This window comes from Rhizobium sp. FY34 (genome assembly GCF_005222845.1).
Classification (GTDB): Bacteria; Pseudomonadota; Alphaproteobacteria; order Rhizobiales; family Rhizobiaceae; genus Neorhizobium.
In genome coordinates, this window is record NZ_STFZ01000016.1 from 1 (window position 1) to 57,671 (window position 57,671).

Here is a 57,671-nt window from a genome sequence, read left to right on the forward strand (position 1 = left end):
GAGCCTGTAAAACGGACCAGAGCTTTGAGGCCATGATCTATATGGCAGCGGCTGTGATCAACTCACGATGAATCCCCACAGACCCTAGCCGACCGACATACAATTGGTTGTTAAGTATTCCAGTTCCTCGTCGGCGATGTCCCCGGATCGCGGTTCCCTTCAACGTCTGTCCACGCGGACCCGGAATGCCCTAAGATTCAGGATTTCTGCGATGTGGTCGGGACTGGCAAGGTATCACAACAGAGGGGCCTTTCTGTGCTGGCGTCACCAAAGCTGGTCGAACAAGTAAAAGGATGTAGTGGGCGCTCTGGCCCGGCCGAAGTTGCCATCAGCTTCCCCACGACGAATCTCAGCGCCTTCGGAACGAGCCGCTGGTCTCGTTCCGATCGCCTTCGGCGACCGGCGCTTCCGATTAGTCGCGTGGCCCCGCGCTTCGGTGACGCCTGTCCGGCGCGCTCTTCTCACGCGCCTTCGTCGCTGCGGCCATCCCCCTTGCGGGGCATGCCCTTCGAAAGAGCCTATGCGCGCCGGCCATGCGTCAACCCCGGCCTCCGTTTGCGGACGTCAGGTTACACTGGCCGCTGGCCGTCGTGCGTCAGGGCCAGCGCAACTTTCCTATCAAGTGAGCGCGGGTACGGGACAACCGCGCTGACGAGGTCCGGTGGCGACCCTATCACAATGACGCGGTCGGTCGCCCGGGTCACCGCCGTGTAGATCATTGCGCGATCCATGTTCGCGGAAGGCTGCACCGGTATGACGACGTTTTTGAACTGGCTACCCTGCGCTTTGTGGACGCTGATGCAGTATGCAAGCGCCAGCCTGTCGATCTCGCTTGGACCGATCCGGTGCTTCCCGTCTTCGAACTCGGCGACCACAGTATCGGCGTCGAGGCCAACCACGCGGCCCATCGAACCGTTCCAGAGATTCCGATCGTAGTCGTTTACGGTCCAGATACAGGGATCGCCCTCGGCAAAACCGTTCAACGACGGAGCGCCGGCGGCGACCCGTGCGGCATGGAAGTAGGCGTTGATGGCATCAATTCCGGCCGGCCCCGCGTAAACCGAACCGACGACCTGAACTTCCTCGCCTCGAAGGTCGTGCAAAACATCCTCGATCGCGTGGATTACCCCGTTTCCGTTCGCCCGGACGAGGCTGCACCCGCCGCGGCGGGACGCATAGGCATGAAGGTCGGGAACTTCCCCGCCACGAATGGCAACCGACACTTGGGGTATTCCCGTGCTTTCGGTAGCCCTGAGAATGCGTGTCAATTCGGTTTTCGGAATCCGCTTCTCTTCGACAAGCCTGTGAAGTGTCAGACCGAAGCCGATAGGCGGCAACTGAGCGGTGTCGCCGACCAGCAGACAACGCGCTTCCTTCGGCAAATGGAACAGGATAAGGTAGAGGATCGGGAGGTCGAGCATCGACGCCTCGTCGATGATAACCATCGTATGGCGGCCAAGTTCGATCCTCCCGTCCGCCACACCCTTCAGCCAGGACGCGACTGTCTGCGCGTGTTTACCCGTCGCCTCGGCAATTCGCTTGGCAGCCCGTCCGGCTATGGCGAGCTGATAGACTGCCATTCCAAAATTGCGCGCAGTGGCGTTGACCGCTTTCAACGCCGTGGTCTTTCCCACGCCCGCGCCACCGATCAACAACGAGAAGCGATGGCCAATCGCCATCCCAACCGCCTCGCGCTGCTGGTCCGTGAGGGTGCCTCGCGGGTCAAATTCATCGAGGAAGTGAGCTACATCCTTCGCCGTAATCCCGTCGAGGAATAGATCGTTGCCATCGACAGCCGCGATATGCTCCTCGATGCGGGTCTCGATAAAGCGCTCCATATAGGCCGCTCCCGCAGGCTGGTAGCCACCGTCAATCGGTAGCGCAGCGCGGTCGCCTACAGCCGCCTCGAGGGCGCGTTCCGCCTTTTCTACGCTGACGTCCAGACGTTTTGCTGTCTGGGCAACCAGCTCGTCGCGCGGACACCAGGTATGCTTGCGGTCTATCCGATCGTACAGAACCGACTCGACGGCCGCCACCTGTCGCCTGACGTCATTCGCCGGGATGCCAATACCGAAGGCAACACGATCGACCTGACGCCAAGAGCAGATCGTGAGCAATCGATAGGGATTGTCTCTGATCTTCGCCAGGGCGTCGGGACCCCAGAAGTCCACTGCCTTGCGGGCGACCTTGGGATCGATACCGTTCTCGTCGAAGAAGACTACGCAGTCGGCCAGGGCGATCTGGTTGGCCCACGCCTCGACAACGATGGCCGCTTGGTTTCTGTCCAGAACCTCGGCCAGCCGATCGACATCGCCGTCACCGAGGGCCGTATATAGTTCGGTTCCGAAGTGCTTCCAAAGCCGCGCGGCCGTCGCCTTGCCGACACCGGCAAACTCCGGCCGCGAAGACAAGAATTCCACGATGTACCTGCCGCGCGGGATGACGTTCAAGGAATGACCCTCCTGCCCGTCAGCGTTGAATGTTCATACCTGGCGACCTTATGTCGAAGTTCTAAGTTTTCACTTCGTACCGACGCCAACTGCTGTTCGAGCGCTGTTATCCTCGCCTTGTCGCCGCTGTCGTGGGTAGGCTTCTCCGTCGATCTCGGCGGCTCAAGGCCCAAATCTTTGACCGCTTGGATCAGCCGGTTTTCGAAGCGGGCATTCTGGTCGAACGTCTCTCTGTTGAAGCCGCAGGCCGTTGCAACGGCAGTCTTGTTCACCTTGCCGCCACGGCTAGGAAGCTTCAAACCGGCCGCTTGCAGGCGCTCGACATAGGTTTCGAGCTTCGCGTAATTTTCTTCGCTAATCTTCTGAAAACGGTTGAGGCTCATTTCTCCGTACTCCGATCGCGTTCCACCTTGGGCAATGGCATGTTCAAATCGGATTCGGAGAGGCCTTTGCTTCGAGCGTTATACTGCCAGGTCGCGAACTTCTCGTGGAAGCGGTTCCTCTCCGCTTTCAGCACGGCGATCTCCGCCTCGAGCCTGTCTACCCGACCAAGTAATATGGCCAATTCGGTTGAAACCGACGAGGCCGACGGCGTCACTGGCGACGAGCGAAGTCTGTCCTTGGCTTGTTGGAAGGCAGTTCGGATGTTTTCCTGCTTATCCAATCCCTGACGTGTGAAGGGCCGCTTGAGCATGACCCCTACTTGCTCCGTCAGAAGCTCCCAGCTCAACTTTCCCTGCCAAGAGATCAAGAGGCTAACAATCCGTTCGATCTCATCGTCGCTAAGACGCGCCTTCGCCATCGACTAATCCTCCCACATTGCGGCGAGGATGCCATCGGCCTCGGCGTCCTCATCGGAGGGAGCATCATTGCGTCTCGGACGGTGTTCCTTGACCTCTTGTCGGTCGCGAAGAGCCATCGCCACTTCGTTGTCTTGTGAGCCGCCGTCGAGGTTTACAATCGTGCCGTCGGGGATGGATGGATCGTCGTGAATCGCCAGCATCCTGCGCAGCTTCTCGATGCTTATCTCATGTGCCTGAACCCATTTGTCCGCACCGTAGTAGTCGTTCCCTATCGCTTCGACGGCGTCCGCGAGTTGCTTCTCGTTCAACGCCAGACGTTTCGCTACGCGCTCTTTGTGTTTCAGGTCTCCCTTGACGAAGACGTTTTCGGAACAACCGAGGCAATCACCATGGGTCTGGCACGGAAGCAGAGAATAATCGTGGACACAGATACCGAGTTCGGTGACCAGTGCAGCACCAATTTGGGCATCGGCAAACTCGCGGCGGTCGACAGGTCGGTTTACGCCGGTGCCTTTGGCAGCTTCGAACATCGGCCCGATCCCGCTTCCGTCGTCCAGGGCCTCCCTGATCTGGCTTAAAACCTCATCGGACGACACGTGATTGTAGGCTTGGTTCTGCTCGACCTTCCGGCCGCTCCATTTTGCGATATCCAGGTCGCTCAAGCCTTTCAGCTGTGCAACAGTATTGAGCCAATGACGGAAGGAGTGGGTGGTGACCCTGATCGGTTTTCCGTTACGTTCCGTAAATCCCCATCGGTCAAACACTGAGGGTACTCCGTCGAGTCCCGTAAGCCAGCCTTGGAACTTCGGAACGGTGCAAGCTTCGATCATGCAGGGGAACGTCGCTCGATTGCGATGTGCACCGTTGTACGGCAGTAGGATTAGGGTTTCCGAGTAGAGCTGATCGCGGGCGCTGTTGAATTGCGGAAAGTCACGTGGAAGCAGCCCTCGAATGTTTTTTTCAAGGTCTTGGAAGCTGATCTCGTCGATATTGCCTCGTCGGGAAGTCACGGTTCTCCATCTGAGCCTTTGGTCCCTGACATACTGATTGGCCGCTGTTCGGCGAGACAATCCGTTAAGCGCCATTAGGTCGCTCTTCGCGATCCACTCCAAGCCGCGCAGATGCGAGAAAGCCTCAGGTAGCCAAATCCCATCGGAATATGCCTCGTACCAAGCCGCGACCGCTCTGGGTTCGCCACAAAGCGACCTAAGCCGCTCGACGGCTTGCTGCACTATGGATGCCATGACGGAGGGGACCCACTTCACCTGTGGTGGGTTGCCTTTCCCAGGATAGACGCGAATGCCATAAGCTTCCACCATCTCACCCGTCTCTGGATTTCGGGCTTTTTCATACACCTCGCAATCGAGACGAAGCTGAAGCACCTCATGCGCTCTTATCGGTATCGACACGCAAATTGCACAGATTGAGGAGAACAGTCGGTCAACGAAGGTATCTGCGTTCCTGAAGACATGGGCGAGCGCATGGTATGCCTCTGGGCTAGGAAGCTTCTCATCGCGCCATGCTTTGGCCTCCTGTCCGAGAACCTCGGTCTTGTCCTTCGGTTTTTTAATCCCGTGCTTCCACTGAAACGGAGCGTTCAGGAATCTGCGCTCCATACAGAACCGGTGAACCTGTTGGATGTAAATCGCGAACTGGTAGTGACGTCCGGCTCCGACGCCGTCCCTCGCCATCGCGACGGCAGTATTGAGCACAAAGACGTTCAGATTTTCGATGACGGGTTCGGTTCGCAGAGACCTGAAGGCCGCCTCGATGAACTGTAATGCATAAAGCCGCTTCACTGTGTTTTCGAACACCACGGGGGCCGACGAGTGCAGGTACCGGATGTAGGCCTTGGCAAACTCCTTTATACCGTCCGCGAGCGGCGCGCCGCTGACGACCTCCTGCCTATTGGTCACTGTGGAACCCAGGTTGTAAAACGCCAGAACGCGGCTGTCTCTGTTCTGACCCTTCGTGACGAACGATGCACCGACCTCCCATAGGTCCCCCGGCCACGCGTCTTTGGGGGTCAATACGTCGAGCGCCTTGGCGAGAGCGATGAAGGTATGCACACGGTCTGCGGGATACTCGAGACCAGTTGCTACCAGCTTAACGACGTTCCCGGTCACGCGGCCACCTCACCGCTAATTTCTCTTTTGACGGCACAGAGCTGGATGACCTCGGCCGCCGCTAGGATGGTTCGGTCCCTTATCGTGTAAATCTTGGGGGAATATCCTTCCGCTTCCATCCGGTCGCGGTCGGCGATCAGCGCCGCCATGAACTCCTCGTGCGGGCCGTCGATCCACGGTTGGAAATGGCGACAGGTGTAGCAGGCGAACGGGGCGGCCAGACCGCAAAAGCTCATCTGACCACACGTCCCGAGCGCCTCCGCCACGTTGTTGAGAGACCTGTCAAAGATACGGCTGGAGCAATCGCCACCCCGCCGCGCTTCCTGTTCGGTGGTGACTACGACGCCGGCGAACGCGTGCGCAAGCGGTGCCATCTCCATCGCTAGGTGACGATCGAGACGGAGGACCATCGCGGGGCTGGCTTCGAAGTAGACTTCGACGTTTTGCGTATCCGAATGATCGAGAAGCTCGGCGACCGTATGCTTGTCCTTGCCGTCGTCCACGGCGCGCTGGGCCAAGGTGATGCGGAACCTGCGTGCGTTCGTCTTGAGCCCCGTTATTTGGCCAATCGTATTGTTCACAACCCTGCCGATCTCGCCTGAGGTGACATGGTAACGCAGTCCAGGAAGCCTTCCTTCGCGGTAAGCAAAGAACATCGGACTCTCGTTTTCTTGGAGGCCAAAACGTTTGCGGCGATGCTTGTTGTTGTCGATAACGCGCTCCAGCAGGTTGCCCACCTGCTTGCCGCAATAGCGGGTTTTGAACGAATCTCTTGCCTTCTGACCATGCTGCTTCGCCCGAGGCATGCGGAGCGCATATTGACGTCCCTCATCACCTTCGGAGACAAGAAGGTCCTTCTCTTTCAGAGCTGCGATCTGGATCGGGCGTGGGCCGTAGGCAAGGAACAGCCAGGTGATTGCGAAGGCGTCGAGGTCGATCTCTCCTTTCGCGTAGGCATCGTTCAACGCCGACTGGATCGTGAGAAGTTCGGTATCGGTGAACGCGCCTTTCTCGGGATCACGCGTCCGTATCGAGGTCCCCTTGATATTTCCGCGGATGGTCGCGGCGGTGAGGTACTCAAGCGCGTCATTCGACGCGATGCCGAACCCGAGATTTTCCATGTCGCTCAGCAAAATGCGAACGACAGCGAGTTTCCACTCGGTTGCGGCGTTGAGGCGGCTCTTCAACGTCAAGATATGAGAGAGTTCGATCCTGTCGTGAACAGTATCGGAGTCTTGTAAGACTACCCGATAGAAACGAAAAAATTGGTTGTGCAGGTTGCTCGAATGCGAGAACGATTTGTTCTGCAATGAGATAGTCAGTGCCCATTTCAACCGATGGACCATTCTCCTTGAAAGCCTGTCGAAGATGCCGAACTTCATTCGCTCGCTATGAGTTAGCCCGCCCACGGGCCAGACGTCATCGTTAGGATGGAACTCGATACCCTCAAGCGTCGTCGCGGTCGACGGCAGCGGTGGCTGTAGCTCGGTTTGATCGACTTTCTGACGCACAGTCATGGGTTTTGCCCTTCGGTTTTGACGCTAATATCAAGCTTGTTGTGCATTTTCCGGAGGACCTCGTTGGACCTGCGGGCGACGGTTCGACGGAGGTAAAACTTCGCAGAAGCCTCGTCCCTCCAACCCATGATCCTCCGCCGCCACTTCACCTCGTCCTGTTCCGAGATACCGTTTCTGTCGACATAATCGGAAAAGGTCTCGTTCCATGAATGCCTGAGGACATGCGGCGTGACGTCACCAGGCAATCCGGGAACGCGCTCCCGAAGCACCTCGAACATCTTGTTGACGTTCGAGGGGGACATGGCCGCGCCGGTAGGAATGCTGAGGATCAGGAACTGTCCCTCTGCCTTCTTGGCACCTGGCAATTTCGAGCGATGGTGGACAATCCACTCGTAGACGAGCTGCGTAGTCCGAGGGCTAAGCTCGAGCTTGCGGGCAGCGGTTTTCGTGCTCGCTCCCGGCGCTATGCGCCTGTCGAGGACGTTGTCTGGACGACGATGGATGGTGATGTAGCCTCTTGGACCCGTCACATCGCAGTCGCCGACCATGATCCCGAGAAGTTCCCCGCGCCGGATGCCCAGTTCGATCAGTAGCCTGATCATTACGAAATTGCGGAAACGGACTGTACGTTCAAACGGATTGTCCGGGTGGTCCGGATCGATGACCGCGCGGAGCCGCACCAGCACTTCCGGATCAAGCCCCTCCCGCTGGCCGACATCGTCGCGGTTTCGCTTCCGTAGGCCGCGGGCATGGGTGGCGAGTTTGCTCAGGCATTCGTCCCGCATATCGCGGTATAGAGCCCACCGCTCTGGCCAAGCCTGGAGACGTGAAAGATGGTCCGAGCTGGTGAACTCGAGAAATGACCGAATGACACTCAGTCGATTGCCCTTCTCGCCCGACTTGACGCCACCTGTCGGCATGTGACCACTTGGCGTGATCACGTTTGACGCTCGGCGATGAAGTGCGGACAGTAGATCGTCAAGGGACCAACCACACGCGTTTACGAGGTCGATGACCTCTGAGAGCTCGAGGAACGTTCCCTCCTGCAGGCGCTCTCCGATGTCGATACCGCGCAAGTCCGCCCAGAGGTAAAAAACCATAAGGGAACGAAGTTCATTGAAGAGTGTGTTTGGCTGAACTCCAAGCGCCCGTCGGTGGGCGGTAGTCCAAAAACTCGGAGCGTCGATTGGAACGCCGGTAGACGCCCGGACAAGGAAGGGCATCCGCTCGCCATTGGAGAAGCGGGACCAACGAACAATAAATGGACTTTCGTTCTTCATTGATACGGATGTCGGCCGCATGCCGTCCAATGATGGTCGAAACCGACGAAACTGGGTCAGGTTCAGCCATCATTAGACGGTATGCGGTCGACATGTATCAGCTAGAATGCTTATCCGGGAATTGCTTCCTTTTCAACCGGAAGCAACAACACAAATCGACACTGTAATTTTGCAAAACTGGCCACTACTCACCTGACGAAAATGAGGCCAACTGGCATAAAAAGGTGCAACTCCGATTAACGCAGCTTATTCAGAGAGATCGGCTGTCTAATTTACAAAACGCCGACCACTCTCTGCTAGAAGGGAATGTCGTCGTCCAGGTCCCGCGCAAAACCGCCGCCGGAACCACCAGCCGACGCGCCGCCACGACCGGAACCGGAGCTTGCCGGCGCACGATCGTAATCGTCGCCATAACCGCCTCCAAAATCTCCGCCGCCGCCAGCCGGTGCACCGCGGCCTCCGCCGAAATTGCCGCCGCCCTGGCCCGCTCCGTCACCGCGACCGCCGAGCATGGTCAGCGTCGAGTTGAAGCCCTGCAGCACGACTTCCGTCGAATAACGGTCATTGCCGGTCTGATCCTGCCACTTGCGGGTCTGCAACTGACCTTCGATGTAAACGGTCGAGCCCTTTTTCAGATACTGCTCGGCGACCTTGCAGAGACCTTCATTGAAGATCACCACCGTGTGCCATTCCGTCTTCTCTTTGCGCTCGCCGCTGTTGCGGTCGCGCCAGCTTTCAGACGTTGCAATGCGCAGATTGGCGATCGGACGACCATCCTGCGTCCGGCGGATTTCGGGGTCTGCCCCGAGATTGCCGATCAAAATAACCTTGTTGACGCTGCCAGCCATTCTCTCACCTTGTCTGCCGCCGCACGCGGCACCTCAAAAATTGTCATTGGCACCAGTGTAGACCATCCCTCCCGCCTCCGGGCCGGTTGCTTCGTTAATCCACAGCCAAAATCGAAAGGCGAAATTTGTTCTTTATTTGTTCTAGTATTTCCCTATGATCCTGTCAACGGGATGCAGCGTAGCACCGAGTCGAAAGCAGCCCCGCCACCATTCTGACCTCGACACGCGCCGAGGGATGACTAAATAAGGGGCTTGTCCTCCCAAAGAGCCAATTTCACGATGAGCGAACTCAAGACGATTTCCATTCGCGGTGCCCGCGAGCATAACCTCAAGGGCATCGATCTCGACCTGCCCCGCAACAGTCTGATCGTGATGACCGGCCTTTCCGGATCGGGCAAGTCTTCGCTTGCCTTCGATACGATCTATGCCGAGGGGCAGCGACGTTATGTCGAGAGCCTGTCGGCCTATGCGCGCCAGTTTCTCGAAATGATGCAGAAGCCGGATGTCGACCAGATCGATGGCCTGTCTCCCGCCATTTCCATCGAGCAGAAGACCACTTCGAAGAACCCCCGTTCGACCGTCGGCACGGTCACGGAAATCTACGACTATATGCGCCTGCTGTTTGCTCGCGTCGGCGTGCCCTATTCGCCGGCGACGGGCCTTCCGATCGAGAGCCAGACGGTCAGCCAGATGGTCGATCGGGTGCTGGCTTTCGGGGACGGAACCCGGCTTTATATTCTGGCGCCGCTCGTGCGTGGCCGCAAGGGCGAGTATAAGAAGGAACTGGCGGAGCTTATGAAAAAGGGCTTCCAGCGCGTCAAGATCGACGGGCAGTTCTACGAGATTGCCGAGGCCCCGACGCTCGACAAGAAATACAAGCACGATATCGACGTGGTCGTCGACCGCGTCGTGGTGCGCAGTGATATCGGCGCACGCCTTGCCGACAGTCTGGAAACCTGCCTGAAGCTCGCCGATGGTCTGGCCGTTGCCGAATTTGCAGACAAGCCGCTGCCGCCGGAGGAAACCTCGGCTGGCGGATCGGCCAACAAATCCTTGAACGAAACGCATGAGCGCGTGCTGTTTTCGGAAAAGTTCGCCTGCCCCGTCTCCGGCTTCACCATTCCGGAAGTCGAGCCGCGGCTGTTTTCCTTCAACAACCCGTTCGGCGCCTGCCCCACCTGTGATGGCCTCGGCGCCCAACAGAAAGTGGATCAGAACCTTATCGTGCCGGAACAGGACCGCACGCTGAAGGATGGCGCCATTGCGCCCTGGGCGAAATCCACCTCGCCCTATTACAATCAGACGCTGGAAGGCCTGGGCAAGGTTTTTGGCTTCAAACTATCCGACCGCTGGTCGAAATTGTCCGATGCGGCCAGACACGCGATCCTGCATGGCACCGAGGACAAGATCGAATTCCACTATGTGGACGGCGCACGCGCCTACAAGACGGAAAAGACCTTTGAAGGCATCGTGCCCAATCTCGAACGTCGCTGGAAGGAAACCGACAGCGCCTGGGCCCGCGAAGAAATCGAACGCTACATGTCGGCAGCCCCCTGCCCGGCCTGCAAGGGCTATCGCCTGAAGCCGGAAGCGCTGGCCGTGAAGATAGACACGCTGCATATCGGCCAGGTGACCGAAATGTCGATCAAGCTGGCGCGTGATTGGTTTGAAACACTGCCGGAAAAGCTTTCTGACAAGCAGAACGAGATCGCCGTGCGCATCCTCAAGGAGATCCGCGACCGGCTGCGCTTCCTGAATGATGTCGGCCTTGATTATTTGAGCCTGTCGCGCGCTTCCGGCACGCTGTCTGGCGGCGAAAGCCAGCGCATCCGGCTCGCCTCGCAGATCGGCTCGGGCCTCACCGGCGTTCTTTACGTCCTCGATGAGCCATCGATCGGTCTGCACCAGCGCGACAATGCAAGGCTTCTGGAAACGCTGAAACATCTGCGCGACATCGGCAATACGGTGCTGGTGGTGGAGCATGACGAGGATGCGATCATGACCGCCGATTATGTCGTCGATATCGGTCCGGCGGCCGGCATTCATGGCGGCCAGGTGATTGCCGAAGGCACACCGAGCCAGGTCATGGCCAACCCCAATTCACTGACCGGAAAATATCTCTCCGGTGAACTGGGCGTGGCTGTTCCGTCCGAGCGGCGAAAGCCGAAGAAGGGCAAGGAAATCAAGGTTGTCGGCGCACGCGGCAACAATCTGAAGAATGTCACGGCAGCCGTTCCGCTCGGCCTGTTTACCGCGGTCACCGGTGTGTCCGGCGGCGGCAAGTCCACCTTCCTCATCGAAACGCTGTACAAGGCCGCCGCCCGGCGCGTCATGGGCGCGCGCGAAATCCCGGCAGAGCACGAACGCATCGATGGTCTCGAATTCATCGACAAGGTGATCGATATCGATCAGTCGCCGATCGGGCGCACGCCGCGCTCCAACCCGGCCACCTACACCGGTGCATTCACGCCGATCCGCGACTGGTTTTCCGGGCTGCCGGAAGCCAAGGCGCGCGGGTACCAGCCGGGCCGTTTTTCGTTCAACGTCAAGGGCGGGCGTTGCGAGGCCTGCCAGGGCGATGGCGTGATCAAGATCGAGATGCATTTCCTGCCGGACGTCTATGTCACCTGTGATGTCTGCCACGGCAAGCGCTACAATCGCGAGACGCTGGATGTGACTTTCAAGGGTAAGTCTATCGCCGACGTGCTCGACATGACGGTCGAGGAAGGCGTGGAGTTTTTCTCGGCGGTGCCGGCGGTGCGCGACAAGCTGCAGGCCCTGTTTGATGTTGGTCTCGGCTATATCAAGGTCGGCCAGCAGGCGAATACGCTGTCGGGCGGCGAGGCGCAGCGCGTCAAGCTCGCCAAGGAACTGTCAAAGCGTGCGACAGGCCGCACACTCTACATTCTCGATGAGCCGACGACCGGTCTGCATTTCCACGATGTCGCCAAGCTCCTGGAAATGCTGCACGAACTTGTCGATCAGGGCAATTCCGTCGTCGTCATTGAGCACAATCTCGAAGTTATCAAGACTGCCGACTGGGTGATCGATATCGGCCCGGAAGGTGGCACCGGTGGCGGCGAAATCGTCGCCTGTGGTACGCCGGAAGATGTGGTGAAGGAGAAGCGCTCCTATACGGGCCATTTCCTCAAGGAGCTTCTGCACAGGCGTCCGGTCAAGAAGGTGCAAGCGGCGGAGTGATCCGCCTCTACCACAGGCGCTGCACCGGAAACTCATTAAAGGCCGTGCCGGCGCTTACCAGAACAAGCTCTTCGCAATAGGCCTGTGCTGCGAGGAGCCGATCGAAGGGATCTTTGTGGCGCATGGAAAAGCGGCCAGCGAGAAGGGCGTGATTGTGAGCGATCGGGAGAAGCCGAAAGTTCTCCGCAAGAACGAGCGTTTCAAAGTTTTCGGCAATAGGTTTGACATCTGGCCACTTGCCGATCCGGTATTTGGTTGCAATCTCGAATGCCGATATCGTGCTGACAGCCACGTTGTTGTCGGGTTCGGAAATCAGGTCCCGACATTTCTGGCCAAGTCTTACGTCGTCAAACAGCCACCACACCAGAGCATGGGTGTCGAGCAGTAGGTTGATTTTCCGTTGTCACCCGGAAACGAATACTTCCCCTCGCAGGCCTCCAACTCGTCCTCAGACATAGGCTCAAGGAAGAGGTCTGGCGGCAATCTGTCGCGAAGATGGGCCAGGGCACCGGGGCGGCGGGGCTGTTGCTGCTCATTGCTGTTGCCAACCACCGCCACGAGCTTTGCAATCGGCGCATTCTGGCGCGCAAGCAGGATTTCCTCGCCGGCCTCGACGCGGTCTATCAGTCTGGAGAGTTCGGTATCAGCTTCCAGCACGCGGATCACAGTCATCGGCAGACCTCTGATGTTCCGGCCCATCCTAGCATTTTCAGCCCACAGTCTCAACGGGCGGCGTCAGGCAGAGATCAACGAATAGAGAGCCGAAAGTGCCGACGGGATATGGGTGATCAGCGTTTCGGCTGTCAGGCCGCGACGGGCGTGAAATCCTGCCTCGCCATGCAGCCAGACACCGGCGGCAGCCGCCTCGAAGGCCGGCATGCCTTGTGCCATCAGTGCGCCGATCATGCCGGCCAGCACATCGCCTGATCCAGCCGTCGCAAGATCGGCCGGTGCATGCACATTGATGAGCGCCCGGCCATCGGGTGCTGCAATCACCGTATCTGCCCCCTTGTAGACGATGACCGCATGTGAGCGGGCGGCGGCGGCCTGCGCCTTTTCCACCTTGCCCAGCATCCGGTCCGCGGCAAGATCGGCAAAGAGACGGCCGAATTCTCCCTCATGCGGCGTCATCACCAGGCGCAGCTCGCCCTCGCGAAACAGGTTGAACAATGCGTCTGGCTGAGGTGCAAAGGATGTGATCGCATCGGCATCCAGAACCACGGGACGGTTTGCGATCTGCTCGACAAAGCGACAGGCTCTGTCGCCTATGCCGAAACCCGGTCCGATAACGAAGGCTGAAAGTTTGCCGCTCTGCAGCCAGGCGTCAAGCGAGGCCGCGTCATCGACCTGGCGCAGCATGATGGCGGTGAGTGTCGCCGCCTGGGTGCCAAGCGCATCGCCGGGCGCGCCGATGGTGACGAGGCCTGCACCGGTAGTCAGAGCCGCCTCAGCCGACAGCCGTGCTGCACCCGTCTGCCAAGCTCCGCCGCTGAACACGCCGAGATGGCCGCGCCGGTATTTGTGGCTCTCGCCGGTCACCTGCGGCAAATGGGAGGCCCAGGCAGAAGGCGTGTTGACGCCGATTATACCAGCACAGGCGGTGATGATCCGCCCCGGAATGCCGATATCAAAGACATCTACCTGCCCGCACAATTCCCGGCCAGGCATCAGCAGGTGACCGGGTTTTTTCGCCATGAAGGTGACGGTGCGCTCCGCCCGGAAGGACCGGCCCAGTACCATGCCGCGCCGCCCGCACAGGCCCGATGGCAGATCGATGGCCAGAACCGGCAGCCGTGCCTCGAAAACCCGGTCCATCACCTCCGCCACAGCGTCCGGCACGGCCCGCGACAAGCCAGCGCCAAACAGCGCGTCGATGATGATGTCACCCTTTTCCGGCGTAAACTCTGATAGAGGCCAAACGGCAACCGGGCAGAGGTCGAAGGCGCGCAAAGCATCGCCCTTGAGGTCTGCCCTATCGCCCAGCGCAAAGGCGGCAACAGGCACCCCGCTTTCATAAAGTGCGCGCGCTGCCACATAGCCATCGCCGCCATTATTGCCCGGCCCACATAACACAACGTGCCGCAATGCGCCTGGATAGGCCGCAAGCGCTGCGGCAGCAACCGCGCGCCCTGCCCTGTCCATAAGGTCGAAGGAGTTGAGGCCGGATGCCGCAGCCGCCGCATCGGCTGCCGTCATTTCGTCCGGCGTTAGAAGAATTGTCGCATTTTCAAACATGTGCCCATTCAAGCGCAGTCAGGATAAAAAACAAGCCGCATTTTTCTCGCTCAGAGTGATGGTTTAAAAGGCAAATGCACAATTTATGGACTTAAAATTCAACGTCACCAAGATTGTCTGATCTTCGCTGTGTCGTGACATTCACACCTCTTGCCATGGACCGTGGGAAACCATAGCCTGCAATGCGGCACACGAGGCAGGGTGCGCAAAGCTGGGAATAGTACCAAGGCGTTTCTGGTAAACTGGGCAGGGGTTTGGCACGATACCTGCATTACGAGGGATGAACGGGCATCAGCCGGTTCCCAAGGGAGAAGCGGAGAGACATTTTCTCATGAAAAAGATCGAAGCGATCATTAAGCCTTTCAAACTGGACGAAGTTAAGGAAGCGCTTCAAGAGGTCGGACTGCAGGGTATCACCGTGACGGAAGCCAAAGGCTTCGGTCGCCAGAAGGGACATACCGAACTGTATCGCGGTGCAGAATATGTCGTGGACTTTCTGCCTAAGGTGAAGGTTGAAGTCGTACTGGCCGACGAGAACGTCGATGCCGTGATCGACGCAATCCGCAATGCCGCTCAGACTGGACGCATCGGCGACGGCAAGATATTCGTGTCCAACGTTGAGGAAGTCGTCCGTATCCGGACCGGCGAAACCGGCGTAGACGCAATCTGAACAAAAGCCCGGCCGCCAAGAACCGGGCATCACACCATGATTTTTTATCCAAGGGAGAGACCATGACGACCGCAAGCGACATCATGAAACAGATCAAGGAGAACGACGTCAAGTTCGTCGATCTGCGCTTCACCGACCCCAAGGGCAAGCTTCAGCACGTCACCATGGACGTGGTTGCAGTTGACGAGGACATGTTCGCCGATGGCGTCATGTTCGACGGCTCTTCGATCGGCGGCTGGAAGGCCATCAATGAATCCGACATGGTGCTGATGCCGGATCCTGCAACTGTGCACATGGACCCGTTCTTCGCACAGTCGACCATGGTCGTCATCTGCGACATTCTCGATCCGATCTCGGGCGAAGCCTATAACCGCGACCCGCGCGGCACTGCAAAGAAGGCCGAAGCCTATCTGAAGGCGTCGGGCATCGGCGATACGATCTTCGTCGGCCCGGAACCGGAATTCTTCGTCTTTGACGATGTGAAGTACAAGGCTGATCCTTTCAATACCGGCTTCAAGCTCGATTCGTCGGAACTTCCGTCGAACGACGATACCGATTATGAAACCGGCAATCTCGGCCACCGTCCGCGCGTCAAGGGCGGCTATTTCCCGGTTCCGCCGATCGACAGCCTTCAGGACATGCGTTCCGAAATGCTGACGGTTCTGTCGGAAATGGGCGTCGTCGTCGAAAAGCATCACCACGAAGTTGCGTCTGCCCAGCACGAGCTTGGCGTGAAGTTCGACACGCTGGTGCGCAATGCAGACAAGATGCAGATCTACAAATATGTAGTGCATCAGGTCGCCAATGCCTATGGCAAGACGGCAACCTTCATGCCGAAGCCGGTTTATGGCGATAACGGCTCGGGCATGCACGTGCACCAGTCGATCTGGAAAGACGGCAAGCCAACCTTTGCCGGTGATGAATATGCCGGCCTGTCGGAAAGCTGCCTCTATTACATCGGCGGCATCATCAAGCATGCCAAGGCTATCAACGCCTTCACCAACCCGACGACCAATTCATACAAGCGTCTGGTCCCCGGTTATGAAGCACCGGTTCTGCTCGCCTATTCCGCGCGCAACCGCTCTGCCTCCTGCCGCATTCCGTTCGGCACAGGCCCCAAGGCAAAGCGCGTGGAAGTTCGCTTCCCCGATCCGGCCCAGAACCCCTATCTCGGTTTTGCCGCCATGCTGATGGCCGGCCTCGACGGCATCAAGAATAAGATCCATCCGGGCAAGGCCATGGACAAGGATCTCTACGATCTGCCGCCGAAGGAGTTGAAGAAGATCCCGACCGTCTGCGGATCTCTGCGCGAAGCGCTGGACAGCCTCGACAAGGATCGCAAGTTCCTGACCGCCGGCGGCGTGTTCGATGACGACCAGATCGATGCCTATATCGAACTGAAGATGCAGGAAGTCATGCGTTTCGAAATGACCCCGCATCCGGTCGAATTCGATATGTACTATTCTTGCTGATCGGCTCTTAGCCGCTCCGCAACGACGAGTCTTTCGCACCGGCAGGTCATCCTGCCGGTGTTTTCGTTGAAGAATTCTGCCCTGCCCGCTCTTTCTGGCGCAAGGCTTGTTCGCAAAGGTTTGCAAACTGAATGGCTGAGACTTCGAATGGCCCGCGTGCCGTTGATTGGCTTCTGTTCCTGGCCGCTCCGGTGTTCTTCTCTTCCAACCTGATTTTCGGCCGCGGCATTACCGGCGATATCGGTCCATTCATCACCGCCTTCATCCGCTGGGCCGGCGCCACGCTCACCATTCTGCCCTTCATCTACCATGACCGACAAACATGCTTCGCCTTTGTGCGCCAGCATGGCCTGTTATGGCTGGCGCTGGGTATTCTGGGCATGGGTATTTGCGGAGGCTTCGTCTATTGGGCGCTGACATTGACGACGGCATCGAATGCGACGCTGATCTACACCACCTCGTCGCTGTTCATCATTCTGTTTCAGTGGCAGTTTCAGGGGCGAAGGCTCGTCTGGCAGGAAGTGCTCGGCATGTTGGTCGCCTTTGTCGGCGTCACAGCGATTGTGTTGAAGGGGGATCTGCAGGCGCTGCGCCATCTGACCTTCAATATCGGTGATTTCGGCATTCTTCTGGCCGCCGTCGCGTTTGCCGCCTATTCCATGCTGCTGCGCAATCCGGCAGCGGCAGCCGTGCCGCCGCTATCCCTGTTTGGTCTGCTTGCCGCATCGGGTGCAGTGGTGCTGTTCCCGCCCGCCGTGTTCGAAGTCCTTGCCGGTGCGCCTTTACCGAATAGCGGCAGCGACTGGCTGAAGCTTGCCGGCATTATCGCCTTTGCGTCGCTTGCCGCCTTCTACTGCTTCCAGCATTCGGTGCGCGTCTTCGGCCCGGCACAGGCGGGCGTCACGCTCTACCTCATGCCACCGGTATCGATCATTCTGGCCGTCCCGTTTCTCGGCGAGACATTCGAGGTCTACCACGCAGCCGGCATGGCTCTGGTCATTGGCGGCGTCGTTCTCGCCACCCTACCGAAACGCGCCAGTGCAAGGCAGGCGACCTGATCGGCCTCCCCTTGCGTTATGTCACATGCCAAGACCTCTTGATGTCGGTTTTATGAATGCCCACATGCGATGGGAAAGGAAGTTCACCCCATGAAACTACGGAACGCAAAATTCACCATCGGCGAAGTTGTTCGTCACAAGATGTTTCCCTTCCGCGGAATCGTGTTCGATGTGGATCCCGAATTTTCCAATACCGAGGAATGGTGGAATGCCATCCCGGCGGAGATCCGACCGAGCAAGGACCAGCCCTTCTACCATCTTCTCGCGGAAAATGACGAGACGGCCTACATCGCCTATGTCTCTGAACAGAACCTTGAGCATGATGACAGCGATGAGCCGCTGCGCAACCCGCAGGTCTCGCAGATCTTCGATCGCCAGCCAGGCGGCCAGCTTAAGCCGAAGGCGATCCTCGCGCATTAAAGCGTGAAGATCTGATATTATAGAATCGCAAAGGGCGCCGAGTTGGCGCCCTTCTTGTTGATAGATTGCAGCAGGCAGACTGGAATTACTGGCCGGCCTTGGCGGCGTTCTGTGCGTCTTCCAGCTTCTTGCGGGCTTCTTCAGCCTTCTTCTGCATGCTTTCCTGCAGGCTGCGCTGGCTTTCGGCAAGCTGCGACTGCGAAATCGCGGCGCCATCGAATGCGCCGGTAAAGCCGGAGAGCGGAACCTTGATCGGATTCGGCGCGCGGCGGAAATTGATCGAGGTGAAGACAACCTCACCGCCCTTTTTCAGGCTGGCGATCATTGCATCCGTCAGCGGCACTTCAGCAGTGCAGCGATCGGGAATGCACAAAACGTAATCGAGCTTCTGGCCCTTGCCGCCATCGATCTGCATCACCACTCCCGGCTGGATCAGGCGAGCGGACGGGACCGATACCTGCATGATCTTGCGGTTGACCTTGCCTTCCACGGTGATGAGGCCAACAGCCGTGATCAACTGGCCATTCGGCGACAGAAGCACATTCTGTACGGCGCAGACATCGCTATCGTCCTGCTTGTCGCATGTCTTGAACCAGCCGAGCGGCGGGGCGCCGGCAGCCTGCTGTTGCTGCTGTGCGAAAGCGGCAACCGGGGCTGCGCAGATGGAAAGAGCGAGGGCGGACAGGGCCGTCCGCAGAACCTTGTTTGCCGTGATCATCATACCGAGATCCGTCTCCTGAAAGCGGTTTGGGGAATAGCTTTCGCCGTTCCATGCCGGGGGTCTTGTTGCTCCACCTGTCGTTCAAATGAGGCAATTGAATGACCCGCCCGTTGGCCAACCTGTTACATCGCAGAGGCCGGGATATCCAGTCCTAGTTTTGTATTTCCGCGAATGAGCGGCAAGTTTCATCAGCAATATTGGTGTTGCGCCGTTGGATGCGATAGTTTCCGCCGAATCGTTTCGCCATCGATGGAGGTAGAGATGCGCCGCCTGACAACGCTTTCCCTGGTCATGCTGTCCTGGATCGGCAGTGCCGCCGCCGAACCCGTGCACGGGATCGCAATGCATGGTGGGCCGGCGCTTGCGCCGAACTATAGCCATTTTCCCTATGTCAATCCGGACGCGCGCAAGGGCGGCAGCGTCGCCTATGGCGTGGTCGGCACATTCGACAGCCTGAACCCGTTCAATCTGAAGAGCATCCGCACCACGGCGCGCGGCGTGTGGGACAATATTTTCGGCAATCTCATCTATGAGACGCTGATGGTACGCTCGTCAGACGAGCCTTTCACGCTCTATGGTCTCTTGGCGGAAAGCGTCGAGATGGACGAGGAGCGCAGTTTCATCCAGTTCAATCTTAATCCAAAGGCGCGTTGGTCGGATGGCATGCCGGTGACGCCCGAAGATGTGATCTTTTCGCTGGAAGTGCTGCGCGACAAGGGGCGCACGCCTTTCAACAACCGGCTGAAGCCCGTCGAAAAGATGGAGAAGATCGGTGAGCATGGCGTTCGCTTCACCTTCAATGGCACGGTCGACCGCGAATTCCCGCTGATTCTCGCCTCCGGCACGCCGATTCTGCCCAAACATGCGGTGGATGCGGCAACATTCGACCAGTCTAGTCTGAAAATCCCGGTCGCCTCCGGCCCCTATTTGATCAAGTCCGTCAGTCCCGGCCAGAAGATCGTTTACGAGCGCAATCCGGTCTATTGGGGCAAGGACATTCCCTCCAAGGTCGGTTTTGACAATTACGACCAGATCACGGTGGAATATTTCCTGCAGGAAAACACGCTGTTTGAAGCCTTCAAGAAGGGCGCGGTGGATGTCTATCTCGATGGCAATCCGAATCACTGGGCGCGCGCCTATGATTTCCCGGCCGTATCCAGTGGTGATGTGGTGAAGGACGTCTTCAAGCCCGAGCTTCCGACGGGCATGCTGGGCTTCGTCTTCAACCTGCGCCGGCCGGTTTTCCAGAATGGCGATGTGCGGGCCGCCCTCACCCGATCCTTCGATTTCGAATGGGCAAACCGCAACCTGTTTGACGCCTCCTATACCCGCACCCAGAGCTACTGGCAAAATTCCGATCTCTCCTCACTCGGCCATGTGGCAGACGACAAGGAGCTGGCGCTTTTGGGACCCGCTAAGGACAGGATCCCTGCTGCTGTGCTTGAGGGGAAGCCGACGCTTGCTGAAACCGATGGGTCCGGCAGCGACCGCAAGGTGCTGCGCGAGGTGGTCGAACTCTTCAGGAAGGGTGGCTATACCATCAAGGCGGGCAAGATGGTGGATGCGAGTGGACGGCAATTGTCCTTTGAAATCATGACGCAGAGCCAGGACCAGGAAAAGGTCGCCATCGCCTTTCAGCGCACGCTGCGCACGATCGGTGTCGATGTATCGATCCGCACCGTGGATGATGCGCAGTACCAGAGCCGCTCGGGCAGCTTCGATTACGATGTCATCATGAAATCCTACCCGTCCTCTCTGTCGCCGGGCATCGAACAGGTGGGACGCTGGGCCAGTGATTCGAAGGATCGCCAGGGCAGTTTCAATTTCGCAGGCCTTGCCGATCAGGATGTCGATCGCCTGATCCAGGCAATGCTAAGTGCCCGCACCCGCGAGGATTTCACCACGGCCGTGCGCGCCTATGATCGGTTGCTTCTTGCGGGAAATTATATGGTTCCACTCTACCATATTCCCGAGCAATGGGTTGCACGGTGGAAACATATCGTTCATGCCGAAAAGGTGCCGCTTTACGGCTATCAATTGCCAACCTGGTGGGATGCAAGCGCGCAGTAGAAGCAGATTGCGCCCGTCCGCCCGCCGCTTGCGAACAAAGGACGCTCGCCATGGAAAGACTGACAATCGACCTCGTATCCGACGTGGTTTGCCCCTGGTGCTATCTCGGCAAGGCGCGGCTGGAACTGGCGATTGCCGAGGTGCAGGACGAGGTCGGCATCGACATCAACTGGCGCCCCTATCGGCTCAATCCCGAATATCCGCCGCAAGGTGTGGATCAGAAGGCCTCCCTGGAAGCTAAGCTTGGTGGTGCTGCCGCCGTTGCCCGCGCGCACGACATGCTGAGCGGCTTGGGTCGCGAGGTCGGCATTGCCTTTGATTTCGACGCCATCAAGATCGGCCCCAATACGCTGGATGCGCATCGCCTGATCCTCTGGGCGATGACGGAAGGTCGCGAAATTCAGGACCGCGTCGTCACCGGTCTGTTCAAGGCGAATTTCGAGGAAGGTCGCAATGTCGGCGATCACGCCGTTCTGCTCGATGTTGCCGAAAAGGCCGGCCTTGATCGCACGGTCACTGCAACGCTGCTGTCGTCCGATGCTGACAAGGATACGGTGATTGCCGAAATCGATGCTGCGCAAAAAATGGGCGTGAGCGGCGTGCCCTTCTTCATTATCGACCAGCAATATGCGGTGAGTGGCGCACAGACGCCCGAGGCCCTGGCCAATGCCTTCCGCGATATCGCCAAGTCCAAAGCCGAGGCCCGCGCCGAAATGAACTGACAGGCCCTTGGCCTCGTCACTTGCGAATTGACGATGAGCCCCCAGCCACTTATCCCGGCAGGATGAATTTCCGCCGGGATGATTTGCTTGCGCGCCTCTGATTCGACTTTGAAGGGCGTCCTCATCGCCTTTGCCTGTTTTGCCGCCTATTCCTTCAGCGATGCTGCCATCAAGATGGTCGATGGGCGCGTGCCGCCCTTCCAGGCGGGCTTCATCGGCACGCTTGTCGGCGTGCTGGCCGTTCCCTTCCTGTTGAAATCCGGCGATCACTGGACCGACATGGTGCGCACCACCAATCGGCCTCTCTGGCTGCTGCGCTTCGTCTGCTCGGCGATCGGCACGGTCGGCAGCATCGTCGCCTTCACCCATCTATCGATGGCAGAGGCCTTCTGCCTGATCTTCCTGCTACCCTCCTTTGCCACCATCATGTCGGTGATCTTTTTGAAGGAAAAGGTCGGGCCGAAGCGCTGGATGGCGGTCATCCTCGGCTTTATCGGCGTGCTGGTGGTGCTACGGCCAGGCTTTCGCGAATTATCCTTCGCGCATCTGACAGCACTTGCCTCTGGCTTTACCGGGGCGGTCTCGGTCATCATCTACCGCTATCTGGGCCCCAGCGAGAAGAACATCTCGATGTTCGGCGCCGGCCTTATCGGCGGACTTGTCGTCTGCGCCTTCGCCATGCTGCCGAACATGGTCATGCCCTCGGCCTATGATTTTCTGCTGATCTTTATCTTTGGTCTGCTGGCTGCCGTCGGCACCGTACTGTTGATGGTTGCTGCCTATTATGCGCCAGCCGCCATCGTCACGCCGATCCAGTATAGCCAGATGCTCTGGGCGATCCTCTTGGGCTATGTGATCTTCGGCGACCATGTCGATCTGTGGATGGGCGCCGGCATTGCGCTCATCGTCGGCTCCGGCCTGCTGACACTGTCACGCGAGCGCATGCGAGGCACCACGCTTCCTCCGCCGGTCGCGGGCCAGAGCGAGGCGGCACTGGCGGTGAAGCCGGAGGATGACAGGAAAGGCTGAGGCGCAGCACCTCAACCTTCTTTCGGGCCTCAACCCTGTTTCGCCAGTTCCGCCAGTTGCACCATGATCTGCGCTGCCGTCGAAAGCCGCTTTTCCGGCGTCGGCAGGTCGCGGGTCAGGAATACGCTGTGGTCGGGGCGGATTTTTGCCATCGATCCCTGCTTGGCGATATAGCCGACCAAGCCCGCCGGATTGGGGAACTGCCGATCGCGGAATTGCAGCACAATGCCCTTCGGCCCGGCTTCCACCTTGTCGACATTGGCCGTGCGGCACAGCGACTTGATATAGACCACCTTCAGCAGGTTCTGCACCTCGACAGGCATCGGGCCGAAGCGGTCGACCATTTCCGCACCGAAACCGTCGATCTCGGCAAGGTCGGTCAATTCGCCAAGACGACGGTAAAGTCCCATGCGCAGATGCAGGTCCGGCACGTAATTGTCCGGAATCATGACGGTGATGCCGACCGAAATCTGTGGCGACCAGCCGGTGTCCTGCACATCGTCATCGCCCTTCACCTCGGCAACAGCCTCCTCCAACATCTGCTGGTAAAGCTCGAAGCCGACTTCCTTGATATGGCCGGACTGTTCTTCGCCCAAAAGATTGCCGGCGCCGCGAATATCAAGATCGTGGCTCGCCAGCTGGAAGCCAGCGCCCAGCGTATCCAGCGATTGCAGCACCTTCAGGCGCCGCTCGGCCGTCGTCGTCAGCGTCTTGTTGACCGGCAGGGTAAACAGCGCAAAGGCGCGCACCTTGGAACGACCCACGCGACCGCGCAGCTGATAAAGCTGGGCAAGCCCGAACATATCGGCACGGTGCACGATCAGCGTATTGGCGGTCGGCACATCGAGGCCAGATTCGACGATGGTCGTCGACAAAAGCACATCATACTGGCCGTCATAGAAGGCATTCATGATGTCTTCCAGTTCGCCGGCTGCCATCTGGCCATGGGCAATCGCCACCTTCAGCTCCGGCACGTCCGATTGCAGGAAGGCCTGGATTTCAGGCAGGTCGGCAAGCCGTGGGCAGACATAGAAACTCTGGCCGCCGCGATAATGTTCGCGCATCAGCGTCTCGCGGATGACGAGCGCATCAAATGGCGAGATGAAGGTGCGCACCGCCATGCGATCGACCGGCGGCGTTGTGATCAGAGACAGCTCGCGCACACCCGTCATCGCCAGCTGCAGCGTGCGCGGAATGGGCGTGGCCGACAGTGTCAGCACATGCACGTCGCTTTTCAGTTCCTTCAGCTTTTCCTTATGCTTTACGCCGAAATGCTGTTCTTCATCGATGATCAGAAGACCGAGATTGGCAAAGCTGATGCCGGTTCCCAGCAGCGCATGGGTGCCGACGACGATATCCACCTTGCCTTCGGTGATATCCTTCTTCGTCTGGTTCAGCTCCTTGGTGGTCACAAGTCGCGAGGCCTGTTCCACCCGGATCGGCAGTCCACGGAAGCGCTCCTTGAAGGTTTTGAAATGCTGACGGGCCAGCAGCGTTGTCGGCACGACAACGGCCACCTGCGCGCCATTCATGGCAGCAAAGAAGGCAGCCCGCAGCGCCACTTCCGTCTTGCCGAAGCCAACATCGCCGCAGACGAGACGATCCATCGGTCGCCCGGCGGCCAGATCGCCGCGTACCGAATCGATAGCGCTCGCCTGATCTTCCGTCTCGTCATAGGGGAAGCGCGCGGCAAATTCGTCGTAGAGCCCTTCCGGTGTTTCGAGAACCGGAGCGCGGCGCGTAATGCGGGTTGCGGCAAGCTTGATCAGCGCGTCTGCCATATCAAGCAAGCGCTTCTTGAGCTTTGCCTTGCGCGCCTGCCAGGCACCACCGCCCAACTTGTCGAGACTGGCTTCGGCGGCATCCGACCCATAGCGCGACAGAAGATCGATGTTTTCAACCGGCAGGAACAGCTTTGCCTGGTCGGCATAATGCAGTTCAAGACAGGCGCGCGGCGCACCCGCCGCCTCGATCGTCACCAGGCCGACAAAGCGGCCGATACCATGTTCGGCATGCACGACGAGCGAACCTTCGTCGAGGCCCGCCACTTCGGAAATGAAATCGGCACCGCGCTTGCGGCGCTTGGAGCGGCGCACCATGCGGTCGCCGAGAATATCCTGTTCACCGATGACGACGAGATCGCCGGTCTCGAAGCCACCCTCGATGCTGAAGACGGCAGCGGCCGCCTCGCCCTTGTCGAGCTTTCTGATGTCGGAGAGCTTTTCGATCTGCTTGATGCGTTTCAGGCCGTGCTCGTCCAGCACCTGCAGCATGCGATCCAGCGATCCGGCAGACCAGCCGGTGATCAGAACCTTTGCGCCGCCCGCCCGCTTATCGGCAATGTGCTTGACGACAAGATCGAAGATATTGACCCGTTCGTCGCGGTTTGCCCGGTCGGCATCGGCTTCAGCCTGCGCCTTGGCCCAGCGCGGGCCGGCATGGGCGTCGAGCGTCACCACCCGGCGCGCCTCGCCATCATGCTCGTTGAACGGGGTCAGCCGGATTGCGCCGAACTTGTCGAGATGCGAAACGAAGTCCGACCCACCCAGATAGAGCTGGCCGGGCGAGACGGGCTTGTAGGGCGCCGATTGCGCCGTGCTGCCCTTTGTCGTCGATCCGGCAAGCTGGCGGGCCTCGAAATAGTCATGAATGAGCTTGGAGCGCTCCTGGGCTGCCTCGCGCGCCGTATGGTCGGTGACGATGCGGAAACCCTTCAGATAATCGAAGGCGGTTTCCAGCCGCTCGTAAAACAGCGGCAGCCAATGTTCCATGCCGGCATAGCGCCGGCCTTCCGAAACGGCCTGGTAGAGCGCATCGTCGCGGGTCGCCGCGCCAAAGGTCGACAGATAGGCCTTGCGGAAACGGCTGATCGTATCCGGCGTCAGGGTCACTTCGCTCATCGGGTTGAGATCGAGAGACCGGGCCTGGCCGGTGGTGCGCTGGCTTGCCGGGTCGAACATGCGGATGGATTCGAGCGTATCGCCAAAGAAATCCAGCCGAACCGGCTCTTCGGTGCCCGGCACGAAGACATCGAGAATACCGCCGCGCACGGCAAATTCGCCGACCTCGCGCACGGTGGAGACCCGGTCAAAGCCGTTTCGCTCCAGCCGTGCGGCAATATCGTCCATGCGGATCGTGTTGCCTGGCTTGGCCGAAAACGCGAGGCTATCAATCACCTCTGCCGGGGCGATCTTCTGCATCATGGCATTGACGGTAACAAGCACAATGGCCGTATGCGGCTTCTTGGCAAAGGCAATCAGGCCAGATAGAGCCGTGAGGCGGCGCGCAGACACATCCGCGCTTGGCGATACACGGTCGTAAGGCAGGCAGTCCCAGGCCGGCAGTGTCAGCACCGGAATGTCGGGCGCGACGAAGGACAGCATCTGTTCGATATCGGCCATGCGCTGGCCATCGGAAATCACATAGGCAACCGGCAGGCCGGCGCGTGCCAGATCCGCCAAGAGCAGCGGTTCCATGCCCGATTGAACATTGGCAATGGTCAAGCCCGCCGCGGATGCGGCGATCTTCTTGGCATCGAAACCCGAAATCATTCGCTTGGTCCGTGCTTTGCCTTCAAAGCCTCGACTGTCACGATGTCGAAGTCCGGGCGATAGGCGGCCAGCCGCCCAAACATCAGCTGGGGCAGGTGCTCCGGCACCGGATCGGCGCCGGTGATCCAGCGGTTGAGGTCCTGATCCTCTTCCGCCATGATCGTCTCCAGATCATCCAGCTCGCTGTCGGATAGCGCGCTGATTTCGTTTTCGGCAAACTCGCCAAACACGAGATCCATCTCGCGAATGCCACGGTGCCAACAGCGATAAAGAATGCGACGGCGGCGGGGGTCGAGATCGGCGCTTGTGCGCGTCAGTCCAGTCATGGGCTTCAAACCTTCGTTGTGCCGCTGATATAGGATGAAAACTTCCCATTGTCAGCCTTGCCAAGCAGGCAAATTCCGGCGCATTTTGCCGCCCATGCGTCCTGCCCTGCTCGATCCCCTGTTTGCATCCGTTGGAAGTCTGCCCGGCATCGGCCCGAAACTGGCCGAACTGATCGCCCGCGTGACGAATCGCGAGGATGCGGATGACTGCCGTGTCGTGGATGTGCTCTTCCATGCCCCCTCCTCGATCATCGACCGGCGCAACCGACCGGGCATTGCGCTTGCGCCTCAAGGGTCGATCGTCACCATTGAAGGCCGCGTCGACCGCCACCAACCACCGCCGCCCGGAAAATCCAATCAGCCCTACCGCGTCTTTTTGCACGATGAGACGGGCGAACTGGCGCTCACGTTTTTCCGCGTGAAGGGCAATTGGCTGGAAAAGTCCTTGCCCATCGATGAACAGGTGATGGTGAGCGGCAAGGTGGACTGGTTCAACGGTCGCGCCTCCATGGTGCATCCCGACCTGATGGTGAAAGTTTCGGAAGTCGGCGAAATGCCGCTGGTCGAGCCCGTCTACCCGATGACGGCCGGCCTGATGCCCAAGGTTCTGCGCCGGGCGGTTGAAGGCTCACTGGCCCGCCTGCCGGATCTGCCCGAATGGATGGATCCGCATCTGCTTGAAAAGCAGCGCATGCCATCGGTGGCCGACGCCTTTCGCCAGCTGCATGATCCGCGTGATGCGCTGGATCTTGATCCGCAGGCGATCTGCCGGCGAAGGCTTGCCTATGACGAGTTTCTCGCCGGCCAGGTCTCCCTTGCACTCGTGCGTCAGCGCTTACGTAAGGTCGCCGGTCGACCGATCCGCGTCGAAGGCAGGCTGGGGGCGGCCATCAAGGCGGCCCTGCCCTTTTCGCTCACCGGCAGCCAGGTACAGGCGATTGCCGAGATCCGCGCCGATATCGCCAAGGACGAGCGCATGCTGCGGCTGGTGCAGGGCGATGTGGGCGCCGGCAAGACGCTTGTTGCGCTGATGGCCATGGCGGACGCGGTGGAAGCCGGCGGCCAGGCGGTGCTGATGGCGCCGACGGAAATCCTGGCGCGCCAGCATTTCGCAACGATCAGTCGGTTCGGCGCAGCGGTCGGTCTCAGGGTCGAGGTGCTGACAGGCCGGGTCAAGGGGCGCGAGCGCGACGCGGTTATGGAGCGCATTGCCTCTGGCGAGGCGCAGATCATCATCGGCACCCATGCGCTTTTCCAGGATGCCATCGTTTACAAGGATCTGATGCTGGCAGTGGTCGACGAACAGCATCGGTTTGGCGTGCACCAGCGTCTGCGCCTGACGGCCAAGGGCATTTCGCCGCATATGTTGGTGATGACCGCCACGCCTATTCCGCGCACGCTGGTACTGGCCGCCTTCGGCGATATGGATGTTTCCAAGCTCACGGAAAAGCCTGTAGGCCGCAAGCCGATCCAGACCGTGACCGTGCCGACCGAACGGGCCGATGAGATCATCGCCCGGCTGCGATCAGCGCTGGGCGACGGCAAGAAAGCCTATTGGATCTGCCCGCTTGTGGAGGAAAGCGACGAATCCGAGCTGATGTCGGCGGAAGAGCGTCATGCCCTACTCGCCAAGGCATTCGGCCCGCAGATGGGCGCAAAGGTCGGTCTCGTGCATGGCCGCATGACAGGCCCGGAAAAGGATGCGGTGATGGCGGCCTTCAAGGCCGGCGATGTGCGTCTTCTGGTCGCCACGACCGTTGTCGAAGTCGGCGTCGATGTGCCGGATGCCACGATTATGGTCATCGAACATGCCGAGCGTTTCGGCCTTGCACAGCTGCACCAGTTGCGCGGTCGCGTCGGTCGCGGTGCGGAAGCCTCGACCTGCATCCTCCTCTACAAGGGGCCTTTAAGCGAAACCGGCCGGGCGCGGCTTTCCATCCTGCGCGACAGCGAGGACGGCTTTCTGATTGCCGAGGAAGACCTGAAATTGCGCGGCGAAGGCGAATTGCTTGGCACCCGCCAATCCGGCACGCCGGGCTTTCGCATTGCAAGCCTTGAGGCGCATGGCGATCTGCTGGAGATCGCCCGCAAGGATGCGACCTATATTCTCGACAAGGACCCGGAGCTGACGAGCGAACGTGGGCAAGCTCTGCGCGTGCTGCTCTACCTGCACCGGCGCGACGAGGCGATCCGGTTTCTGCGCGCGGGATAAAGGATAGCTGTGGCGGGCGCCGCCTTCAGGCGGCTCCCGCTTTGCAATGCGGTTGGAAATTACTTCTTCATACCCGGCAGCGTAACGCGGAACACCTGGAACATCGTGTCTACATCCGCACCGCCTTCGGCCTTGTAGGCAGCGCCGACCTGGAAACCGTCCTGCGTCAGGAAGTCGTTGTCATTGGCAACGAAGAGGAAATAATCATCCGGGGCAGAGGCGTCGAGCGCGCTGGCAATCGACATGGCTTCCCATTTTTCCGAAAGGTTGTTGCTGTCGTTCGGGGCGCCATTGTGCAGGCCGAACCGGGCAAGTTCCGCCGTATCGTTGAGATCGATGAAGGCTGACACTGCGGCCGGCTTGACCGCTGCATCGAGAACACCCTTCGGGGCAACCGGCTTCATGCCGTCGAAATCGCCATTGGCGATATCGGTTGCGGCAGACAGATCGACCAGTTCGATCTTGCGGAACACCGAGGTGTCGCCCTTCAGGCCCTGACCATTGTTGCTGTCGCGGGCAATCATCAGGAATGCCTTGTCGGACAGCGCCAGGATCTCGCTCTGGGCGGCAACAGCCACCTTGCCCTTGTTGTCGAAGGTCGGCAAAGGCACGACATATTCATGCACAAGCTTCAGATTGCCGACGTCGCTTGCATCATAGACCAGTGCGCGGGTGTTCATGCGCGTGGAGGAGGAATCGCCGCCATCCTGACGGGGCGCCGATTGCAGCACTGCAATGACGAATTTGCCATCCGGCGTCATCGACATGCCTTCAAGGCCCTGGTTGTTCTGGCGACCGAAATCAGGATCCTTCGGGTCCGGCTTCTTGCCGCCCGCATCGACATTGTTGGACGAAAAGTTGAGCGCATCCTTGCGCATGGGCAAAAGCGCCTTGGGCGGCTGCGCGGCGGACAGCATCTTGCCGTCGGCGCCGAAGCGATAGATGTAGGGGCCGTATTCGTCGCTGATCAGCATGGAGCCGTCCGACAGAAGCACGACGGCTTCCGGATCGAGCGACACCTTGCCGGTGCGCGCTTCCGGCAGTGCCGGCAGAGCGCCGGAGGCGGCCCGAACGCCCGATTCCGGATCAAGCCCAGTCATGTTCTTGCCCTGATTGTCGAGAAGCAGAACGGTATCGGCAAGCTTTGCCACAACGCCCGTCTGCTGCTTGTCGGCCGCAATCGCCGCACCGGCGGCCGCCGGCGTCAGGCGCAGCTCGATGCGGTTGATGCGGGTGTTGTAATCGGTGGTGCCTTCGACATTATAGCCGCGATCCGGCAGCAGCCAGAGCGCGCCGGAATAGGCATCACCGTCCTTTTTCCAGCTCTTGGTATCGAAGGCCATGCCGGAACCGGAGCCGAATGTCTCGCCGAACTTGTCCTTGAGATTGGCCGGCATGCGGCCGATTGCAACAAGGCCCTTGTTCGTCACGGTCACGCCGGCGGCGCTGACGCTGCCCTCGGCAAATGCCGCAACGGGAGAAAGGAAAATCGAAGCGGCAAGCGCCAATTTCAGGCAATGTGAAATTCTGTGACCGGAACGGATCATGACGGCTATCCTCTTGAAAAACAGGGAAGGCAAGCCGTTCCTCGCCTGAGGACAGAATGGAAAACCCACATCTTTTCCATCATGCCCTGCCGCGAAACGACCCCTTGCACAGAGGTCTAGGCGGCGAACATGACGGTTGGATGAAGGTCGATGGAGCTTGCTCCGCTCAACTGCTCTGCGGACTTATCTCGGCAGGCGGTGGCGCCAGAAGCGTGGCTTTCGGTATCCATTGCGGCGCGATCAATCCGCCGGAAATCAACAATTTTGCGGCATCTTCCGGCGTCATGTCGAGCATGATGATCTTGTGCCTGGGCACAAACAGAAGGAAGCCGGCCGTCGGCACCGGCGTTGGCGGCAGAAACACGGCAATCATCTCGTCACCGGTCTCGTTCAGCCGGGCAGCCACCTCGCCCTGGGCTTCTGTCGAGATAAACACCAGCGCATAGGTGCCGGGGCTTGGAAACTCGATAAGGCCGACCTTCTTGAACGAAGTGGACTGATCCTTCAGAACCGTCTCGAAGATCTGCTTCAGGCTCTTGTAGAGCGTGCGCACCAGCGGTGTGCGATGCAGGATCGATTCGCCGAAACTCACCACCGAGCGGCCAATCAGGTTGCGCCCGAGAAAGCCGATCATGGTGATGAACACCATGGCTATCAAAAGCCCCGTGCCCGGAATGGCAATGTCGAGATAATATTCGGGATTGTAGCGCTGGGGAATATAGGGCGTCACCCAGCTGTCGGCCCAATCGATGAAGGTAAAGGTCAGCCAGATGGTAATGGCGAGCGGGGCGCAGATGATAAGACCGGTCAGGAAGTTGTTGCGCAACCGCCCGACGATGGTGATCCGTTCCGGGATGTCCGTCATGCCTGCCCGTCGTTCATGCTGCACTGCCGTAAAAGGCCGGGTGAAACCGGACAATGCCGGAGGCTGACCCGGACGGCAAGGCCGCAATTGTGAAATAGTGGAAAGGCGAGCCCGTGGTCTCTCGCCTTCCCGCTTACCTGCTGATCACTCCACCGTCACCGATTTGGCCAGATTGCGCGGCTGATCGACATCCGTGCCCATGAACACGGCGGTGTGATAGGCGAGCAACTGGATCGGCAGAGCAAAGATCATCGGTGAGATGACCTCATCGACATTGGGCAGCACGATGGTCGCCATGGTCGGCAGTTTGGAGGCCGCCGCACCCTTCTCATCCGTGATGAAGATGATCCTGCCGCCGCGCGCGGCCACTTCCTGCATGTTGGAGACGGTCTTCTCAAAGAACCGGTCATGCGGGGCAATGACGATCACCGGCATATTTTCATCGATCAGCGCGATCGGCCCATGCTTCAGCTCGCCCGCCGCATAGCCTTCCGCATGGATATAGGAGATTTCCTTGAGCTTCAGCGCGCCTTCAAGCGCCAGAGGGAAGCTCGTGCCGCGTCCCAGATAAAGCACGTCCTTAAAGCGCGACAGATCCCGCGACAGGCTCTCGATCTGCGGCTGCAACAGGTTGAGCACCTTGCTCATCACCCGCGGCATCTCGATCAGATGCTTGACCATCGCCTTTTCATCCGCTTCAGACAGCGTGCCGCGCGCCCGACCGGCCTTGATAGCAAGGGCGGCAAGCACCGCCAGCTGGCAGGTGAAGGCCTTGGTCGAGGCCACGCCGATTTCCGGTCCGGCCAGAATTGGGAAGACGGCATCGGCTTCACGCGCGATGGTCGATTCCTTGACATTGACGATGGCACCGATCGGAAGACCGGCCTCCTTGCAATAGCGCAGCGAGGCGAGCGTATCGGCGGTTTCACCCGATTGCGAGATGAACAGCGCCGCCTGATCGCTGGAGAGCGGCATTTCGCGATAGCGGAATTCGGAGGCCACATCGATCTCGACCGGCAGGCGCGCATAGCGCTCGAACCAGTATTTGCCCACAAGACCGGCCAGATAGGCCGTACCGCAGGCCGAAATCGCAAGGCTTTTGACCTTGGAAAAATCGATCGCATCGCCGTCATTCTTCACCGTGGCACTGGCAAAATCCACATAATGGCTGAGCGCATGCGAGATGATCTCCGGCTGCTCGTAGATTTCCTTTTCCATGAAGTGGCGGTGATTGCCCTTGTCCACCATCAGGGCTGCGGCCTGCGAAATCTGCACCGGGCGCGAGACCGGCTTGCCGGCATAGTCCATGATCGACACGCCCTTGGCGGTCATCACCGCGCAATCGCCATCGACCAGATAGGTGATGCGGTTGGTAAAGGGCGCAAGGGCAATGGCATCCGAGCCTAAAAACATCTCGTCTGTGCCGTGGCCGATTGCGAGCGGCGGCCCGAAGCGCGCGCACATGATCGTGCCCGGATCATCGGCAAACATCACCACCAGCGCATAGGCGCCGGTGACGCGGTTCAGCATGGCAAGCATTGCCGTCTGGTGATCCATGCCCTCGCGGGTGAACTTTGCCAGAAGATGCGCCACCACTTCGGTGTCCGTCTGACTTTCAAACACGGCGCCTTCGGCTGTCAATTCGTCGCGAAGCTCGGAAAAGTTCTCAATTATGCCATTGTGGACGACGGCGACGCCATCGACGAAATGCGGATGCGCATTCGTTTCGTTCGGAACGCCATGGGTTGCCCAGCGGGTATGGGCAATGCCGATCAGGCCCGGAAGCGGCTCGACGGCAAGCTTCTTTTCCAGGTTGAACAGCTTGCCCTCGGCGCGACGACGCTCCATCACGCCGTCATGGATTGTCGCCACACCGGCGGAATCATAGCCGCGATATTCCAGCCGCCGTAGCGCGTCGACCAGCCGCTCTGCAACAGGTGCTCTGCCGACAATGCCAACGATACCGCACATAGGAACCTCTTTCCGTTTTTACCGCGAATGCGCACAACTCCTACCGCACCGCACGCGATGCGCAATCGGTATGGCGGTCAATTTCAATTTCTTACAGTAACCGAGAGAACGTTACCGTTCTGCCTTCTTAGCAGCCTTGAGCGCCAGTGCCCGCGCGCGGATCGCCTTTGCGCGGTCAGGTTTTACCTCCTGGCGAGCCCGGCCAAGCGCCAGCGCATCACCCGGCACATCCTGCGTAATCACGCTGCCAGATGCCACATAGGCGCCATCGCCGATCGAGACGGGCGCCACGAGCGCCGAATTGGAGCCGATGAAAGCATTCTCACCGATGCGCGTCTCGAACTTGTTCACGCCGTCATAATTGCAGGTGATCGTGCCGGCGCCAATATTGGTGCCTGCGCCAATGAAGGCGTCGCCGATATAGGTCAGGTGATTGACCTTGGCGCCCGCGCCGATCTCGGCCTTCTTCACCTCGCAGAAATTGCCAACCTTGGAGCCTTCGCCGAGGTTCGCGCCGGGTCGCAGGCGTGCAAAAGGGCCAACCGTTGCGCCAGACGCTACATGCGCGCCTTCCAAATGAGAAAAGGCATGGATCACGGCACCCGATTCCACGGTCACGCCGGGGCCGAAGACCACGTTCGGCTCAATCAACACATCCGGCTGCAGCACCGTGTCATGGGCAAGATAGACCGTTTCCGGCGCAATCATCGATACGCCAGATACCATCACCTCGTGACGCCGGCGCTGCTGCCAGCTCATTTCCAGAAGCGCCAGTTCGGCGCGGTTGTTGCAGCCGGCAAGCTCTGCCTCCGGCGCGTCGATAGCAACTACCCTTGCGCCAGAGGCCCGCGCGATCTCGACGAGATCAGTCAGGTAATATTCACCCTTGGCATTCTTGTTGTCGATCTTTTCCAGCCATTCCAGCGCGCGTTTGCCGTTGATGGCCATCAGCCCGCTATTGCACCAGGTGACTTTGCGCTCCTCGTCGCTGGCATCCTTTTCCTCGCGGATCGCTACCAGTTCGCCGCCCTCGACCAGAAGGCGGCCGTAACCAAAAGGCGTTGGCGTGTGAAAACCAATCACCACCAGATCTGCGCCTTCGGCCAATTTCTCACGCGCCGACAGCAAGGTCTGCGGGCGCACAAGCGGCACGTCGCCATAGGTCACCACCACGTCGTCATAGCCCTTGGCGATCGCATCGCGGGCCATCAGCACCGCATGGCCAGTACCCTTGCGCTCGGTCTGCAACATGGCGGACAGTGCCATACCGTCCAGACGGGCGGCCTTTTCCACCTTCTCGGCATCGCGCCCGAGAACCAGGGCCGCATCCGACATGCCGGCTGCCAGCACCGACCGCATGACATGCGCAATCATCGGCAGGCCGGCAATCGGATGCAACACCTTCGACATGGAGGATTTCATGCGGGTGCTGTCGCCGGCGGCAAGAATGACGGCAAGGCATGTGCGGGTCATGCTGAGTCTCCTACAAAAGTCTGCGCCGTTCATATCAGCAGTTTTATCCCGCCGCCAACCGGCGATCACGAGCGGATCAAAACGCAGAAGGCGCCCGCAAGGGGCGCCTTCGCAGAGGTATCAAAGATGAAAGCTCACTTCGGCAGCTTGTCGTCCACGCCTTCGACGTAGAAGTTCATGCCCAGAAGCGCGCCGTCATCAGCCTTAACGCCGGCCTTCAGCCATTCCGTGCCGTCCTGCTTTTTGATCGGGCCGGTAAAGGGATGCAGTTCGCCGGACTTGATCTTGGCTTCGGTTTCTTCGGCCATCGCCTTCACGTCATCAGGCATGTTCGTATAAGGCGCCATGGTCAGGATACCATCCTTCAGGCCGTCGAAGACCTGTTCCGACTTCCAGGTGCCATCGAGAAGCGCCTTGGTGCGCTTGATGTAATAGGCGCCCCAGGTATCGACGATCGCTGTCAGCTGGGTCTTGGGACCGGCAGCGATCATGTCGGAGGCCTGGCCGAAGGCATAGATGCCACGCTCGGCGGCAACCTGCATCGGCGCGGTTGTGTCGGTGTGCTGGGTCAGGATATCGACGCCCTGGTCGATAAGGGCCTTGGCGGCATCGGCTTCCTTGCCCGGATCAAACCAGGTATTGGCCCAGACGACCTTCAGCTTGAATTCCGGGTTGACGGATTTTGCACCCAGTTCGAACGCGTTGATGCCCATCACCACTTCCGGGATCGGGAAGGATGCAATGTAGCCAGCCACGCCCTTCTTCGACATCTTGGCGGCGATCTGGCCGAGGATGTAGCGGCCTTCATAGAAGCGCGAATTGTAGGTGGCGAGGTTTTCAGACGCCTTGTAGCCAGTGGCATGCTCGAACTTCACCTTCGGGAACTTGGCGGCAACCTTGACGGTTGCATCCATGAAGCCGAACGAGGTGGTGTAGATCAGGGCGCAGCCCGAGCGGGCCATGCGCTCGATGGCGCGTTCGGCATCCGGGCCTTCCGGAACGCTTTCGAGGTAAGGCGTCTCGATCTTGTCGGCAAAGGCCTTCTGCAGTTCCTGGCGACCGATGTCATGCGCCTGTGTCCAGCCGCCATCCGTCTTGGTGCCGACATAGACGAAGCAGACCTTGGTCTTTTCCTGGGCCTGTACGCCGCTCGTAAAACTGCCCAGAGCGGCAGCCGTAGCGGCAAGTGCGATAATCAGCTTCTTCATTTACAACCCCTGTTTGGCTTCAAGCTTCGTTTTTGTGTGGCCGCCTCAGCGGTCCGGCACGAAGGGTTTCCCCAGGCAAGCCGGCGTATTGATGAGCGTGGTGCGGCGATTATGCGAGATGACGATGAGAACGACAATAGTGACGGCATAGGGCAACATCGACAGGAACTGCGAGGGAACGCCGATGCCAAATGCCTGGGCGTGCAATTGCAGGATGCCGACGGCACCGAAAATATAACCACCGGCCAGAACCCGCCACGGGCGCCAGGAGGCAAAGACAACAAGCGCAAGCGCAATCCAGCCGCGGCCTGCAGCCATGTTTTCCACCCATTGCGGCGTGTAGACGAGCGACAGCTGTGCGCCGGCAAGGCCTGCACAGGCGCCGCCGAACATCACAGCCAGATAGCGCGTGCGGATGACATTGATGCCGAGCGCATGTGCCGAGCCGTGATTGTCGCCAATGGCGCGCATCTTCAGGCCCGTGCGGCTCTTGAACAGGAACCAGCCGACGCAGACAACCAGCGCGATCGACAGATAGAAGGTGATATCCTGGGCAAACAGCAGGCGTCCGACAAACGGAAGCTCTGACAGGAACGGTATGATGATCGGCTGCAGCTTGACGCCCGGAATGCCGACAAAGCTTTCGCCGATCTGGCCCGACAGGCCAAGCCCGAGAATGGTGAGCGCCAATCCCGTTGCGACCTGGTTGGTGACCAGCGTCAGCGTCAGAAAGCCGAAGAGCAAGGAGAAAATGGCGCCGCCGGCAATACCGGCCAACACGCCCAGAAGCGGCACACCGGTGAGATAGGAGCAGGCAAAGGCGCAGACGGCGCCCATGATCATCATACCCTCGACACCAAGGTTCAAAACGCCGGCGCGCTCGGTCACGAGTTCGCCCAAGGCGGCAATGACCAGCGGGGTTGCAGCCGTGATAATGGTCAGAAGAATGGCTTCAAGCATGGGGAGACCTCGCCTCGGCGCTTGCACGGCCATCGGAGAAAATCAGGCGGATGCGGTAGAGGATCAGCGTATCGCAGGACAGCACGAAAAACAGCAGAAGGCCCTGGAAGACACGTGTCACCTTGTCCGAGACGCCGATGGACAGCTGCGCCGCTTCGCCGCCAAGATAGGTGAGCGCCAGCACGAAACCAGACGCAATGATGCCAAGCGGGTTGAGGCGCCCGAGAAAGGCAACGATGATGGCGGTGAAACCATAGCCCGGTGAAATGCTCGGCTGCAGATGTCCGATGGAGCCGGAGACTTCCGATATGCCGGCAAGACCGGCACAGGCGCCAGACAGCATCAGCGAGAACCACACCATGCGGCGCGACGAAAAGCCGGCAAAGCGCCCTGCCCGCTCCGAACTGCCCAGAACCGTGACCTGGAAGCCTTTCAGCATATAGCGCATCATGAACCAGACGGCGACGGCCGCCACCAGCGCAAAGACGATCGCCCAATGCGCCCGACCGGATTCCAACAGTTCGGGCAGCACCGCATCGGCTGAAAAGCTCACCGATTGCGGGAAGTTGAAGCCCTTCGGATCGCGCCATGGCCCGCGCACCAGCCAGTCGAGAAAAAGCTGGGCGATATAGACCAGCATCAGGCTGACGAGGATCTCATTGGTGTTGAAACGGGTTTTCAACAGCGCCGGAATACCGGCAAACAGCGCGCCGCCGATTGCTCCCATCACCAGCATCAGCGGCAGAACGAGCGGTGACTGCCATTGCGGCACAAGGATCGGCAGCATCGAGCCGCAGATCGCACCCATGGTGAACTGCCCTTCGGCGCCGATATTCCAGTTGTTCGAACGGTAGCAGACGGAAAGGCCGACGGCGATGAGGATCAGCGGTGCGGCCTTGATCGCAAGTTCGTGCAGCGACCAGACTTCCAAGAGCGGTTCGATGAAGAAGCTGTAGAGCGCGTGGCCGGGATCCTTGCCCAGCATCAGGAACATGATGGCGCCGGCCAGAAGCGTCAGCACCAGGGCCAGGATTGGCGAGACAAGGGCAAACAGGCTGGAGGCGCTGGCGCGTCGTTCAAGCTCAATGCGCATGGGCGCCCTCCGCATGGCTGCTACTATCGTGCACGCCGCCCATCAGCAGGCCGATTTTTTCGAGCGACAGTTCGCCTGCCGGATAGGGTCTGGACAGGCGCCCCTCGGAGATGACGGCAATATTGGTCGCCACCTCGAAAATCTCGTCGAGATCCTGGCTGATGACGATGACGGCGGAACCGGCACGCGCCAGATCGATCAGCGCCTGGCGGATGCGACGGGCAGCGCCGGCATCGACCCCCCAGGTCGGCTGGTTGACGACCAGCACCGAGGGCTGCCGGTCAAGCTCGCGGCCAATGATGAATTTCTGCAGATTGCCGCCAGACAGCGAGCCAGCGGCTGGGTCTTCGCCGCTCTTGCGCACATCCATGGCCGCGCAGATGCGCTGGGTTGCCTGACGGATCACGCCATGGCGGATCACACCGGACATTCCGCCCGTGAGGAAGGCCTTGCGATCAGACTGATTGCGCGACAAAAGCAGATTGTCCGACAGCGACATATCGGAGACAGCCGCATGGCCGTGGCGCTCTTCGGGCACGAAGCCTGCGCCAAGCAGACGACGCCCATTGATGCCCATGCGCCCGACCGGCCTGCCGCGCAAACGGATCGATTGATCGTCTGTCACCGGATATTCGCCGGAAATGGCATCGAACAATTCGCCCTGCCCGTTGCCGGCAACACCGGCAATTGCCAGGACTTCGCCGGCCCGCACCTGCAGATCGAGATTGGAAAGCGGCACGGCAAACGGCGTGCGGGCTGCAACAGACAGCGCCTTGACGTCCACCAGAACCTCGCCAAGCGAAGGTTCAGCCTCGCGCTCGACGCTCGCAACATCCGAACCGACCATCATGCGGGCAAGCGATGCCGGCGTTTCGGTGCGCGGATCGCAGGCGCCGGTCACCTTGCCATGGCGCAGCACCGTTGCCCGGTCGCAGATGCGCTGAACCTCCTCCAGCCGGTGGCTGATATAGAGAACCGAGCGCCCTTCCGCCTTCAGCTTGAACAGCGTCTCGAACAGTTTGTCGGCTTCCTGCGGCGTCAGCACCGAGGTTGGCTCATCGAGAATGATCAGTTTCGGGTTTTGCAGAAGCGCCCGCACGATCTCGATGCGCTGGCGCTCGCCGACGGAAAGATCCGCCACATGCGAATTGGGATCAAGCGGCAGGCCATAGGCGCGCGAGAGCGTTGCGGCCTCGTCGGCGATCTTGGCGAGTGGAATTTTCGGATCGAGCGAGAGCGCGATATTTTCGGCAACTGTCAGCGCTTCAAACAAAGAGAAATGCTGGAAGACCATGCCGATGCCAAGCCTGCGCGCTTCACCTGGAGAGGTCACCGTTACCGGCTTGCCCATCCAGACAATCTCGCCAGCACTCGGCTGCAGTACGCCAAACAGCATCTTGACCAGCGTTGACTTGCCGGCGCCGTTTTCGCCCAGAAGTGCATGGATTTCACCTGGCGCAACCGACAGATCGATCGCGTTACAGGCGGCAAAGCTGCCGAATAGTTTCGTCAGGCCTTCAACCGAAAGAAGCGAACCCGCTTGCGGACCCTGCGCGTCAGTCACTCACATCCCCTCATTCACCGCGCGCGCACCTTCTACGAGGCTTGTCTGGCTGCGCTGTGTCGACTGTTGGCCGACATCGGCCGGCACGGATATCGATTGATACCCGATTTGTTGCTACGCACAACCGAAAAGACGATTGTTCACGGCCCTTTACCGGCTTTTGCCGAGCTTGGGGAAAAGCTGTAGCACACCGCCGATACAAAACAGATAGATGCCTGTCAGCACGACGCTCCAGGTCAGCCATGCCGGCGAATTGAAGTGCAGCAGAACCGAATAGCCCGACAAGGCACACCAGAGCAGGAAGATGCCGAGGTTGAGTGTGCGCAAGCGCTTGACGCGCACCGGATGCAGGAAATTGATTGGCAGGAAAGTGAGGAAGACCGCCGCCATGACGATGATAAGCGCCGTCAATTCGCTGGCCTTGATCACGAAAAGGGTGAGGACCACCATGTTCCAGACGACCGGGAAGCCGGAAAAGAAATACTCGTCCGTCTTCATGCCCGTATCGGCATAGTAGATGGCCGAGGATACGACGATCATGCCGGCGGCCACAAAGGACCAAGTCTCGCCGATCATACCGCTCTGGTAAAGCGCAAAGGCCGGCAGCAGCACATAGGTTACATAGTCGATGATATTGTCGAGCGTATCGCCAGACCAGTTGGGCAGAACTTCCTTCACCCGCACTTTTCTCGCAATCGGCCCGTCAATGCCGTCGATGAGCAGCGCCAGACCCAGCCACCACCACATGGAGACGAAGTCCTTCTCGGCCGCCGCGACCACGCCTAGAAATGCGAGAAAAGACCCGGATGCCGTGAGGATATGCACGGAAAAAGCGCGGATCTCCGCATAAGGCACTTTGCGGTAGTTGAAGATTCGCCTGATCACGCCCTGCTCCGAAATCCTATGTTAGGAAGGACGATATGCGGCCAATCGGCGCGTATTGCAACCTCAACCGCGCTGCGGCAATGCAGGCCATGGATATGTGTCTCAATCTTGCCTACAGTCTTGCAAGCTTGACGAAACGAAGAAGAACGAAGATGCAGCACACGCAAAGCCCTATCGAGATTGCTGTGATTGGTGAAGGTCTGGCCGGTTCGGTCGCCGCTCTGGCGCTGGCGCGTGCCGGGCGCAAGGTCACGCTGATTGCTCCTGTAGTGGAGCGCATGGACCGGCGCACCACGGCTTTGATGGACCAGTCGATCCGTTTCATGGATACGCTCGGGCTTTGGAACATGCTGGCACCTGCCTCGGCGGCGCTTTCCACCATGCAGATTCTGGATGGTACAAAACGCCTGTTTCGCGCGCCGCCGGCTCAGTTTCGGGCCGCAGATCTCGGGCTTTCTGCCTTCGGCTATAATATTCCAAACGCGACATTGTCGGCAGTGCTTGCCGATGCAATCTCCGGCGAATCAAACATTTTTCGCCTCGACGCCCAGCTCGAACGGCTTGACCTGTCGGGCAACGAGGTGATTCTCACGCTGTCGGATGGCGAGATCAGAACCGCCGCCTTCGTCATCGGCGCCGATGGCCGCAGCTCGAAGGTTCGCGAAGGTGCCGGCATTACCACGCGCCGTTGGGCCTATCCGCAAACCGCCGTCGTTCTCAATTTTTCCCATGAGCAGCCTCACGGCAATGTCTCGACCGAATTCCATACCGAAACCGGCCCCTTCACCCAGGTACCGCTGCCCGGCTCCCGCTCCAGCCTTGTCTGGGTGGTGAAGCCGCTGGAGGCCGAACGCCTAATCGCGCTGCCGCTGGAAGACCTTTCGCGTGAGGTGGAGATGCGCATGCAGTCCATGCTCGGCAAGGTCATGGTCGAGGAGGCGCCGGAAGCCTGGCCGCTTTCCAGCCTGATGTCGGAGCGTTTCGGCAAGGGTCCTGTGGCGCTGGTCGGAGAAGCAGCCCATGCCTTTCCGCCGATTGGCGCTCAGGGTCTCAACCTGTCCCTGCGCGACGTGATGGCGCTGACGGAAGTGCTGAAAACCGAAGGCGGCAGCGCGATTGCCGGCGATAGCGGTGACCGCTTCCACCGCAACCGCCGCGGCGACGTGATGACCCGCACCTTTGGCGTTGACCTGCTCAACCGCTCGCTTTTGTCGGAATTCCTGCCCATGCAGGTGGCGCGGGCAGCCGGCCTACATTTGCTCACCGCCGTTGGCCCCTTGCGCAATGTTCTGATGCGCGAGGGCATCGAGCCCGGCCGCAGCCTGAAGGAATTGGCCGCCAGCCTACGGCATCCCTTCCACCGGAAGAAAGCCGGCTGAGATCAGGTAGAGCAGCACCGGCAGCGTTGCAATCGACAGAACGGTGGTCACCAGCACCGTGGCCGATGCACGCTCCTGCCAGACACAGTAATGCTGGCCGATGACGAAGACATTCGTGGCGGTTGGCAGCGCCGCCAGAAGCACGGCGGAATGCACCCAGGCGGCATCCATGCCGCCGACGGTTTTGAGCACCAGATACATCAGCGCCGGAAGCGCCACGAGCTTTGCAAACGCGATATAGCCGATTTCCACGGGCACCCGCTTCAAGGGCCGCAGTGCCAGCGTCACGCCCATGGCAAACAGGGCGCACGGGGCTGCTGCCTGCGCCAGGTAATCGACAAGCCGCATGGCGGCAAGCGGCACATCGACCCCAAGGGCTGCGACGAGAAATCCGGCCGCCGTCGATAGAATGAACGGGTGCAGCGCGACCTTGCGGATCACATCGCCTGCAACGGCAAGCGGTGGGCGCCTGTCGCCTCCCGAGAGCGCCATCATTGCCGGTGCGACAATGAAATGCAGGGCATTTTCAAAGCAGACGATCAGGGCCACCGGCACGGCCGCCTGCTCGCCCAGAACCAGAAGCGCAAGGCCCGGCCCCATATAGCCGATATTGCCATAGGCGCCGCCGAAAGCCTGGATGGTGCATTCGGCAAAGCTTGCCTTGCGCAGGCCATAGCCGATCAGAAAAATCAACACATAAATGCTGTAGACCGCGAAAAGCTGGGCGAGAATAAAATCGATACGCGTCAGGTCTTCGATCGGTGTGCGCGACACAAGCTTGAAAAACAGCGCCGGAAGCGCCGCATAGATGATGAACGTATTCATCCAGCCAAGCGCCTCGGCCCCCTGCCGGCTTGCCTTTGCGGCACTATAACCGATCAGGATCAGGCCGAAGAACGGCAGCAGAAGAGCAAGAATGGCGGCCATGGTCTCCCCGGCCCCGCCGGCTGTCAGACGGGGCGCTTGGCTTCCGCTCTAGCCGATTTGCATCAGGATTGGGAAGCTCTGCTGGAACCAGATGGCCATGTCGCTGACATAGCCGAAGATGAAGGCAAGGCCGGTCAGCACCAGAAGTGCGCCCATGGCTTTTTCCACATGGCCGAGATGACGGCGAAAGCGGGTGAGGAAGCGCATGAAGGCGCCGGAAAAGCCGGCGGCAATCCAGAAGGGCACGGCAAGCCCCAGCGAATAGACAGCGAGCAGCAGTGCGCCATCGCCCACCGTTTCGCGCGAGGCGGCAACACCGAGAATGGCGCCGAGAACCGGGCCGATACAGGGCGTCCAGCCAAAGGCGAAGGCGAGCCCCATCACATAGGCGCCCGACACCGTTGCCGGCTTGCCGCCCGACTGGAAGCGCGCCTCGCGTGACAGCATGCCGATGCGAAACACCCCGAGGAAATTCAGGCCCATGATGATGATGATGGCGCCGCCGATCTTTGACAGAAGATCGATATGCTGGCGCAGCATGACGCCGATCGTGGTGGCGCCAGCCCCGAGCGCCACAAACACCGTGGCAAAGCCGAGCGTGAAGAACAGCGCCGATAGCAGTACGGCGCGGCGCGCGCGCGTGGTCTCGATCGCCGTCTGTCCACGAAACTGATCGACCGAAATGCCTGCCATATAGCAGAGATAGGGTGGCACGAGCGGCAGAACGCAGGGCGATAGGAAGGATAGAGCGCCGGCGATCAAGGCACTGAACAGCGAGATTTCGGCAATCGACAAGGCAGGCATTCTCCGCAAGCAGACTTTGCTTCCCCTCCCATAGGCGGCAAGAGCCTGTCGTGCCAATCACCTTTTCATGTGATGCCGGGAGGCATGTTGCCGCAAGCGATGAGGTTCATTCCCTCAATGCTGCACTGGTCCGAGGGTCTCAGCCTCTCCAGACAGGGTTTCGCGGATGGTTCGCGCCATTTCGAGCTCGAAGGGATCTGAGTCATCCGCCGGATCTTGCCCGTCGGTAGCATCGGCCACTTCCAGCTGTGCCGCACGGGCTGCGGCCAGAAAGCGGGCGCAGGCAACATCATGCGGAATTTCGCCCTTCAGGGCCTGCGTACAGCCGATGATCGCCTCGCGATAGACCGCGTCTGCCGCGCCCGGCCAGTTGTCGAGAAGAACGCTTGCTGCATGCCGGGTTGATTCGATGCGAATATAATCCCGGCTTTCGCCCGAAAGCTCGATCGTCACGGTCCTGACCCAGAGATCTTTTGCCATGCCTGCTCCATCTGTCGCCAATCCGATGATGGCGGATCTGACTTGAGCGAAACTGACACGCGCCTGTGCTGCATGCACAACGCCCTGCCCCAATCGCGCACATCAATAGCCCTGCGAGAGCGCCGCATTGGGATTGCGACGGAACCAGTCCACCTCGCGCTCCACATCCTGAAGGGCGTATTCGGCGTCCCCGATATCACGGCGTGCCCGGCGAATGTCCCGGTCAAGATCGTCGATCTCGTCGCGGATCGAGCGCCGCTCATTGTCGTCCTTGGCGTTTTTCAAGTCGTTGTAGCGCTGGTCGATGCGCATTTCCTTGGAGGACACTTCGGACCGCGCCGAATCGACGCGCGAGCGCCACTGATGGGCTTTTTGCCCGAGACTATAGCCGCGCAGGAAGCCTGTGGCGGTTTCCACCGGGCAGACATTGTAATAGGCATCGCCCGCTTCGCCACGGCTCAAGCCATTGAGTGGCGTGCAATAGCGCTGAAGCCCTGTCTGGTAGCCGGCAAACCAGGTTGTCTGGTCCGGAACGATCTTGATGCGGGCGCAGGATTTCACATGCGCTGCAAAGCGTTCCTGCGGATCGTGGCCGGCACTGCCATCGGCATCACCGATGACCTTCCAATCGGCTGCAACGCATTCTTCCTTGGACATGGAATTGCACGAGGCAAGTCCGATCAAGGCAACGGATACTGCCAGCAAAGCCCAAACACGCATAAAAAATCCCCCCGAAACACCAGCACGAAGGCCCCGCCAGCGCGCAATTTATAAGGGGATGGACGGACGCACGCCAAGAGGTAAACAGAATGTAAACGCAAAATACACAGGCGAGCGATCAAAAAAGCGCAAATGTGTTTGATGAAAATCTACCGGCAAATTGGTGAGAGCGCAGGGATTCGAACCCTGGACCTACTGATTAAAAGTCAGTTGCTCTACCGGCTGAGCTACGCTCTCCCGAGGAGGGCTTTGGCGCCCTTCGAAAGTGCGCGGAACATAGGCAGGTCGCCTCCTGCGGTCAACCCGCAGGAAGCAAAATTCGACGGTTTTCGACAGGCAATCTTAATGTGCCGGTTCGCCGCTCTCTTCTTCCTCAAAGGAGACGGCCACAGAGCCGTTGGAGGAGAGCCGTACGGTGTCACCTTCCACATAGGCCACGAGTGCCAGCGGCACATAGTGGTGATGCCCTTCATGGCTGCCCTCGCCGCTGCTTTTCTTGGTCAGCTTGATTCGCTCACCTTCGACACGGTCCACATTGCCAACGGGTATGCCATCGGCACCGATGATCTGGGCGTGGTGCGGGATCTGGTTTGCATCGATCATGGTGATCTCCTTGGTTTATGAAGATCAGAACGCCCGCCGGCGGGAAAGGATGCATGCGATCCGGCAAGCCGACCATTTTTCCTATTCGTGCACGGTATAGGAGCCCATCTTGCAAAGGTCCTGGGTATCTTCGAGCGTATCGAGGTTTGAATCCTCGGTAAATTCGAAGCGCATATCGTATTCGCAGACACTGCGGCCATCGCGAATGGTGATGCGCACGCTTTCGCCGGGCTCGAGCACGTCTTCACCGAACACATCCTGTTCCCAGTCGTCCACACCGACCGGTGAGGTATAAAAGCGCTCAAGCGTCGAATTGGTGGTATTGCTCAGCATGAAGATGAGATCTTCAGCCTTGGCTGTCGCCGAACAGGCCGAAAACAGGCTGGCGAGCAGAAGTGTCTTGCGCAGTATGGCAGTCATGGTGTCCCCCAAATAATGCCCGTCCAGGGCGGCTTATCTATTGCCCGGGCCTAATATTCTGCAAGTCCATTCCCCAACTATCATGAATGGCCGAGACCTTACCGTTATTTCATTTGGATCATCGGCTGTTTCGTGTCATCCCGACGCTCCCCCAGCCCAGACAGACCGCATGGATTGACCTTTGAAGACCGAAACGCCCGCCAACCAGCCGCCGAAGACGCCGTCCGCCACCCCGGATCTGGCGTCCATCCTCAGCTCATCGCATGGAAAGCGACGCCGCTCGCGCTTTGTCGTCTGGCCGGTCGTTCTGCTGGTGCTCGCCGGTGCAGGCGCTGGCGCCTATCTCTTCCTTCCAGAGGGCGGCCCAGCCTTCACCTATGCAACGCAGCCGGCCAAGCGTGGTGACCTGTCGGTTGTCGTCACGGCCACAGGCTCCGTGCAGCCGACCGACCATGTCGATATTTCCAGCGAGCTTTCCGGCACGGTACGCAAGGTCAATGTCACCTATAACAGCCCGGTCAAGGCCGGCGAGATACTGGCGGAACTCGACACCAACAAGCTGCAGGCCGATGTGCAGAGCGCGCGCGCCAAGCTTGCCTCCGCACGCGCCAATGTGGTGAAGGCGCAGGCCGAGATGGGCTCTGCAAAGACCCAGCTCGACCGCTTGACCTCGCTGGTCACCAACCGCATTTCCAGCCAGCAGGAACTCGACACGGCGCAATATGCCTATGATTCGGCCCGTGCCACCGTGGAGATCAATGAAAGCTCTGTCCTGTCCTCGGAAGCCGATCTGCGGCTGGCCGAAGTCAACCTTGCCAAGGGCCGGATCGTCTCGCCCATCGATGGCGTCGTGCTGACCCGAGATGTCGATCCGGGACAGACGGTCGCCTCGTCTTTGTCGGCCCCCATCCTCTTCACCATTGCCGGTGACCTGAAGCGCATGGAACTGCAGGTGTCTGTGGACGAGGCGGATGTCGGCCAGGTCGCGGAAGGCCAGAGCGCCAGTTTCTCGGTGGATGCCTATCCTGACCGCAATTTTCCGGCCGTCATCAAGGCGGTGCGCTTTGCCTCCGAAACCGTGTCCAATGTTGTGACCTACAAGGCCATTCTCTCGGTCGACAATCAGGACCTTTTGCTGCGGCCCGGCATGACGGCAACCGCCGATATTACGGTAAAATCGGTGAAAGATACACTGCTGGTGCCGAATGCGGCCTTGCGCTTCTCACCGCCTGCCGTGGGTGAACGTCCAAGCGGCAGTATTCTGTCGCGCCTGTTTCGTGCGCCGCGTCCACCGGGCGCCGGGCGCAGCACCAATGCGCAGAAGGCGGATACAGCCCCCACCAGCCGGCCGGTATTCGTTCTGCGCGATAACCGCCCGCAGCGAATCATGGTCGAGACGGGGCCCACCGACGGCCAGTTCACCATCGTCAAATCGGGCGATCTTCAGGATGGTGCACCGTTGATTACCGGCGCCACGGCCCGCAACAATTGAGGACGGTGCCGAGCATGGCCGATTACCCCCTCATAGAACTGCGATCCGTCTCAAAAACCTATGGGCGCGGCGAAGCCACCATTCGCGCGCTGGACGGGATCGATTTGACGATCTCGGCCGGACAATTTGTTGCCATAATGGGACCATCTGGCTCAGGCAAATCGACGGCGATGAACATTCTCGGCTGTCTGGATGTGCCAACCGCTGGCGAATACCTGTTCCAGGGCATCCCCACTTCGGGCTTTGACCGAAAGCAGCTGACGCTGCTGCGTCGCCATATGCTGGGCTTCGTTTTCCAGGGATTCAATCTTCTGGCGCGCACATCGGCTGTGGAAAATGTCGAGCTGCCGCTCGTCTATCGCGGCATGGAGCCGCGCGAACGCAGGCTTCGGGCACTGCGGGCGCTCGAACAGGTGGGGCTGAAAGGCCGCGAAAACCATACGACCCAGGAATTGTCAGGCGGCCAGCAGCAGCGTGTGGCGATTGCCCGTGCCATCGTCACCAGCCCCGCTGTGCTGCTCGCCGATGAGCCGACCGGCAATCTCGATACGAAGACCAGTGTCGAGATCATGGAACTGATCACACGATTGAACACCGAAGAGGGCATTACCGTCATCATGGTCACCCATGAGGAGGACATAGCCGCCCATGCGAAGCGCCTGCTGCGCTTTGTCGATGGCAAGCTTGCTTCAGACAGCGCGGCTGCCGAGGAGGCTCACCATGTGGCTTGAAACGATCCGGCTTGCCTGGCGCGCCATCAGCCGTAACCTTCTGCGCTCCTTCCTCACGGTGCTGGGTGTCGTCATCGGCGTGGCCGCCGTCATCGCCATGGTCACCGTCGGCAATGGCACGACGGCGCAGGTGCGCCAGGAATTATCAAGGCTCGGCACCAATACCCTGTTCGTGCGCCCCGGCCAGTGGGGGCCAGGTCGGGCCAGTGCCGAGGCCAAGCGCTTCACCGATGCCGATGTGCTGGCCATTCAGGAACAGATCCCCGGCCTTCGCGCCGTCGCCCCCATCAACCGCGCAACGGCAACCGTCATTGCTGGCGGCCAGAACCGCTCCACCAGCATTATCGGCACCACCAATGACTATCTGGTGGCGCAGGACTGGGATATGGCGCTTGGCCGCAGCTTCCTGCCGTCTGAGGAGCGCGGTACGGCAGCCTGCATGATCGGCCAGACCGTGCGGCGCGAACTGTTCGGCACAGCCGATCCGGTTGGCCAGACGATCCGCGTGAGCAATGTCGCCTGCCCGGTCATCGGCGTCCTTAGCCCCAAAGGCCAGTCCGGAATGGGCGATGATCAGGACGATACGATCCTGATGCCGCTGAAACTGCACCAGCGGCGTATCGGCGGCACGACGACGATTGCCAGCATCACATTGTCGGCCGAGGACGGCGTCTCGACGGCCAAGGTTCAGGCGGATGTGGAAAACCTGCTGCGCGAAAGACGACGCATCGCAATTGGCCGTGATGATGATTTCTCCGTCAACGACATGACGCAGATTGCTTCGGCCATGACCGGAACAACGACGCTGCTTACCGGCCTTTTGGGCGCCGTTGCCGCCGTCAGCCTGCTGGTCGGCGGTATCGGCATCATGAATATCATGCTGGTCTCGGTGACCGAGCGCACGCGCGAAATCGGCATCCGGTTGGCAATCGGTGCCGTCGAAGGCCAGGTGCTGATGCAATTCCTGGTGGAGGCGGTGATGCTTTCGGTGTTTGGCGGCGTGACCGGCATTCTGGCCGGCCTTGGCCTTGCCTATGGCGTCGTCAGCCTGCTCAACGTGCCGTTTGTGCCAAGCGCCACCATCATTGCCACCGCCTTTGCCTTCTCGGCGCTGATCGGCATGGTGTTTGGCTATTTCCCGGCACGGCGCGCGGCGCAGCTGAACCCCATAGAGGCGCTGCGCCACGAATAGGCCTCTTTACAGGGGCACCCCGTTACAGAACAGGAAGTACCGGGCGTTCGGCCATCGCCTTTTCGATAATGGCGATGAGGCGCGCACGCTCGGCTCCCTCATGTGCCAGGCGCGGTTCGCGCACCCGGTCATTCGAGCCGATTGCCAGCACTTCCGCCAGCTTGATATTCTGGACGAGGAAGGTCGAGACATCGAGATCGAGCAGCGGGCGGAACCAGCGATAGATGGCGCGCGCTTCGTCGTAACGGCCAGCCTGAGACAGCTTCCAGATGGCAACTGTCTCCTTCGGGAAGGCGACGACCAGACCGGCCACCCAACCATGGGCGCCCATCATCAGGCTTTCAAGCGCCAGATTGTCGACACCGGTGAACACGTCGAAGCGATCGCCAAAGGCGTTGAACACGTCGGTGACGCGGCGAATATCATCGGTCGATTCTTTCATCGCGACGATGAGATCGGACTTTGCCAGCGCCTCGAACATTGGCAGCGTCACATCGACGCCGTAGCCGATCGGATTGTTATAGACCATCGACGGCAGGCCGGAGGCCGTCGCGACCGACAGGATGTGGTTCAGCGTTTCAGCCGGAGCCGACTTGTAGGGAACGCCGGGAAGGATCATCAGACCATCGGCGCCGGCCTGGGCGGCAGCCTTGGCGGCAGTCGCGGCCCGACGGGTGGAGCTTTCGCAGATCGTCATCAGCACCGGCAAAGCGCCCGATACCGATTTCGCCAACTTCAGGATCTCAAGCTTTTCCGAAGGCTCGAGCGTCATGTTCTCACCCAGCGAGCCGCAGACGATCATGCCATCGACGCCCGCCTCGAACTGCAGCGCAAAGCAGCGCTCCATTTCCTTCAGATCAAGCGATCCGTCCTCGTTGAACTTCGTGGTAACTGCTGGAAAAACACCGCGCCACATGGCCGTCCCCTTTGCTGATATATCACACATTGGTGTCACGAAGATTGCATCCCGTCAAGGTCTGATATATCAGAATAGGATGGAGATTTATGAACGTGCCGCCCCGCAAGCCTCGCTGAGCCGTCAGGCCTATCGGGCGCTGGAGCATATGATCGTGACGCTGCAACTGGCCCCCGGCGCCATGGTGACGGAACGCCAGTTGATCGATGTGTCCGGCCATGGCCGTACGCCTGTGCGCGAAGCCATCCAGAAACTTGAATGGCAGGGACTGATCCTCGTCAAACCGCGCGTCGGCCTGCAGGTGAGCGAGATCATCGCCTCCGATCACTGCGAGATCATGGTGGTGCGCCGGCAATTGGAACCGCTTGCGGCAAGCCTTGTGGCAAGCCATGCGACACCTGCCCAGCGCGATGCGCTGATCGACTGTGCACGTGACATGAGCGGGGCTGCAGCCACCGCCGATATTCATGCCTTCCTCGCCGCTGACAAGCGCTTTGACGATATTGTTGAAGAGGCCTGCCCGAACCGCTTCCTCACCGGGTCGCTTGCCCCCTTGCAGACCCATTCCCGCCGGCTCTGGTTCTCGACCGCCTCCACGGACGCCATGGATCGCTCTGTCGGCCTGCATGTCGGCGTCATCCGCGCCATCCAGAACGAAGACGCCGCCGGAGCGGCGGCGGCGACGGAACGGCTTCTGGATTACCTGTCGGAAAGGTCCTGACAGCGCTCAGGCGCTGGTTGTTTCCCCTGCCCGCTCGCGGGCCAGCGCTGCGAGATCTGCCGGCTGAAGTTCGACCGATTCGCCGCAGCCACAGGCGGATGTCTGGTTGGGATTGTGGAAGGTGAAGCCGGAGCGCAGCTTCGTCACTTCGAAATCCATCTGCGTGCCGAGCAGATAAAGGACGGCAGACGGTTCGATCCAGACGCTGGCACCATCGTGCTCGATGCGGTCATCCTTGGCATTCGGCTCGGTGACAAGATCCACCGTATATTCCATGCCGGCGCATCCGCCCTTCTTGATGCCGATGCGGATACCCTTGGCATCCGGGCCGGAATTTTCGACGATTGCCTTGACACGGCCCGCTGCCGCATCGCTCATGGTCATCACTGCAAAGCCCATCGGCCCATTCTCCTTGACGCAACCGGGTTCAAGGCCCGGCGGTTTTCATGTCCAATGTAAGCGCAGGACGGCGCCGGATCAATAAGCGGAAATCACCGCACGAGTTTCGGCCAATCGCGCGCGGCCTCCAGGATGTCCTGTTTGGCTCTCGGCGTAACAACCAGAGCCATTAGCGAGACTTCGAAGCAATATAGCGTTCCAGGTCCAGCTCGATATCCCGGAATGCCTGGTCCCCATCAATCGGCTCGCCACTGTCCAGCCCTTCCTGGATCAGCGCGTCGAGTTCGCCGGGTGCGAAATTGGCAAGCAACCTGTGCACCTGAAAGGCATTCAGAGCCGCCGAAACCACTTCATCGGCAGATTTGAAATCGCCGGTTTCCAGAGCGCTCTCAACAATGTCGCTCATGTCCTGGGACAGTTCGATACGGATCGGGTTTGCGCGCGCCATGTCATGCTTCTCCGCTTTCACACAAGCCTAGCGCAACACCGCCCTCAATACCAGCCGACGGCCACCTGCGCCTCTTCCGACATGCGCTCCGGCGTCCATGGCGGGTCAAAGGTCATCGAGACCTCGACGCCGGAAATGCCCTCGACGGAGCCCACCGCATTTTCCACCCAGCCCGGCATTTCGCCGGCCACCGGGCAGCCTGGCGCCGTCAGCGTCATCACCACCTTGACCATGCGGTCATCCTCGATATCGATCTTGTAGATCAAACCGAGTTCGAAAATATCTGCGGGAATTTCCGGATCATAGACGGTCTTCAGCGCCGCGATCACGTCATCGGACAGGCGCGCCAGTTCCTCCTGCGGAATGGCAGACTGGATCAGCCCTTCGCGGGCATCCCATTTCAGTTCTGGTTCGTCGATAGCCATGACAATATCCTCAGGCAAAGAAGTTTCGCGCATAATCCAGCGCATCTGCCAGCGCGTCCACTTCGGCGCGCGTGTTGTACATCGCAAAGGATGCACGGCAAGTGGAGGTCACGCCGAAGCGTTTCAAGAGCGGCATGGCGCAATGAGTGCCGGCCCGCACGGCCACACCCTTGCGATCGATAACCATCGATACATCATGGGCATGGATGCCGGCAATCTCGAAGGAGAAGATCGCCCCCTTGCCCGGAGCATCGCCGATGATGCGCAGCGCATTGATCGCTTTCAGCCTTTCGTTCGCATAGGCCGTCAGATCCGCCTCATGGGCGGCAATTGCCTCACGGCCGATGCTTTCGATGTAATCCAGCGCATAGCCCAAGCCGATCGCCTGCACGATTGGCGGCGTACCGGCCTCGAAACGATGCGGTGGATCGTTGTAGGTAACGAAATCCTGGTCCACGTCGATGATCATTTCGCCGCCGCCCTGGAAGGGCCGCATCTGCCGGAGCCGTTCCTGCCGACCGTAGAGCACGCCGATGCCGGAGGGGCCATAGAGCTTGTGGCCGGTCATCACATACCAGTCGCAGCCGAGATCCTGTACATCGACCGGCATATGCACAGCCGCCTGGCTGCCATCGACGAGAACGGGAATATCCCACTCATGGGCAATCCGGCAAACCTCTTTGATCGGCACGACAGTGCCGAGTGCATTCGACATATGCGTGATGGCGACAAGCTTTGTCTTCTCCGTCAGGCATTTCTCGAAATCCTCGATGTGGAAGGCACCGTCCTCATCCACGGGCACCCAGACCAGCTTGACGCCTTGCCGCTCGCGCAGAAAATGCCAGGGCACGATGTTGGAATGGTGCTCCATGATGGAGAGGACGATCTCGTCGCCTTCCTTCAGGTGCGGCATGGCATAGCCATAGGCGACGGTGTTGATCGCTTCCGTCGAATTCTTGGTGAAGACGATATCATCGATCGACGGCGCATTGAGGAAGCGCCGCACCTTTTCACGCGAAGCCTCATAGGCATCGGTCGCGGCATTCGACAGGTAATGCAGGCCGCGATGCACATTGGCATATTCGTGGCTATAGGCATGGCTGATCGCGTCGATCACGCTTTGCGGCTTCTGTGCCGAGGCACCATTGTCCAGATAGACCAGCGGCTTGCCGTGGACCATGGTGGACAGGATGGGGAAATCCCGGCGGATCGCTTCGACGTCATAGGCCATGGGCAGTGATCTCGATATTTGCGCGTCCGGTCCGAAACGAGGCTCTACGGACCGCAACGACGAAAAACGGATTGGTGCAATGCTCCGGCGCCTTGGCCGGAGCATTGGTCTTATCAGGCGTGCTTTTCGAGCCAGCTGGAAATGATGGCTTCCAGCGCGTCAACCAGCGCTTCGTCTTCGAGTTCTTCGACAATCTCGGCCACGAAGGCATTCACCAGCATGGCACGCGCCTTGTTGCGCGGCACGCCGCGCGCCATCAGATAGTAGAGATGGTTGGCATCGATATCGGCAACCGTCGCGCCATGGCCGCACTGCACGTCATCGGCAAAGATTTCGAGTTCCGGCTTGGCGGAAAACTCGGCCTCGTCCGACATTAGCAGCGTGTTGCAGGCCATGCGGGCATCGGTCTTCTGCGCATCAAGCGCCACCTTGATCATGCCCTGGAAAACGCCACGCGCCCGGTCAAACACCACATTGCGGAAGATTTCCGTCGAGGTCGTGTTGGGCACATTATGGCCCAGAACCAGCGTCACATCCGTATGCGTATCGCCGCCAAGCAGGTTGACGCCACGAATCTGCAGATCGGACCCCTCGCCCGCCACATCGATGCGCAATTCCTGGCGCACAAGTCTGCCGCCGGCATTGATCACATAAAGGCGCAGCTTGGCATTGGAGCCGATGCGCACACGCATCTGGCCCAGGTGCGTATCGGAAACGCCCTGCTGTTGCAGCACGATCCAGGTCACATCGGCGCCGTCTTCCAGCGAGATATCGGTGACGGAGGAAACGAAGGCTTCACCCTGGCTGACCGACATATGCCGCTCGATCACGGTCGCCTTCGAACCTGCGCCGAAGCTGACCGGAAAGCGCGTATGCACCTGGCCGGCGCCATGCAGCGCCTGGATTTCGATCGGCTGATCGATCACGCTGCCGGCTGGAAATTCCAGCACGAAACCGTCGCGCACAAAGGCGCCGTTGATCTTGCCGATCGTATCGTCCCGGTCGATGATCGAAAGACCCGGCGCGGCCGTTCCCTCGGCCAGCATGGTGGCAAAGGAGGCCACCAGAACGCCATCGACAGAGACCTTGTCATCGGCAATCCCCTGGTTCGTCACGATCACCGGCGCGCCGTCCACCAGCACTGCGGGGGCTGCGATCACGGCCACTGGTTCTGCCGCCGGAATGTTGCGGATCAGCGTCTTCAGGTCCGTATAGTGCCAGGCTTCCACCCGGCGCGTCGGAAGCCCGTTCAGCTTCAGGTCCTGCACCAGCCGGTCACGGGCGCTGATCACGGCACCATTGCCCGGCAATTCGCCCACCTGGGCACCGAACGCCTCGATCAGCGCAGATTCAGCGGCGGTCTGCCGGCTCGTCGTCTGCATGTTCATACCCAATATCCTTCTCGTGGCGCCTCAGGCCGCTTCGCCGATGATGTCGGCGTAACCATTGGCTTCCAGATCCAGTGCCAGGCTCTTGTCGCCGGTGCGGATGATCTGGCCCTTGTAGAGAACATGGACCGTATCCGGCACGATGTAATCGAGCAGGCGCTGGTAATGCGTGATGACGATCACGGCGCGGTCCGGCGAACGCAGCGCATTGACGCCATCGGCAACGATCTTCAGCGCATCGATATCGAGGCCGGAATCGGTCTCGTCGAGCACGCAGAGCTTTGGCTCGAGCAGTGCCATCTGCAGGATTTCGGCGCGCTTCTTTTCACCGCCCGAGAAGCCGACATTCAGCGGACGCTTCAGCATGTCCGGGTTGATCTTCAGCTCGGCAGCAGCCTCCTTGACGCGGCGGATGAAATCCGGCGTCGTCAGTTCCGGCTCGCCGCGCGCCTTGCGCTGCTCGTTCATCGCTACCTTCAAAAACTGCATGGTGGCAACGCCTGGAATTTCCACCGGGTATTGGAAGGCGAGGAAAATGCCCTTGGAGGCGCGCTCGGCCGGATCGAGATCCAGAATGCTCTCGCCATTGTAAAGGATCTCGCCCTCGGTCACTTCATAGTCTTCGCGACCCGAAAGAATGTAGGAGAGCGTCGACTTGCCAGACCCGTTCGGCCCCATGATGGCGGCGACTTCGCCGGCCTTCACGGTGAGATTCAGGCCGCGGATGATCTCGGTACCGTCTTCGGCAATGCGGGCGTGCAGGTTCTTGATTTCAAGCATATTGGTCTTCCTGTCCATAAGGCGGTTCAAGGGCCGCCTGTTCAAGCGTCGTCACAAAGGCGAAAGCCTTACATTCAATTGCGTGCCAGAAAGTCAGTCATCAACTTTCCCGCATCCTGCATCAGCGCCTCAATTTTCGGCACCAGTGCATCAAATTTTTTCTCATCGAAATCGGCGACCGTCCCTTTCGGGCTTGGATACCGATAGCGTGTGGCAGCAGGCGAAAGTTCGTCCAGCTCGACAAAGCGCTCGAACAGGTCGTGCCCATTGGGAAGCAGGTCCGCCAAGCCTCGGTTTCCAAGACACCCCGCAGCAGCTTTTCGACAGACTGCTGCAGGAAATAGGCCGCCTGCCGACGGTGGTTCGCCTTGATTTCCAGGGCCACATCAAGTTCTTCCCGCGCCAACTGAAGGAATGACAGGATCCGAAGCCGCCGCAACTCATCGGGTGTCATACCGGCACCTCGCCATAGAGAAGGCGACCATGATCGACAATCTGGCGAACAAAAGACGTATTCAGCCCCAGGCTGGCGCGAAACACCTCAAGATCACACGGCACGACATCCGCACCAATGCCGGTTCCCATCAAGGGCGCATAGACCCGGTCGTAATCCTCGCCATCAAATCCACCGGCCTCTTTTGTTACGAGCAGCACATCGAAATCGCTATCGGCACGGGCATTGCCGAGCGAACGGCTACCGAAAAGCCAAATCATCTGAGGATCGAGTGCTGCCACCAGTCGATCGACAATCTCCGCCAGCACAGCTTCCTCGCTGCCGAACGAACCGAAGTTCGCACGGACTGCGCGCAGTGGCTGGTGGAGATCGCTATCCATCAGCCAACGCTTCCTTCCAGTGAAATGCCGATCAGCTTCTGCGCTTCCACGGCAAATTCCATCGGCAGTTCCTGGATGACTTCCTTGACGAAACCGTTGACGATCAGTGCAATCGCCGCTTCCGTCGGAATACCGCGCTGCAGGCAGTAGAACAGCTGGTCCTCGGAAATCTTCGAGGTGGTCGCCTCATGCTCGAACTGCGCAGACGAATTCTTCGCCTCGATATAAGGCACCGTATGGGCGCCGCAGCGATCGCCAATCAGCAAACTGTCGCACTGCGTGAAGTTGCGGGCATTGGTTGCCTTACGATGCGCCGTCACCTGGCCGCGATAGGTGTTCTGCGACACGCCGGCGGCAATGCCCTTGGAGACAATACGGCTCGACGTGTTCTTGCCGAGATGGATCATCTTGGTGCCGCTATCGATCTGCTGATGACCATTGGAGACCGCGATCGAGTAGAACTCGCCGCGGCTGTCATCACCGCGCAGGATGCAGCTTGGATATTTCCAGGTGATTGCCGAACCGGTTTCCACCTGCGTCCAGGAAATCTTGGAGCGATGGCCACGGCAATCGCCACGCTTGGTGACGAAATTGTAGATGCCGCCCTTGCCCTGCGCATCGCCCGGATACCAGTTCTGCACGGTCGAATACTTGATTTCGGCATCATCCAGCGCCACCAGTTCGACGACGGCAGCATGCAGCTGGTTTTCGTCGCGCTGCGGGGCCGTGCAGCCTTCCAGATAGGAGACGTAGGCGCCTTCCTCGGCGATGATCAGCGTGCGCTCGAACTGGCCGGTATTCTTCTCGTTGATGCGGAAATAGGTCGACAATTCCATCGGGCATCGCACCCCCTTCGGCACGAAGACGAAGGAACCATCGGTGAAGACGGCGGAATTCAGCGTTGCGTAATAGTTGTCGCTGGTCGGCACCACGGTACCGAGATATTTCTTCACCAGTTCCGGATATTCGCGGATGGCTTCCGAGATCGACATGAAGATCACGCCAGCCTGCGCCAGTTCCTTCTTGAAGGTGGTGACGACCGAGACGCTGTCGAAGACGGCATCAACGGCAACGCGCGGCTTTTCGACGCCCGCGAGAATTTCCTGCTCGCGCAGCGGAATGCCAAGCTTTTCATAGACCTTGAGGATTTCCGGATCGACATCTTCCAGCGAGGTCGGGCCGGGCGTCGTTTTCGGTGCAGCGTAGTAATAGAGATCGTTGAAGTCGATCTTCGGGTAATCGACGCGCGCCCAATCGGGCTCATCCAGAGTCAGCCAGCGGCGATAGGCGTCAAGACGCCATTCCAGCATCCAGTCCGGTTCCTGCTTCTTGGCAGAAATGAAGCGGATAATGTCTTCGGACAGGCCCTTGGGAGCCTTGTCGACTTCGATCACGGTTTCGAAGCCATACTTGTACTGGTCCACATCGATCTGGCGAACCTGATCGATCGTATCCTGCACAGCAGCCATGTTCAGTCTCCAATCTTGCCGGAATCAAGGGTCCG

Annotated in this window: 52 protein-coding genes and 1 tRNA gene; 14 read left to right on the plus strand and 39 right to left on the minus strand. The window is 59.7% G+C overall.

Features of this window, described 5'->3' with window-relative positions; genetic code table 11:
• Positions 1-569: 569 nt before the first annotated feature.
• The 7 genes from E8M77_RS13490 to E8M77_RS13520 all read right to left on the minus strand — a co-directional run bounded on the left by E8M77_RS13490 (position 570) and on the right by E8M77_RS13520 (position 9,024).
• Positions 570-2,450, minus strand: coding sequence for an AAA family ATPase (locus E8M77_RS13490; protein WP_137131166.1), 1,881 nt, complete (start codon positions 2,448-2,450; stop codon positions 570-572).
• Positions 2,447-2,833 (minus strand): hypothetical protein, encoded by a 387-nt coding sequence (locus tag E8M77_RS13495; protein ID WP_137131167.1) that lies wholly within the window; start codon positions 2,831-2,833, stop codon positions 2,447-2,449. The genes E8M77_RS13490 and E8M77_RS13495 overlap by 4 nt, the downstream gene beginning before the upstream one ends.
• A complete protein-coding gene (locus E8M77_RS13500) occupies positions 2,830-3,252 on the minus strand; it encodes a hypothetical protein (protein ID WP_137131168.1) in 423 nt (140 codons plus the stop codon). Before E8M77_RS13500 ends, E8M77_RS13495 begins: the two co-directional genes overlap by 4 nt.
• Before the next feature lie 3 nt (positions 3,253-3,255).
• Complete coding sequence (locus tag E8M77_RS13505; protein ID WP_137131169.1) at positions 3,256-5,379, minus strand: hypothetical protein; 2,124 nt, start codon at positions 5,377-5,379, stop codon at positions 3,256-3,258.
• Positions 5,376-6,896, minus strand: coding sequence for a site-specific integrase (locus E8M77_RS13510; protein ID WP_137131170.1), 1,521 nt, complete (start codon positions 6,894-6,896; stop codon positions 5,376-5,378). The genes E8M77_RS13505 and E8M77_RS13510 overlap by 4 nt, the downstream gene beginning before the upstream one ends.
• Positions 6,893-8,176 carry a site-specific integrase gene (locus E8M77_RS13515; protein WP_170975874.1) on the minus strand — a complete coding sequence of 428 codons (1,284 nt, stop codon included), beginning with the start codon at positions 8,174-8,176 and terminating at the stop codon, positions 6,893-6,895. Before E8M77_RS13515 ends, E8M77_RS13510 begins: the two co-directional genes overlap by 4 nt.
• A gap of 296 nt (positions 8,177-8,472) precedes the next feature.
• Positions 8,473-9,024 (minus strand): single-stranded DNA-binding protein, encoded by a 552-nt coding sequence (locus tag E8M77_RS13520; RefSeq protein WP_137131172.1) that lies wholly within the window; start codon positions 9,022-9,024, stop codon positions 8,473-8,475.
• Positions 9,025-9,303: 279 nt separating this feature from the next.
• Between E8M77_RS13520 and uvrA the strand changes: the two genes are divergently transcribed.
• Positions 9,304-12,225 (plus strand): excinuclease ABC subunit UvrA, encoded by a 2,922-nt coding sequence (gene uvrA / locus E8M77_RS13525; RefSeq protein WP_137131173.1) that lies wholly within the window; start codon positions 9,304-9,306, stop codon positions 12,223-12,225.
• Positions 12,226-12,232: 7 nt separating this feature from the next.
• Here uvrA and E8M77_RS13530 read toward each other — a convergent pair whose 3' ends face one another.
• The 3 genes from E8M77_RS13530 to E8M77_RS13540 all read right to left on the minus strand — a co-directional run bounded on the left by E8M77_RS13530 (position 12,233) and on the right by E8M77_RS13540 (position 14,460).
• Complete coding sequence (locus tag E8M77_RS13530; RefSeq protein WP_246659257.1) at positions 12,233-12,589, minus strand: type II toxin-antitoxin system VapC family toxin; 357 nt, start codon at positions 12,587-12,589, stop codon at positions 12,233-12,235.
• A complete protein-coding gene (locus E8M77_RS13535; protein ID WP_137131175.1) occupies positions 12,565-12,897 on the minus strand; it encodes a prevent-host-death protein in 333 nt (110 codons plus the stop codon). Before E8M77_RS13535 ends, E8M77_RS13530 begins: the two co-directional genes overlap by 25 nt.
• 63 nt (positions 12,898-12,960) lie before the next feature.
• Complete coding sequence (locus tag E8M77_RS13540; protein WP_137131176.1) at positions 12,961-14,460, minus strand: NAD(P)H-hydrate dehydratase; 1,500 nt, start codon at positions 14,458-14,460, stop codon at positions 12,961-12,963.
• Positions 14,461-14,791: 331 nt separating this feature from the next.
• Between E8M77_RS13540 and E8M77_RS13545 the strand changes: the two genes are divergently transcribed.
• The 4 genes from E8M77_RS13545 to hspQ all read left to right on the plus strand — a co-directional run bounded on the left by E8M77_RS13545 (position 14,792) and on the right by hspQ (position 18,080).
• On the plus strand, positions 14,792-15,130 hold the full coding sequence (locus E8M77_RS13545; RefSeq protein WP_062554525.1) for a P-II family nitrogen regulator: 339 nt from the start codon (positions 14,792-14,794) through the stop codon (positions 15,128-15,130).
• 62 nt (positions 15,131-15,192) lie between these two features.
• Complete coding sequence (gene glnA / locus E8M77_RS13550; protein WP_137131177.1) at positions 15,193-16,602, plus strand: type I glutamate--ammonia ligase; 1,410 nt, start codon at positions 15,193-15,195, stop codon at positions 16,600-16,602.
• A gap of 131 nt (positions 16,603-16,733) precedes the next feature.
• Complete coding sequence (locus E8M77_RS13555; RefSeq protein ID WP_137131178.1) at positions 16,734-17,660, plus strand: DMT family transporter; 927 nt, start codon at positions 16,734-16,736, stop codon at positions 17,658-17,660.
• A 90-nt stretch (positions 17,661-17,750) separates the two neighbouring features.
• A complete protein-coding gene (gene hspQ, locus E8M77_RS13560) occupies positions 17,751-18,080 on the plus strand; it encodes a heat shock protein HspQ (protein WP_137131179.1) in 330 nt (109 codons plus the stop codon).
• Positions 18,081-18,165: 85 nt separating this feature from the next.
• On the opposite strand, the gene E8M77_RS13565 is transcribed toward hspQ, so the two are convergent.
• Positions 18,166-18,801 carry an invasion associated locus B family protein gene (locus E8M77_RS13565; protein WP_137131180.1) on the minus strand — a complete coding sequence of 212 codons (636 nt, stop codon included), beginning with the start codon at positions 18,799-18,801 and terminating at the stop codon, positions 18,166-18,168.
• A gap of 261 nt (positions 18,802-19,062) precedes the next feature.
• Between E8M77_RS13565 and E8M77_RS13570 the strand changes: the two genes are divergently transcribed.
• From E8M77_RS13570 to E8M77_RS13580, 3 genes are all read left to right on the plus strand, one after another.
• On the plus strand, positions 19,063-20,871 hold the full coding sequence (locus E8M77_RS13570) for an extracellular solute-binding protein (protein ID WP_137131181.1): 1,809 nt from the start codon (positions 19,063-19,065) through the stop codon (positions 20,869-20,871).
• A gap of 50 nt (positions 20,872-20,921) precedes the next feature.
• Entirely contained in the window at positions 20,922-21,593 is a 672-nt protein-coding gene (locus E8M77_RS13575) for a DsbA family oxidoreductase (RefSeq protein ID WP_137131182.1), read from the plus strand.
• Positions 21,594-21,680: 87 nt separating this feature from the next.
• Positions 21,681-22,622, plus strand: coding sequence for a DMT family transporter (locus tag E8M77_RS13580; RefSeq protein ID WP_246659258.1), 942 nt, complete (start codon positions 21,681-21,683; stop codon positions 22,620-22,622).
• Between the two features lie 29 nt (positions 22,623-22,651).
• Here E8M77_RS13580 and mfd read toward each other — a convergent pair whose 3' ends face one another.
• Positions 22,652-26,173, minus strand: a complete 3,522-nt coding sequence (gene mfd / locus E8M77_RS13585) for a transcription-repair coupling factor (RefSeq protein ID WP_137131184.1) — start codon at positions 26,171-26,173, stop codon at positions 22,652-22,654.
• The gene (locus tag E8M77_RS13590; RefSeq protein ID WP_137131185.1) at positions 26,170-26,499 is read right to left on the minus strand and encodes a succinate dehydrogenase assembly factor 2; all 330 of its coding nucleotides are present in this window, start codon (positions 26,497-26,499) and stop codon (positions 26,170-26,172) included. The genes mfd and E8M77_RS13590 overlap by 4 nt, the downstream gene beginning before the upstream one ends.
• A gap of 94 nt (positions 26,500-26,593) precedes the next feature.
• Here E8M77_RS13590 and recG point away from each other — a divergent pair, with 94 nt between their 5' ends.
• Positions 26,594-28,711, plus strand: coding sequence for an ATP-dependent DNA helicase RecG (recG, locus tag E8M77_RS13595; protein ID WP_137131186.1), 2,118 nt, complete (start codon positions 26,594-26,596; stop codon positions 28,709-28,711).
• Between the two features lie 59 nt (positions 28,712-28,770).
• Here recG and E8M77_RS13600 read toward each other — a convergent pair whose 3' ends face one another.
• The 9 genes from E8M77_RS13600 to pcsA form a co-directional block, all read right to left on the minus strand.
• Complete coding sequence (locus E8M77_RS13600; RefSeq protein WP_137131187.1) at positions 28,771-30,258, minus strand: esterase-like activity of phytase family protein; 1,488 nt, start codon at positions 30,256-30,258, stop codon at positions 28,771-28,773.
• Positions 30,259-30,424: 166 nt separating this feature from the next.
• Complete coding sequence (locus E8M77_RS13605; RefSeq protein ID WP_137131188.1) at positions 30,425-31,123, minus strand: DUF502 domain-containing protein; 699 nt, start codon at positions 31,121-31,123, stop codon at positions 30,425-30,427.
• 144 nt (positions 31,124-31,267) lie between these two features.
• Positions 31,268-33,094, minus strand: coding sequence for a glutamine--fructose-6-phosphate transaminase (isomerizing) (gene glmS, locus E8M77_RS13610; RefSeq protein ID WP_137131189.1), 1,827 nt, complete (start codon positions 33,092-33,094; stop codon positions 31,268-31,270).
• Between the two features lie 111 nt (positions 33,095-33,205).
• Positions 33,206-34,567, minus strand: a complete 1,362-nt coding sequence (gene glmU / locus E8M77_RS13615; protein ID WP_137131190.1) for a bifunctional UDP-N-acetylglucosamine diphosphorylase/glucosamine-1-phosphate N-acetyltransferase GlmU — start codon at positions 34,565-34,567, stop codon at positions 33,206-33,208.
• A gap of 134 nt (positions 34,568-34,701) precedes the next feature.
• Entirely contained in the window at positions 34,702-35,775 is a 1,074-nt protein-coding gene (locus tag E8M77_RS13620; protein WP_137131191.1) for a BMP family ABC transporter substrate-binding protein, read from the minus strand.
• Between the two features lie 45 nt (positions 35,776-35,820).
• On the minus strand, positions 35,821-36,768 hold the full coding sequence (locus E8M77_RS13625) for an ABC transporter permease (RefSeq protein ID WP_137131192.1): 948 nt from the start codon (positions 36,766-36,768) through the stop codon (positions 35,821-35,823).
• On the minus strand, positions 36,728-37,828 hold the full coding sequence (locus E8M77_RS13630) for an ABC transporter permease (RefSeq protein WP_137131193.1): 1,101 nt from the start codon (positions 37,826-37,828) through the stop codon (positions 36,728-36,730). The genes E8M77_RS13625 and E8M77_RS13630 overlap by 41 nt, the downstream gene beginning before the upstream one ends.
• On the minus strand, positions 37,818-39,392 hold the full coding sequence (locus E8M77_RS13635; RefSeq protein WP_137131194.1) for an ABC transporter ATP-binding protein: 1,575 nt from the start codon (positions 39,390-39,392) through the stop codon (positions 37,818-37,820). The genes E8M77_RS13630 and E8M77_RS13635 overlap by 11 nt, the downstream gene beginning before the upstream one ends.
• 150 nt (positions 39,393-39,542) lie before the next feature.
• The gene (gene pcsA, locus E8M77_RS13640) at positions 39,543-40,277 is read right to left on the minus strand and encodes a phosphatidylcholine synthase (RefSeq protein ID WP_170975875.1); all 735 of its coding nucleotides are present in this window, start codon (positions 40,275-40,277) and stop codon (positions 39,543-39,545) included.
• A gap of 152 nt (positions 40,278-40,429) precedes the next feature.
• On the opposite strand from pcsA, the gene E8M77_RS13645 reads away from it, so the two are divergent.
• Positions 40,430-41,656, plus strand: a complete 1,227-nt coding sequence (locus E8M77_RS13645) for a UbiH/UbiF family hydroxylase (protein ID WP_137131195.1) — start codon at positions 40,430-40,432, stop codon at positions 41,654-41,656.
• Here the strand turns inward: E8M77_RS13645 and E8M77_RS13650 are convergent.
• The 7 genes from E8M77_RS13650 to E8M77_RS13680 all read right to left on the minus strand — a co-directional run bounded on the left by E8M77_RS13650 (position 41,621) and on the right by E8M77_RS13680 (position 45,610).
• A complete protein-coding gene (locus E8M77_RS13650) occupies positions 41,621-42,583 on the minus strand; it encodes an AEC family transporter (protein ID WP_137131196.1) in 963 nt (320 codons plus the stop codon). The two genes, E8M77_RS13645 and E8M77_RS13650, sit on opposite strands and share 36 nt — an antisense overlap.
• 48 nt (positions 42,584-42,631) lie before the next feature.
• Positions 42,632-43,378: a cytochrome c biogenesis CcdA family protein gene (locus tag E8M77_RS13655; protein WP_137131197.1), complete on the minus strand. Its 747-nt coding sequence runs from the start codon at positions 43,376-43,378 to the stop codon at positions 42,632-42,634.
• Between the two features lie 123 nt (positions 43,379-43,501).
• Positions 43,502-43,867 carry a DUF982 domain-containing protein gene (locus tag E8M77_RS13660; protein ID WP_137131198.1) on the minus strand — a complete coding sequence of 122 codons (366 nt, stop codon included), beginning with the start codon at positions 43,865-43,867 and terminating at the stop codon, positions 43,502-43,504.
• 102 nt (positions 43,868-43,969) lie between these two features.
• Positions 43,970-44,524, minus strand: coding sequence for a DUF2799 domain-containing protein (locus tag E8M77_RS13665; RefSeq protein WP_246659259.1), 555 nt, complete (start codon positions 44,522-44,524; stop codon positions 43,970-43,972).
• 224 nt (positions 44,525-44,748) lie between these two features.
• Positions 44,749-44,824: transfer RNA gene (locus E8M77_RS13670), tRNA-Lys, on the minus strand.
• Positions 44,825-44,929: 105 nt separating this feature from the next.
• Positions 44,930-45,190 carry a DUF2171 domain-containing protein gene (locus E8M77_RS13675; protein WP_137131200.1) on the minus strand — a complete coding sequence of 87 codons (261 nt, stop codon included), beginning with the start codon at positions 45,188-45,190 and terminating at the stop codon, positions 44,930-44,932.
• 81 nt (positions 45,191-45,271) lie between these two features.
• Entirely contained in the window at positions 45,272-45,610 is a 339-nt protein-coding gene (locus E8M77_RS13680; RefSeq protein WP_137131201.1) for a hypothetical protein, read from the minus strand.
• Between the two features lie 181 nt (positions 45,611-45,791).
• Here E8M77_RS13680 and E8M77_RS13685 point away from each other — a divergent pair, with 181 nt between their 5' ends.
• From E8M77_RS13685 to E8M77_RS13695, 3 genes are read left to right on the plus strand one after another with little or no spacing between them, the layout of a single operon-like run.
• Positions 45,792-47,102, plus strand: coding sequence for an efflux RND transporter periplasmic adaptor subunit (locus E8M77_RS13685; RefSeq protein WP_137131202.1), 1,311 nt, complete (start codon positions 45,792-45,794; stop codon positions 47,100-47,102).
• A gap of 14 nt (positions 47,103-47,116) precedes the next feature.
• Positions 47,117-47,833, plus strand: coding sequence for an ABC transporter ATP-binding protein (locus E8M77_RS13690; RefSeq protein ID WP_137131203.1), 717 nt, complete (start codon positions 47,117-47,119; stop codon positions 47,831-47,833).
• Positions 47,823-49,025, plus strand: a complete 1,203-nt coding sequence (locus E8M77_RS13695) for an ABC transporter permease (RefSeq protein ID WP_137131204.1) — start codon at positions 47,823-47,825, stop codon at positions 49,023-49,025. Before E8M77_RS13690 ends, E8M77_RS13695 begins: the two co-directional genes overlap by 11 nt.
• A 22-nt stretch (positions 49,026-49,047) precedes the next feature.
• Here the strand turns inward: E8M77_RS13695 and E8M77_RS13700 are convergent, their stop codons facing one another.
• Positions 49,048-49,941 carry a dihydrodipicolinate synthase family protein gene (locus E8M77_RS13700; RefSeq protein ID WP_137131205.1) on the minus strand — a complete coding sequence of 298 codons (894 nt, stop codon included), beginning with the start codon at positions 49,939-49,941 and terminating at the stop codon, positions 49,048-49,050.
• A gap of 79 nt (positions 49,942-50,020) precedes the next feature.
• Between E8M77_RS13700 and E8M77_RS13705 the strand changes: the two genes are divergently transcribed.
• On the plus strand, positions 50,021-50,662 hold the full coding sequence (locus E8M77_RS13705) for a GntR family transcriptional regulator (protein ID WP_137131206.1): 642 nt from the start codon (positions 50,021-50,023) through the stop codon (positions 50,660-50,662).
• 6 nt (positions 50,663-50,668) lie between these two features.
• Here E8M77_RS13705 and sufA read toward each other — a convergent pair whose 3' ends face one another.
• The 9 genes from sufA to sufB form a co-directional block, all read right to left on the minus strand.
• Positions 50,669-51,061 (minus strand): Fe-S cluster assembly scaffold SufA, encoded by a 393-nt coding sequence (sufA, locus tag E8M77_RS13710; protein ID WP_137131207.1) that lies wholly within the window; start codon positions 51,059-51,061, stop codon positions 50,669-50,671.
• Positions 51,062-51,230: 169 nt separating this feature from the next.
• The gene (locus tag E8M77_RS13715; protein ID WP_137131208.1) at positions 51,231-51,509 is read right to left on the minus strand and encodes a hypothetical protein; all 279 of its coding nucleotides are present in this window, start codon (positions 51,507-51,509) and stop codon (positions 51,231-51,233) included.
• Between the two features lie 44 nt (positions 51,510-51,553).
• Positions 51,554-51,934, minus strand: a complete 381-nt coding sequence (locus E8M77_RS13720; protein WP_137131209.1) for an SUF system Fe-S cluster assembly protein — start codon at positions 51,932-51,934, stop codon at positions 51,554-51,556.
• A gap of 10 nt (positions 51,935-51,944) precedes the next feature.
• A complete protein-coding gene (locus tag E8M77_RS13725; protein WP_137131210.1) occupies positions 51,945-53,165 on the minus strand; it encodes a cysteine desulfurase in 1,221 nt (406 codons plus the stop codon).
• Between the two features lie 113 nt (positions 53,166-53,278).
• On the minus strand, positions 53,279-54,553 hold the full coding sequence (gene sufD, locus E8M77_RS13730; protein WP_137131211.1) for a Fe-S cluster assembly protein SufD: 1,275 nt from the start codon (positions 54,551-54,553) through the stop codon (positions 53,279-53,281).
• Between the two features lie 24 nt (positions 54,554-54,577).
• Positions 54,578-55,333 carry a Fe-S cluster assembly ATPase SufC gene (sufC, locus tag E8M77_RS13735; RefSeq protein ID WP_137131212.1) on the minus strand — a complete coding sequence of 252 codons (756 nt, stop codon included), beginning with the start codon at positions 55,331-55,333 and terminating at the stop codon, positions 54,578-54,580.
• A 74-nt stretch (positions 55,334-55,407) separates the two neighbouring features.
• Positions 55,408-55,620 (minus strand): hypothetical protein, encoded by a 213-nt coding sequence (locus E8M77_RS13740; protein ID WP_137131213.1) that lies wholly within the window; start codon positions 55,618-55,620, stop codon positions 55,408-55,410.
• Between the two features lie 163 nt (positions 55,621-55,783).
• Complete coding sequence (locus E8M77_RS13745) at positions 55,784-56,167, minus strand: nucleotidyltransferase domain-containing protein (RefSeq protein ID WP_137131214.1); 384 nt, start codon at positions 56,165-56,167, stop codon at positions 55,784-55,786.
• Positions 56,167-57,636, minus strand: coding sequence for a Fe-S cluster assembly protein SufB (gene sufB / locus E8M77_RS13750; protein WP_137131215.1), 1,470 nt, complete (start codon positions 57,634-57,636; stop codon positions 56,167-56,169). The genes E8M77_RS13745 and sufB overlap by 1 nt, the downstream gene beginning before the upstream one ends.
• Positions 57,637-57,671 lie beyond the last annotated feature (35 nt).

Excerpts from the sequence above, each read along its gene's own strand:
- E8M77_RS13495 (WP_137131167.1), bottom strand. The coding sequence starts at position 2,833 with ATGAGCCTCAACCGTTTTCAGAAGATTAGCGAAGAAAATTACGCGAAG.
- E8M77_RS13500 (WP_137131168.1), bottom strand. The coding sequence starts at position 3,252 with ATGGCGAAGGCGCGTCTTAGCGACGATGAGATCGAACGGATTGTTAGC.
- E8M77_RS13510 (WP_137131170.1), bottom strand. The coding sequence starts at position 6,896 with ATGACTGTGCGTCAGAAAGTCGATCAAACCGAGCTACAGCCACCGCTG.
- E8M77_RS13515 (WP_170975874.1), bottom strand. The coding sequence starts at position 8,176 with ATGAAGAACGAAAGTCCATTTATTGTTCGTTGGTCCCGCTTCTCCAAT.
- E8M77_RS13520 (WP_137131172.1), bottom strand. The coding sequence starts at position 9,024 with ATGGCTGGCAGCGTCAACAAGGTTATTTTGATCGGCAATCTCGGGGCA.
- uvrA (WP_137131173.1), top strand. The coding sequence starts at position 9,304 with ATGAGCGAACTCAAGACGATTTCCATTCGCGGTGCCCGCGAGCATAAC.
- E8M77_RS13535 (WP_137131175.1), bottom strand. The coding sequence starts at position 12,897 with ATGACTGTGATCCGCGTGCTGGAAGCTGATACCGAACTCTCCAGACTG.
- E8M77_RS13540 (WP_137131176.1), bottom strand. The coding sequence starts at position 14,460 with ATGTTTGAAAATGCGACAATTCTTCTAACGCCGGACGAAATGACGGCA.
- E8M77_RS13545 (WP_062554525.1), top strand. The coding sequence starts at position 14,792 with ATGAAAAAGATCGAAGCGATCATTAAGCCTTTCAAACTGGACGAAGTT.
- glnA (WP_137131177.1), top strand. The coding sequence starts at position 15,193 with ATGACGACCGCAAGCGACATCATGAAACAGATCAAGGAGAACGACGTC.
- E8M77_RS13555 (WP_137131178.1), top strand. The coding sequence starts at position 16,734 with ATGGCTGAGACTTCGAATGGCCCGCGTGCCGTTGATTGGCTTCTGTTC.
- hspQ (WP_137131179.1), top strand. The coding sequence starts at position 17,751 with ATGAAACTACGGAACGCAAAATTCACCATCGGCGAAGTTGTTCGTCAC.
- E8M77_RS13565 (WP_137131180.1), bottom strand. The coding sequence starts at position 18,801 with ATGATGATCACGGCAAACAAGGTTCTGCGGACGGCCCTGTCCGCCCTC.
- E8M77_RS13570 (WP_137131181.1), top strand. The coding sequence starts at position 19,063 with ATGCGCCGCCTGACAACGCTTTCCCTGGTCATGCTGTCCTGGATCGGC.
- E8M77_RS13575 (WP_137131182.1), top strand. The coding sequence starts at position 20,922 with ATGGAAAGACTGACAATCGACCTCGTATCCGACGTGGTTTGCCCCTGG.
- mfd (WP_137131184.1), bottom strand. The coding sequence starts at position 26,173 with ATGATTTCGGGTTTCGATGCCAAGAAGATCGCCGCATCCGCGGCGGGC.
- E8M77_RS13590 (WP_137131185.1), bottom strand. The coding sequence starts at position 26,499 with ATGACTGGACTGACGCGCACAAGCGCCGATCTCGACCCCCGCCGCCGT.
- recG (WP_137131186.1), top strand. The coding sequence starts at position 26,594 with ATGCGTCCTGCCCTGCTCGATCCCCTGTTTGCATCCGTTGGAAGTCTG.
- E8M77_RS13600 (WP_137131187.1), bottom strand. The coding sequence starts at position 30,258 with ATGATCCGTTCCGGTCACAGAATTTCACATTGCCTGAAATTGGCGCTT.
- E8M77_RS13605 (WP_137131188.1), bottom strand. The coding sequence starts at position 31,123 with ATGACGGACATCCCGGAACGGATCACCATCGTCGGGCGGTTGCGCAAC.
- glmS (WP_137131189.1), bottom strand. The coding sequence starts at position 33,094 with ATGTGCGGTATCGTTGGCATTGTCGGCAGAGCACCTGTTGCAGAGCGG.
- glmU (WP_137131190.1), bottom strand. The coding sequence starts at position 34,567 with ATGACCCGCACATGCCTTGCCGTCATTCTTGCCGCCGGCGACAGCACC.
- E8M77_RS13620 (WP_137131191.1), bottom strand. The coding sequence starts at position 35,775 with ATGAAGAAGCTGATTATCGCACTTGCCGCTACGGCTGCCGCTCTGGGC.
- E8M77_RS13625 (WP_137131192.1), bottom strand. The coding sequence starts at position 36,768 with ATGGCCGTGCAAGCGCCGAGGCGAGGTCTCCCCATGCTTGAAGCCATT.
- E8M77_RS13630 (WP_137131193.1), bottom strand. The coding sequence starts at position 37,828 with ATGCGCATTGAGCTTGAACGACGCGCCAGCGCCTCCAGCCTGTTTGCC.
- E8M77_RS13645 (WP_137131195.1), top strand. The coding sequence starts at position 40,430 with ATGCAGCACACGCAAAGCCCTATCGAGATTGCTGTGATTGGTGAAGGT.
- E8M77_RS13650 (WP_137131196.1), bottom strand. The coding sequence starts at position 42,583 with ATGGCCGCCATTCTTGCTCTTCTGCTGCCGTTCTTCGGCCTGATCCTG.
- E8M77_RS13660 (WP_137131198.1), bottom strand. The coding sequence starts at position 43,867 with ATGGCAAAAGATCTCTGGGTCAGGACCGTGACGATCGAGCTTTCGGGC.
- E8M77_RS13665 (WP_246659259.1), bottom strand. The coding sequence starts at position 44,524 with ATGTCCAAGGAAGAATGCGTTGCAGCCGATTGGAAGGTCATCGGTGAT.
- E8M77_RS13675 (WP_137131200.1), bottom strand. The coding sequence starts at position 45,190 with ATGATCGATGCAAACCAGATCCCGCACCACGCCCAGATCATCGGTGCC.
- E8M77_RS13680 (WP_137131201.1), bottom strand. The coding sequence starts at position 45,610 with ATGACTGCCATACTGCGCAAGACACTTCTGCTCGCCAGCCTGTTTTCG.
- E8M77_RS13690 (WP_137131203.1), top strand. The coding sequence starts at position 47,117 with ATGGCCGATTACCCCCTCATAGAACTGCGATCCGTCTCAAAAACCTAT.
- E8M77_RS13695 (WP_137131204.1), top strand. The coding sequence starts at position 47,823 with ATGTGGCTTGAAACGATCCGGCTTGCCTGGCGCGCCATCAGCCGTAAC.
- E8M77_RS13700 (WP_137131205.1), bottom strand. The coding sequence starts at position 49,941 with ATGTGGCGCGGTGTTTTTCCAGCAGTTACCACGAAGTTCAACGAGGAC.
- E8M77_RS13705 (WP_137131206.1), top strand. The coding sequence starts at position 50,021 with ATGGAGATTTATGAACGTGCCGCCCCGCAAGCCTCGCTGAGCCGTCAG.
- sufA (WP_137131207.1), bottom strand. The coding sequence starts at position 51,061 with ATGGGCTTTGCAGTGATGACCATGAGCGATGCGGCAGCGGGCCGTGTC.
- E8M77_RS13715 (WP_137131208.1), bottom strand. The coding sequence starts at position 51,509 with ATGGCGCGCGCAAACCCGATCCGTATCGAACTGTCCCAGGACATGAGC.
- E8M77_RS13720 (WP_137131209.1), bottom strand. The coding sequence starts at position 51,934 with ATGGCTATCGACGAACCAGAACTGAAATGGGATGCCCGCGAAGGGCTG.
- E8M77_RS13725 (WP_137131210.1), bottom strand. The coding sequence starts at position 53,165 with ATGGCCTATGACGTCGAAGCGATCCGCCGGGATTTCCCCATCCTGTCC.
- sufD (WP_137131211.1), bottom strand. The coding sequence starts at position 54,553 with ATGAACATGCAGACGACGAGCCGGCAGACCGCCGCTGAATCTGCGCTG.
- sufC (WP_137131212.1), bottom strand. The coding sequence starts at position 55,333 with ATGCTTGAAATCAAGAACCTGCACGCCCGCATTGCCGAAGACGGTACC.
- E8M77_RS13745 (WP_137131214.1), bottom strand. The coding sequence starts at position 56,167 with ATGGATAGCGATCTCCACCAGCCACTGCGCGCAGTCCGTGCGAACTTC.
- sufB (WP_137131215.1), bottom strand. The coding sequence starts at position 57,636 with ATGGCTGCTGTGCAGGATACGATCGATCAGGTTCGCCAGATCGATGTG.